This is a genomic window from Pontibacter sp. SGAir0037 (genome assembly GCF_005491705.1).
Lineage (GTDB): Bacteria > Bacteroidota > Bacteroidia > Cytophagales > Hymenobacteraceae > Pontibacter.
Genome location: NZ_CP028092.1, coordinates 57,672 through 115,342, shown reverse-complemented (window position 1 = coordinate 115,342; position 57,671 = coordinate 57,672). Strand labels below are relative to the sequence as shown.

At 42.0% G+C, this 57,671-nt stretch carries 47 protein-coding genes (1 of these 47 only partly in view); 17 read left to right on the top strand and 30 right to left on the bottom strand.

The annotated features are described in order from the left end of the window. On the bottom strand, positions 1-404 hold the beginning of the coding sequence (locus C1N53_RS00500; RefSeq protein ID WP_137757472.1) for a hypothetical protein. The gene continues 1,204 nt to the left of window position 1, outside the view; the window shows 404 of its 1,608 coding nt (coding positions 1-404); its start codon is at positions 402-404; its stop codon lies off the left edge, out of view. 416 nt (positions 405-820) lie between these two features. Here C1N53_RS00500 and C1N53_RS00495 point away from each other — a divergent pair, with 416 nt between their 5' ends. Then, complete coding sequence (locus tag C1N53_RS00495) at positions 821-1,681, top strand: Rpn family recombination-promoting nuclease/putative transposase (protein WP_137757471.1); 861 nt, start codon at positions 821-823, stop codon at positions 1,679-1,681. 272 nt (positions 1,682-1,953) lie between these two features. Here the strand turns inward: C1N53_RS00495 and C1N53_RS00490 are convergent, their stop codons facing one another. Then, positions 1,954-3,348 carry an undecaprenyl-phosphate glucose phosphotransferase gene (locus C1N53_RS00490; protein WP_137757470.1) on the bottom strand — a complete coding sequence of 465 codons (1,395 nt, stop codon included), beginning with the start codon at positions 3,346-3,348 and terminating at the stop codon, positions 1,954-1,956. A gap of 256 nt (positions 3,349-3,604) precedes the next feature. On the opposite strand from C1N53_RS00490, the gene C1N53_RS00485 reads away from it, so the two are divergent. Both C1N53_RS00485 and C1N53_RS00480 read left to right on the top strand, forming a co-directional pair. Then, positions 3,605-5,197, top strand: a complete 1,593-nt coding sequence (locus tag C1N53_RS00485) for a hypothetical protein (RefSeq protein WP_137757469.1) — start codon at positions 3,605-3,607, stop codon at positions 5,195-5,197. 356 nt (positions 5,198-5,553) lie between these two features. Next, entirely contained in the window at positions 5,554-5,967 is a 414-nt protein-coding gene (locus C1N53_RS00480; RefSeq protein ID WP_137757468.1) for a helix-turn-helix domain-containing protein, read from the top strand. Between the two features lie 106 nt (positions 5,968-6,073). Here C1N53_RS00480 and rfbA read toward each other — a convergent pair whose 3' ends face one another. The 14 genes from rfbA to C1N53_RS00410 all read right to left on the bottom strand — a co-directional run bounded on the left by rfbA (position 6,074) and on the right by C1N53_RS00410 (position 23,469). Then, positions 6,074-6,931, bottom strand: a complete 858-nt coding sequence (rfbA, locus tag C1N53_RS00475; protein WP_137757467.1) for a glucose-1-phosphate thymidylyltransferase RfbA — start codon at positions 6,929-6,931, stop codon at positions 6,074-6,076. A gap of 3 nt (positions 6,932-6,934) precedes the next feature. Next, positions 6,935-7,786: a dTDP-4-dehydrorhamnose reductase gene (gene rfbD, locus C1N53_RS00470; RefSeq protein ID WP_137757466.1), complete on the bottom strand. Its 852-nt coding sequence runs from the start codon at positions 7,784-7,786 to the stop codon at positions 6,935-6,937. Further along, positions 7,779-8,336 (bottom strand): dTDP-4-dehydrorhamnose 3,5-epimerase, encoded by a 558-nt coding sequence (rfbC, locus tag C1N53_RS00465; protein ID WP_137757465.1) that lies wholly within the window; start codon positions 8,334-8,336, stop codon positions 7,779-7,781. The genes rfbD and rfbC overlap by 8 nt, the downstream gene beginning before the upstream one ends. Position 8,337: 1 nt before the next feature. Further along, positions 8,338-9,387, bottom strand: coding sequence for a dTDP-glucose 4,6-dehydratase (gene rfbB / locus C1N53_RS00460; RefSeq protein ID WP_137757464.1), 1,050 nt, complete (start codon positions 9,385-9,387; stop codon positions 8,338-8,340). 52 nt (positions 9,388-9,439) lie between these two features. Then, complete coding sequence (locus C1N53_RS00455) at positions 9,440-10,564, bottom strand: DUF1972 domain-containing protein (RefSeq protein ID WP_137757463.1); 1,125 nt, start codon at positions 10,562-10,564, stop codon at positions 9,440-9,442. After that, positions 10,565-12,487: a heparinase II/III family protein gene (locus C1N53_RS00450; protein WP_137757462.1), complete on the bottom strand. Its 1,923-nt coding sequence runs from the start codon at positions 12,485-12,487 to the stop codon at positions 10,565-10,567. A 50-nt stretch (positions 12,488-12,537) separates the two neighbouring features. After that, positions 12,538-13,731, bottom strand: coding sequence for a glycosyltransferase family 1 protein (locus C1N53_RS00445; protein ID WP_137757461.1), 1,194 nt, complete (start codon positions 13,729-13,731; stop codon positions 12,538-12,540). Position 13,732: 1 nt separating this feature from the next. After that, positions 13,733-14,578: a glycosyltransferase gene (locus C1N53_RS00440; RefSeq protein ID WP_137757460.1), complete on the bottom strand. Its 846-nt coding sequence runs from the start codon at positions 14,576-14,578 to the stop codon at positions 13,733-13,735. A gap of 34 nt (positions 14,579-14,612) precedes the next feature. Next, positions 14,613-15,677, bottom strand: a complete 1,065-nt coding sequence (locus C1N53_RS00435; protein WP_137757459.1) for a glycoside hydrolase family 99-like domain-containing protein — start codon at positions 15,675-15,677, stop codon at positions 14,613-14,615. 87 nt (positions 15,678-15,764) lie between these two features. Beyond that, positions 15,765-16,973: a glycosyltransferase family 4 protein gene (locus tag C1N53_RS00430; RefSeq protein ID WP_137757458.1), complete on the bottom strand. Its 1,209-nt coding sequence runs from the start codon at positions 16,971-16,973 to the stop codon at positions 15,765-15,767. Between the two features lie 250 nt (positions 16,974-17,223). Next, complete coding sequence (locus tag C1N53_RS00425; RefSeq protein WP_137757457.1) at positions 17,224-18,438, bottom strand: hypothetical protein; 1,215 nt, start codon at positions 18,436-18,438, stop codon at positions 17,224-17,226. Continuing rightward, positions 18,435-19,901 (bottom strand): lipopolysaccharide biosynthesis protein, encoded by a 1,467-nt coding sequence (locus C1N53_RS00420; protein WP_137757456.1) that lies wholly within the window; start codon positions 19,899-19,901, stop codon positions 18,435-18,437. The genes C1N53_RS00425 and C1N53_RS00420 overlap by 4 nt, the downstream gene beginning before the upstream one ends. Positions 19,902-20,409: 508 nt before the next feature. Next, entirely contained in the window at positions 20,410-22,755 is a 2,346-nt protein-coding gene (locus tag C1N53_RS00415) for a tyrosine-protein kinase family protein (RefSeq protein ID WP_137757455.1), read from the bottom strand. 12 nt (positions 22,756-22,767) lie between these two features. Continuing rightward, entirely contained in the window at positions 22,768-23,469 is a 702-nt protein-coding gene (locus C1N53_RS00410; RefSeq protein WP_371415945.1) for a polysaccharide biosynthesis/export family protein, read from the bottom strand. A 771-nt stretch (positions 23,470-24,240) separates the two neighbouring features. Here C1N53_RS00410 and C1N53_RS00405 point away from each other — a divergent pair. Next, positions 24,241-25,584, top strand: coding sequence for a UDP-glucose/GDP-mannose dehydrogenase family protein (locus tag C1N53_RS00405; RefSeq protein ID WP_137757453.1), 1,344 nt, complete (start codon positions 24,241-24,243; stop codon positions 25,582-25,584). A 56-nt stretch (positions 25,585-25,640) separates the two neighbouring features. Here C1N53_RS00405 and C1N53_RS00400 read toward each other — a convergent pair whose 3' ends face one another. From C1N53_RS00400 to cysQ, 8 genes are all read right to left on the bottom strand, one after another. After that, positions 25,641-26,951 carry a nucleotide sugar dehydrogenase gene (locus C1N53_RS00400; RefSeq protein WP_137757452.1) on the bottom strand — a complete coding sequence of 437 codons (1,311 nt, stop codon included), beginning with the start codon at positions 26,949-26,951 and terminating at the stop codon, positions 25,641-25,643. A gap of 221 nt (positions 26,952-27,172) precedes the next feature. Beyond that, on the bottom strand, positions 27,173-27,547 hold the full coding sequence (locus C1N53_RS00395; RefSeq protein WP_137757451.1) for an endonuclease domain-containing protein: 375 nt from the start codon (positions 27,545-27,547) through the stop codon (positions 27,173-27,175). A gap of 412 nt (positions 27,548-27,959) precedes the next feature. After that, a complete protein-coding gene (gene cysN / locus C1N53_RS00390) occupies positions 27,960-29,207 on the bottom strand; it encodes a sulfate adenylyltransferase subunit CysN (RefSeq protein ID WP_137757450.1) in 1,248 nt (415 codons plus the stop codon). Positions 29,208-29,352: 145 nt separating this feature from the next. Continuing rightward, entirely contained in the window at positions 29,353-29,709 is a 357-nt protein-coding gene (locus C1N53_RS00385; protein ID WP_137757449.1) for an endonuclease domain-containing protein, read from the bottom strand. 205 nt (positions 29,710-29,914) lie between these two features. After that, positions 29,915-30,820, bottom strand: a complete 906-nt coding sequence (gene cysD, locus C1N53_RS00380) for a sulfate adenylyltransferase subunit CysD (RefSeq protein ID WP_137757448.1) — start codon at positions 30,818-30,820, stop codon at positions 29,915-29,917. A gap of 9 nt (positions 30,821-30,829) precedes the next feature. After that, positions 30,830-31,426 (bottom strand): adenylyl-sulfate kinase, encoded by a 597-nt coding sequence (gene cysC / locus C1N53_RS00375; RefSeq protein ID WP_137757447.1) that lies wholly within the window; start codon positions 31,424-31,426, stop codon positions 30,830-30,832. 5 nt (positions 31,427-31,431) lie between these two features. Beyond that, a complete protein-coding gene (locus C1N53_RS00370) occupies positions 31,432-33,207 on the bottom strand; it encodes an SLC13 family permease (RefSeq protein ID WP_137757446.1) in 1,776 nt (591 codons plus the stop codon). A gap of 22 nt (positions 33,208-33,229) precedes the next feature. Next, positions 33,230-34,054, bottom strand: a complete 825-nt coding sequence (gene cysQ / locus C1N53_RS00365; protein ID WP_137757445.1) for a 3'(2'),5'-bisphosphate nucleotidase CysQ — start codon at positions 34,052-34,054, stop codon at positions 33,230-33,232. 337 nt (positions 34,055-34,391) lie between these two features. On the opposite strand from cysQ, the gene C1N53_RS00360 reads away from it, so the two are divergent. Beyond that, positions 34,392-35,297 (top strand): flavin reductase family protein, encoded by a 906-nt coding sequence (locus tag C1N53_RS00360; RefSeq protein ID WP_168193924.1) that lies wholly within the window; start codon positions 34,392-34,394, stop codon positions 35,295-35,297. A gap of 380 nt (positions 35,298-35,677) precedes the next feature. Here C1N53_RS00360 and C1N53_RS00355 read toward each other — a convergent pair whose 3' ends face one another. The 3 genes from C1N53_RS00355 to C1N53_RS00345 are packed head-to-tail and all read right to left on the bottom strand — an operon-like array spanning position 35,678 to position 38,907. Next, positions 35,678-36,904, bottom strand: a complete 1,227-nt coding sequence (locus C1N53_RS00355) for an alanine dehydrogenase (RefSeq protein ID WP_137757444.1) — start codon at positions 36,902-36,904, stop codon at positions 35,678-35,680. A gap of 1 nt (position 36,905) precedes the next feature. Continuing rightward, on the bottom strand, positions 36,906-37,352 hold the full coding sequence (gene tsaE / locus C1N53_RS00350) for a tRNA (adenosine(37)-N6)-threonylcarbamoyltransferase complex ATPase subunit type 1 TsaE (RefSeq protein WP_240773334.1): 447 nt from the start codon (positions 37,350-37,352) through the stop codon (positions 36,906-36,908). Next, positions 37,345-38,907: a bifunctional response regulator/alkaline phosphatase family protein gene (locus C1N53_RS00345; RefSeq protein ID WP_137757443.1), complete on the bottom strand. Its 1,563-nt coding sequence runs from the start codon at positions 38,905-38,907 to the stop codon at positions 37,345-37,347. The genes tsaE and C1N53_RS00345 overlap by 8 nt, the downstream gene beginning before the upstream one ends. A gap of 172 nt (positions 38,908-39,079) precedes the next feature. Between C1N53_RS00345 and C1N53_RS00340 the strand changes: the two genes are divergently transcribed. The 8 genes from C1N53_RS00340 to C1N53_RS00305 all read left to right on the top strand — a co-directional run bounded on the left by C1N53_RS00340 (position 39,080) and on the right by C1N53_RS00305 (position 47,576). After that, positions 39,080-40,312, top strand: coding sequence for an HD domain-containing protein (locus tag C1N53_RS00340; protein ID WP_137757442.1), 1,233 nt, complete (start codon positions 39,080-39,082; stop codon positions 40,310-40,312). A 409-nt stretch (positions 40,313-40,721) separates the two neighbouring features. Continuing rightward, a complete protein-coding gene (locus C1N53_RS00335; RefSeq protein WP_137757441.1) occupies positions 40,722-41,276 on the top strand; it encodes a DUF4468 domain-containing protein in 555 nt (184 codons plus the stop codon). 220 nt (positions 41,277-41,496) lie between these two features. Next, complete coding sequence (gene lpxD, locus C1N53_RS00330) at positions 41,497-42,522, top strand: UDP-3-O-(3-hydroxymyristoyl)glucosamine N-acyltransferase (RefSeq protein WP_137757440.1); 1,026 nt, start codon at positions 41,497-41,499, stop codon at positions 42,520-42,522. A gap of 178 nt (positions 42,523-42,700) precedes the next feature. Next, the gene (locus C1N53_RS00325; RefSeq protein ID WP_137757439.1) at positions 42,701-44,095 is read left to right on the top strand and encodes a bifunctional UDP-3-O-[3-hydroxymyristoyl] N-acetylglucosamine deacetylase/3-hydroxyacyl-ACP dehydratase; all 1,395 of its coding nucleotides are present in this window, start codon (positions 42,701-42,703) and stop codon (positions 44,093-44,095) included. Then, positions 44,092-44,883 (top strand): acyl-ACP--UDP-N-acetylglucosamine O-acyltransferase, encoded by a 792-nt coding sequence (gene lpxA / locus C1N53_RS00320; protein ID WP_137757438.1) that lies wholly within the window; start codon positions 44,092-44,094, stop codon positions 44,881-44,883. Before C1N53_RS00325 ends, lpxA begins: the two co-directional genes overlap by 4 nt. Then, the gene (locus C1N53_RS00315) at positions 44,873-45,505 is read left to right on the top strand and encodes an ABC transporter ATP-binding protein (RefSeq protein WP_137757437.1); all 633 of its coding nucleotides are present in this window, start codon (positions 44,873-44,875) and stop codon (positions 45,503-45,505) included. The genes lpxA and C1N53_RS00315 overlap by 11 nt, the downstream gene beginning before the upstream one ends. Before the next feature lie 286 nt (positions 45,506-45,791). Next, the gene (locus tag C1N53_RS00310; protein ID WP_137757436.1) at positions 45,792-46,499 is read left to right on the top strand and encodes a YebC/PmpR family DNA-binding transcriptional regulator; all 708 of its coding nucleotides are present in this window, start codon (positions 45,792-45,794) and stop codon (positions 46,497-46,499) included. Between the two features lie 111 nt (positions 46,500-46,610). Further along, positions 46,611-47,576: a calcium/sodium antiporter gene (locus C1N53_RS00305; RefSeq protein WP_137757435.1), complete on the top strand. Its 966-nt coding sequence runs from the start codon at positions 46,611-46,613 to the stop codon at positions 47,574-47,576. A gap of 194 nt (positions 47,577-47,770) precedes the next feature. On the opposite strand, the gene C1N53_RS00300 is transcribed toward C1N53_RS00305, so the two are convergent. After that, positions 47,771-49,051 carry an erythromycin esterase family protein gene (locus C1N53_RS00300; RefSeq protein WP_137757434.1) on the bottom strand — a complete coding sequence of 427 codons (1,281 nt, stop codon included), beginning with the start codon at positions 49,049-49,051 and terminating at the stop codon, positions 47,771-47,773. Between the two features lie 143 nt (positions 49,052-49,194). Beyond that, the gene (locus C1N53_RS00295) at positions 49,195-49,923 is read right to left on the bottom strand and encodes a DUF4197 domain-containing protein (protein ID WP_137757433.1); all 729 of its coding nucleotides are present in this window, start codon (positions 49,921-49,923) and stop codon (positions 49,195-49,197) included. A gap of 229 nt (positions 49,924-50,152) precedes the next feature. On the opposite strand from C1N53_RS00295, the gene C1N53_RS00290 reads away from it, so the two are divergent. The 4 genes from C1N53_RS00290 to C1N53_RS00275 all read left to right on the top strand — a co-directional run bounded on the left by C1N53_RS00290 (position 50,153) and on the right by C1N53_RS00275 (position 54,589). Further along, entirely contained in the window at positions 50,153-51,412 is a 1,260-nt protein-coding gene (locus C1N53_RS00290; protein ID WP_137757432.1) for a competence/damage-inducible protein A, read from the top strand. A gap of 160 nt (positions 51,413-51,572) precedes the next feature. Next, positions 51,573-52,952: a dihydrolipoamide acetyltransferase family protein gene (locus C1N53_RS00285; RefSeq protein ID WP_137757431.1), complete on the top strand. Its 1,380-nt coding sequence runs from the start codon at positions 51,573-51,575 to the stop codon at positions 52,950-52,952. A 381-nt stretch (positions 52,953-53,333) separates the two neighbouring features. After that, a complete protein-coding gene (locus C1N53_RS00280; protein ID WP_137757430.1) occupies positions 53,334-53,849 on the top strand; it encodes a hypothetical protein in 516 nt (171 codons plus the stop codon). Between the two features lie 146 nt (positions 53,850-53,995). Continuing rightward, positions 53,996-54,589 carry a hypothetical protein gene (locus tag C1N53_RS00275; RefSeq protein ID WP_137757429.1) on the top strand — a complete coding sequence of 198 codons (594 nt, stop codon included), beginning with the start codon at positions 53,996-53,998 and terminating at the stop codon, positions 54,587-54,589. 356 nt (positions 54,590-54,945) lie between these two features. Here C1N53_RS00275 and C1N53_RS00270 read toward each other — a convergent pair whose 3' ends face one another. After that, a complete protein-coding gene (locus tag C1N53_RS00270; RefSeq protein ID WP_137757428.1) occupies positions 54,946-57,582 on the bottom strand; it encodes a valine--tRNA ligase in 2,637 nt (878 codons plus the stop codon). Positions 57,583-57,671 lie beyond the last annotated feature (89 nt).

The window sequence follows — 57,671 nt, the reverse complement described above, 5'->3', positions numbered from 1 at the left end:
AGGTTCCCCTGTAGTTGTACTCCTCTTGTATTGCTAAAAATAAGTCCTTTTCCTTTTTCATAACCTGGCGCTATATCAAATAAGAGGTCTGCAGAAATATTAATTTTATCGTCTTTGTACTGCAGCAAATGCTCCTGAAAAAGCTTGCGGTAGAGCCAGGAACGGTCTTCCTCCTTTGCATTCGAATACCAGGCATCCATTAAAGAATCAACAGCTACGCCCTGCTCTTCGATATCGCTTTGCAAATAGGGCCGTATAGAGCTGTGCAGGTTCTTATTCCTTTTTATCAACTCTCCCTCTACCACCCTGCTGCTTTCCTGCTGCAGAGGCAGGAACAATTGCTGTGCCTGTACAGAGGCTAGCGTCACGATGGAGAGCGAAAGGTATAAAAAAGTCTTTTTCATATTTGTAGCATATATGTTAAGAAGCCCACTTTAAGGGTAGCAGGGTGCTTCAATAAAAAAGCGGCATTTCCCAAAGTCCCCCTTCGAAGGGGATAGGGGGATGATTTACCGCAGTTGAATAAATTATTAAGTATCCTAAAAGTTAAATAGATAAAGGTTGTATCCGGCCCCTAACCTGTAGCACCTTAACTACCACTTTACCAGCATACAGCGTATCTGCATGGCACTTGGAGTGTGTTGGTTTCTGCTAAAGTGCGGCTCTAAATTAGAAAATTATATTTCAATATACTATCAACAAGCAGCACGAAGCCTTATCCTCTGGTCCTGCTACAATGTCTCCAAAAGGTGTGTAACTTCTTTCTGAATGATATATCCGCCAAATGTGTATCTTTGAATACCATTTAAAGGCAGGAACGATGGCTGAATTTGCAGAACGATATATTAATCCCTTCACCGACTATGGCTTTAAAAAATTGTTCGGCGAAGAACCTAATAAAGATTTACTACTGGACTTTCTCAATGTACTTCTAAAAGAAGAGCAGGGAGAAATCACAGACCTGACCTACCTGAAAAGCGAGCACCTGGGAACAGGCGAACTGGACAGGAAGGCTATTTTCGACCTGTACTGCGAGAATGAAAGAGGCGAAAAATTTATTGTAGAACTACAAAAGACAAAGCAGAACTTCTTCAAGGACAGAACCGTCTACTACTCCACTTTTCCTATTCGCGAGCAGGCTAAAAGGGCCGACTGGAACTATGAGCTGAAAGCTGTTTATACCATCGCCATCCTGGACTTTATATTTGATGAGGACAAGAAAGAACCGGGTAAGTTCCGGTATGATATTAAACTAACGGATACAGAAACAAAGAAAGTGTTCTACGACAAGCTCACCTTCATTTACCTGGAGATGCCTAAATTTAATAAAACAGTGGATGAGTTGGAGAGCAGGTTCGACAAATGGCTTTATGTACTGCGCAACCTTAACAGGCTGGACCGGGTGCCGGAAAAGCTGAGGGAACGCGTGTTTGAGAAGCTTTTTGAGGCAGCAGAGATAGCTCGTTTCACACCTGAACAAATCCGCTCCTACGAAGACAGCTTAAAATATTACCGTGACCTGAAAAACTCATTGGATACAGCCAGGGAAGAGGGGAGAGAAGAGGGAAAGCATCAAAAAGCTATAGAAATAGCAAAGGAGCTACTCCGAAACAGAATAGCCGTAACCATCATATCAAAAACAACCGGGCTACCGATAGAGCAGATAGAAAAGTTGAAGTAGGTGAAACAAAGTCCCCTTTGGGGTAGCAGGGTCCTTCAATAAAAAAGCGGCATTTCCCAAAGTCCCCCTTTGAAGGGGGTAGGGGGATGATTTACCGCAGTTAAATAAATTATTAAGTATCCTAAAAGTTAAGTAGATAAAGGTTGTATCCTGTTCATAACCTGTAGCACCTTAACTACCACTTTACAGGCAAGTCATCCCCCTACCCCCTTCTAAGGGGGACTTATTCGTAGTTCCGGTACTCCAACGCAAGGGGAACTTGTTCATCCCAACTAAAAGGCATTCTCATCGCCTGTAATGGCTTGCCATACCGTCAAGAATATAATTTTGAGATCAAGGAGTAGCGACCAGTTCTCCAGGTACCAGATATCGTATTCCACCCGCTTATCCATACTGTCTGTTTCTTTTGTTTCACCCCTGTAGCCGTTCACCTGCGCCCAGCCTGTGATACCGGGTGTCAGGAAATGCCGAACCATAAAGTTGTCTATCAGCTGCGAGTAGTCCTGTGTGTGCTTCAGCATGTGTGGCCTTGGGCCAACCACTGACATATCCCCCATCAGCACATTAAAAAACTGGGGTAATTCATCTATGCTGGTTTTTCGTATAAAGGCTCCTACTTTCGTTATTCTGGCATCACCTTTACTTGCCTGCTTACTATCAGAATCTTTGTTTACCGTCATGCTTCTAAACTTCAGGCAATGAAAAGGTTTGTTGTCTTTGCCGGAGCGAAGTTGTTTAAAGAAAACAGGTCCTTTGGAATCCAGTTTAATAATAATGGCAATGATCGGAATTAACCAGCTCAGCAGAAAGACGATCACGAAAACAGAGAAAAAGATATCAAAGGCACGTTTGATCACCTGGTTGGCTTTATCCTCCAGCGGTTCATTTCTGGGTGTTAATACCGGCAGGTGCCCGTACATCTCCACCATAAAATTCTTTTTAAAATGATCTCTCACATCGGGTACCAGTCTAAAGCGAATCAGGCTTTTGTCGGCATCTTTCATCAGCTTCCTGATTTTAGCAAGCGCACTGTCTGGTAATGCACAATAGATGGAATCGATGTTATTCGCTTTTGCATAAGCTACACAGTCCTCTACTTTCCCTAAAATAGGTAACCCTTCTTCTTTTAAAGATAAATCATCATCAAAGAAACCTACCACCTCGTAGCCTAATTGGGTATTGTCCTTAACATGATTATAGAGATCTCTTCCTACCGGGCCTGCGCCGGCTATTACTAATTTTTTATATTTGATAAGGGACCTGCGTCTCGGCCTTCTGAAAAGCAGGAATACAATCTTCCAACTTAATACCAATCCCGCAAATAAGGTAATTGCATAGGTGAGAAAGACGGTTGACAAATTGAACTGGGGAAGTACAATCTTTAAAGTAACACTTCCTATGGCAAAAAGCGCCAGCGATACAATGGTTGTTCTGATGGTAGGGATGGAATCACGCTTAAAGATATTCTCATACAGCTTATTGATGCTGGAGAAATAAAACCATATCAGGTTTAAGAGAACAAAATTTAAGGCATATTTTTCATTTACATTCTTCCAAAGCAAATCCGGGTTTTCTATCAGAAAACAGGTATACAGGGATACATTTAAAAGAATGAAATCTATAGCTACATTCACCCACCTAAAGAATGTAGAGTATTTGTATGTCATTTGGCGCGCGTAGTAATGCTAAAGCAAGTTAGCACTAAATTGGAAAATTTCATCGAAATTGCTTATTTATGCCATACTTTCCAAAAGTTCTTAAATTTAAAAGCCTTCAGGGGCTTCAGGGAATCTACCTGTAAGATCACAGCCAAAACAGACGAAGCAGGGCCCTGACGCAGAAGCATACAAGTTGCTTCTATAGAATTTTATAAATTACAGCAATTGTATACTTATTTTCGTAGCAGCCTAGCACTCAGCACACATGCCTAAACCTATTTTACTTTTTCTCTCCTTCTTAGTGGCGGCAGGTACTGCTGCGGCACAGCAGCGAAACCTGCCCCTGCAGCAGGAACATAACCGGGTAGTGGAGGGCGAACTGATGAGGCAAAACAAACCCTTGCACAGTTCCATACGCCCTTTCCTGCAGCAAGAAATAGAAGATGAAGGTGTGGCCGTGGATTCACTCATGGATGCCCGGTATGGTAACACCAACGAGCCGAACCGTTCCTGGCTCTACCGCAAGCTTTTCCAGGAGCACCTGCTCCCCTATCGGCGTGGAAATGCATTTATTACAGCCGATCCTTTACTCGACATAAGACCGGGTTACGCAAGCGGCACCGGCCTGGTATATACTAATACAATTGGCGTGCAGTTGCAGGGCGACCTGACGCCTAAGCTCTCGTTTTATGCAGCCCTGTATGAAAACTGGTCCCGGTTTCCAGGGTACCTGGATGCTTATACTCAAGAGCGGGGTATGGCACCCGGGCAGGGCCGGGCCAGTCGTACCAACGACAGCCGCGACTGGCTGTATACCCTCCCCATGGGCTATATCAGCTACACCCCCAGCGAATATTTTAACATACAGGCAGGCCACGACAAGCTTTTCTTCGGCGATGGCTACCGTTCCCTTTTCCTGTCGGATTATGCCTACAGCTATCCCTTCTTCAAAATAAATACGACCTTCTGGAAGATAAAATATACGAACCTATGGACCCAGTTTGTGGATGCCAGCGATGGTCTGTCAGACAAGCCTTACCCGAAAAAGTACGCTTCCTACCAGTACCTCTCGTTCCTGCCCAGCCCGACATGGAACATCAGCCTGTTTCAGGCAATGCTTTGGTCTTCCCGGCACAGCGGCGTAAAAGGTATTGAGCTGGCTTACCTGAACCCGATCATCTATATGAACTCGGCGAACTTTAATATGGGCTCTCCCGGCAACTCCATGATGGGGCTTAACCTGCGGCATACCTTTCTGAACCGGTACAATGCCTATGGGCAGTTCGTCATAGACGACCTGTTTATCGAGGAGCACCGGGGCCATATTAACCAGAAGTACGCTTTTCAGTTAGGGTTGAAAGGATTTCATGCCTTTGGCGTGCAAAACCTGTACCTGCAGGCAGAATATAACGAGGCCCGGCCTTACATACACGGGCACCGCACCCGTATCTTAAGCAACACCCACTTTAATGAGCCACTGGCACATCCATTCGGCGCTAATTTCAGGGAACTGGTGTTAACGGGCAGCTACAGGTATAAAAGATGGGAAGCCAATGCCCTGTTCAACCGGTCACGCTACGGTACCGACTCCACCGGCGCCAACTTTGGCAAGAACATTTTCCTTTCCGAACCCGAAGGCCCGGAGTGGAGCAGAGACCACCGGACAGGCCAGGGTGTCCGGACAGATTTTATTTACTTCAGACCTACACTCAGCTATTTGCTAAACCCACGTACACACCTGAAGTTGCAGGCTGGCTATACTTTTCGCCGGGAAAGCTCCGCACAAGTAAATAACACGGCACACATCATCTACTTCGGCATCAAAACAGATTTGATTAACCGTTATTATGATTTTTAAGGATTAGATGCCAGGTATTAGGCTTTAGATTATTCATATTTGTCATTGCGAACACTGGGGAGAAATCTGAGATATGCCGCTCATTTGCCTGCAGTCTCAGATCTCTCCTATCATCGAGATGACAAAAGGAAAGTTGGAGTGCCAGGAAAGGGGCATCAGGCTTTTATATATGTAGCGGATGTTATATCTTTAGGGTGATATAATTATATGAGCAATGAAGCTGTATCACTACAACACGAACCTGCGCTATAAAACCTTTATATAAAATGTGGTACATTTGTATAAAACAATTCCGAAGTGGTTTTATACAAGCAATTAGCCTTGCACCTTGATTTCCGAAATTGTAAATTAAGAATATGGAAACGACAACTAGAAACCGGCACATACATGTAGGCGACAACATCCGGCGGATCAGAACAGCTCTGGGAATAAAGCAGGCTACGCTGGCTCAGAACCTAAACTATTCCCAGCAGAACATTTCCCGGATTGAGCAGGAAGAAGAACTGGACGAGCCAACCTTACAGAAAGTAGCGCAGGCACTGGGCGTACCGGCCGATGCCATCCGTAACTTCGATAGCGAAGGCGTCAGCTTTCATATTCAAACGATGAATGATAATGCAGTAGGTCAGTTCACCCAATATAATTTTAATCCAATTGAGAAGATTGTAGAGTTATACGATGCATTACTTCAAAGTGAACGGGAGAAGAACGCGCTTCTAGAGAGGATGTTGAACAACCATAAATCAGGTTCAGGAGAAGAACAGGTTTAAGTGGCGAGATATTTGGCTATTAAGAGTACTGGAGCCTGTGAAAAAGGCTATTATTTAGATATAAAACAAAATAACTACCTTTTTAACAGGCTCTTTGGTATAAATATCAAATTAAAGATAACAAATAGTCTCCATATCCACTTTTCCTTAATGGTTCAGCAACTGCCTTTAGCTGGATCGCATTTATAAACCCCATACGATAAGCTACTTCTTCAATAGCTCCAATCTTAAGTCCTTGTCTTTCTTCAATTACTTGTACAAAGGTAGCTGCCTGCATCAGAGATTGAATAGTACCTGTATCTAACCAAGCTGTACCCCTATCCAATATTCCGACTTTTAGTTTACCACGGCGGAGGTATTCTTTATTAACATCTGTAATCTCATATTCCCCACGCTTGCTAGGCGAAATATTTTTTGCAATTTCTACTACTTCGTTATCATAAAAGTATAAGCCAGGAACAGCATAATGTGACTTTGGTTCCTTTGGTTTTTCCTCAATAGATACTGCCTTAAGTTCATCATCGAATTCAACAACACCATAACGTTCAGGATCCTGCACATGGTAAGCATATACAACCCCTCCATCAGGATCGTTATTTTGCTGTAGTAATTTGCTCATTCCCGAACCATAAAATATATTATCTCCAAGTACTAGTGCAACCTTGTCTTTTCCAATAAACTCTTCCCCTATTACAAATGCCTGTGCCAAGCCATTCGGTTCTTCCTGCACGGCATAGCTAAACTTACACCCAATACTAGTACCATCCCCTAATAACTTTTGAAACTGTGGTGTATCGTGAGGAGTAGAAATGATAAGGATTTCATTGATTCCGGCCAGCATAAGTGTAGATAAGGGGTAATATATCATCGGCTTATCGTACACAGGCATCAACTGTTTACTTACTGCTAAAGTAAGCGGGTGTAATCGGGTTCCGGAGCCACCGGCAAGAACTATTCCTTTCATATTTTATAATCGGTTGATACAGGTTTCTAAACTTTCTCTCCAATGAGGGATCTCAATCTGGAGTGCCCTTTTGATTTTAGATTTGTCCATTACTGAATAAGCAGGACGTTTAGCCTTTGTAACATATTCTGCTGTACGAATAGGCAATACCTTTACAGCTGTATTACTTATTTCAAAAATGGATTGAGCAAAATCGTACCAGGATGTAAGTCCTTCGTTGCTGTAATGGTATATCCCAAATGCTGTACTTCCAGATTCTATTATAGTAAATATACAGCCCGCTAAATCAATTGCGTATGTCGGAGTTCCGACCTGGTCCCAAATAACACTTAACTGCTCACGCTCCTTTCCAAGCCTTAGCATAGTTTTGACAAAATTGTTACCATATTCAGAATACAGCCAACTTGTTCTGAGCACAAAAAATTTATCAGTATAGGTAGGTATAACTTGTTCACCCTCCAGTTTCGTAAGGCCGTATATGCTAATAGGTACGGCCTCATCTGTCTCTGATAAAGGTTGGTAGCTGTTGCCGGAAAAAACAAAGTCTGTGGATACGTGAATTAAAGTAGTATCGTAAACTTCACAGAACCTGCTCAGATTTTCTACACCATCTCGGTTAATTCTTCTGGCAAGTTCGATCTCGTCTTCAGCTTTATCTACAGCCGTATAAGCTGCACAGTTAATGCAATAAGCTGGCTTATATTCTTCAAATATCTTATCCAAAGAATCTATATCCAATATGTTTGCATTTTCTTCCGGAAGGAAGAAAATATGCTGCAGGGCACGTTCCTGAGCAACAGCTTTAAGACAATGGCCTAATTGACCAGAGGCACCGAAAACAATAATGTTAAGCATATAAGGAGTTTTCTAATTCAGAAAAGGATGAATTGATTTTGTCTTTATCAGACACAAGTATATCTGCAAGTGGTAAGTGCCAGTTGATGTTCAAATCTGCATCATTGTAAAGCAAACCGCCTTCTGATGCCTTATTATAATAATTATCACACTTATAAAAGAACTCTGCTACATCACTTAATACCACAAAACCATGTGCAAAACCGCGTGGTATAAAAAGCTGCAATTTGTTTTCTGCACTAAGCACCACAGAAAAGTGTTTCCCAAAAGTAGGCGACCCTTTTCTTATATCAACGGCAACATCCAGTACTTCACCCTGCAGTACACGCACCAGTTTTGCCTGCGCATGCTCCCCCTTCTGAAAATGCAAGCCTCTTAATACCCCATAGCTAGAGAACGACTGATTATCCTGGACAAAATGTATAGCTAAATCTGCTGCTTTGTTAAACCTTTCTTCATTGAAGCTTTCAAAAAAGTATCCTCTTGGATCATCAAACACAGCGGGTTTAATAACAAAGCACCCCTCTAGGTGAGTATGAACTACTTCCATCTTATCTATTATATTGTGTGTTATAGTATGCCTGGTAATCTCTTGAAGTAATGCCTTCAAGCCACTCTTCATTATGTAGGTACCATGTTACAGTTTTCTCCAAGCCCTCTTCAAATTGTAAACTTGGCGACCAACCTAACTCCCGCTGCAATTTGGTTGAGTCGATGGCATACCGCAAATCATGGCCAGCTCTATCGGTTACATAAGTAATAAGTTTGGCAGAGGTTCCAGGTACTCGATCTAACTTTTCATCCATTATCTTGCATAACAGCTGAATTAAATCGATGTTTTTCCACTCGTTATGGCCGCCAATATTATAAGTTGTACCTGGTGCTGCTTTATGAAAAATGACATCAATAGCTCGGGCATGATCTTCTACCCAAAGCCAATCACGAACATTTTCTCCTTTGCCATAAACGGGGATAGGCTTGTTGCTTTTTATATTATTGATTGCAAGCGGAATAAGTTTTTCCGGAAAATGGAAAGAACCGTAGTTGTTCGAACAATTAGATATAACTGTGTTCAAACCGTAGGTTTCATGATAGGCTCTAACAAAATGATCTGAACTTGCTTTTGAAGCTGAATAGGGGCTACGAGGATCATAAGGGGTAGTCTCTGTAAACATACCATCTTCTCCTAATGATCCATATACTTCATCGGTAGATACGTGGTAGAAGCGTTTATTCACAAAGTCATCTTGCCAATGTTTGCGGGCTGCGTTTAATAAATTTACAGTTCCCACTACATTTGTCATAACAAAATCCAGTGGGTTTGTGATAGAACGATCTACATGGCTTTCAGCTGCTAAATGAATAACAGCATCAAATTGTCCTTCTGCAAACAAATTTTCTAAGAAAATAGCATCAACTATATCTCCTTTAATAAACTTGTAATTTGGTAAATGCTCTATGTCTGCCAAATTAGCGAGATTACCAGCATACGTTAGCTTGTCTAAATTAACAATTTCATATTTTGGATAGCTGTTTACAAACCTGCGAACTACATGTGATCCTATAAAACCTGCACCGCCAGTAATTAAAATTTTAGTCATTTCAGGAAAACTCTTAAAATTAAGAAGTATAATAAAAGTATTTTTCTTTAACCTAATTAGCTATTTTCTCAACCTTAGCTGCATCATAAATTTCTCTAAGATGTGCCGCATACTGCTCAATAATAATTTCCCAATCATAAATATCTGATATTTTGCTCCTATTACGTTGAATCATCTGCTGATACTTATCCTCTTGATGCCTAACTTCCTGTAAACACTTTGCTACTTCCTCAGCATTTGTAAAGTACAATGCATCTTCTTCCAAAATGTAACGGTTAAAAGGATTATTGTTCGCACATATCAAACTATTTGAAGCCATCGCTTCAAGTAAAGAAGGATTCGTGCCTCCTACGGTGTGACCATGGAAGTAAATATTTGAGAAATATCTTAAATTGTTGAGCTTTATGATATCATAGATTCCTCCAATAAATTGGATATTTGAATGCTTTGAATATTTGGCTTTTAAATATTCTCCATAGGTTGTGGAATGATTACCTATAACTAAAAAAGGTTTTTCTATATTAGATTTCATAACACCATCTAATATAATCTCTATACTATTTTCAGGCTCTAGCCGAGCAATAAGCATATTATAGGCATAAGGAACTAGATTATATTCCTCTAAAATTGCTTCATCTGCATCATGAAAAAGATGTGCACCATATGGAATAAAAATCGATTTTTTACCATACTTTTCAAACAGATAATCCTGAATACCTATGGAGTCTGAGATAAGGTAATCACTATACTTAACGCCTAGTTTTTCTGCGTAAAGCAAGAATTTTTTGACTTTGCCTGAAAATTTGGTCCGCTTCCATTCTAATCCATCCATATTGGTAGTAACCACAGACCTTTGTCGGGGTAGCAACCACCCCCAAATAGAACTGCTTGTATACCCTAACTGCAGAATAACATCGAAATCTCTATTTCTTAGATCTCTAATACAATTTAAATCATAAATAAATTGACCAGCAGTACCCCACTTATACTCCGGATCATAGCAGTGGATTAATTCAACTCCATTCCAATTACTCTCTTGATAAGGATGATTATGTGAATTATAGACGGAAATATGAAAGCCTCTTTTTATTAGTCCTAAAGCTAAATATTCAGCACATTGTTCAAAGCCACCATAATTATTGGGTATACCTCTAGTTCCAAGTATTGCTATTTTCATCTATCTTTTAGTTGTCGGCCATTTACTTAATGGTAGAGAGAATATCTTACTGTCTCTTCGTGATGACCTTGGCTTTTCTTGCATCTTAATAGGTTTGAAAGTAACAGTAAGGTTTGTAAGTTCTGATTGATTTATAAAAGTTTCAAATCCAATAATGTTAGTACCGGGATTTGGTTCATCAATATCATCTTTAGGTATAGTTGACCAAGTTCTAATATCAGCATGTTTTGGAGAAACTACTGTTACTAACAGCATCTGATTATTTTTTTTTAACCAGACGCTGTTTTTTTTAACTTTTAAAATTTCTGCATCTGTAATAAAACTCCATCTTACGGTTATATCAGTTAAACTTGTTTTTATCTCATCTTTTAAGAGAACGAACTCATTATTTACTATACCTATTCCTCTTTTAGCTATCTCAAATTTAGCATTATAAATTTGTTTAAGATCAATTTGTGCATTTTTAAAGTGCTTGACATCTGAATAATTTATAAATGGAGCAAAGCCTTCGCTATTTTGTAACGTATTATTAACAGATAATGTATTATGGGAAAAATTATTGAACCTAAATACTTTCCATCGTTGAGAGGTAGCATGCATACTCCATAGATCAACTCCTTTAGATTCCAGTGATTCATAATTTTGCATTCCTAGATCCATGGCCCAGCGCTCTCCATTAGCATCTAAAACGAAAGATCCCATATCTAAGTGACCGTGCCCAGCTTTATTACCTCCTCCTTTAATTCCGACAAAAATTGCATTTTTGTCAGACCAGGAACTTCGCATCAATGCCACTGGAGTAGCTCCTGATCCAATCCAAAATTTAGATTTTGGAATAGCTCTTTCGTTGTTATTTAGTCTTTCTCCCCATAAAATAACAAGTGGAAGTAAACGCTCTTTAACTAAAGTATTATCATTGCAATGTGTTAAGAAGTCTAATTCTTGTCTAACCAAACTACCATCTTTCAAGTACTTGGAGAACCAAAGCATAGCTGGCTGTAGGTAAACATTTTGATCAGAATCCCCAAAATTAAAAGGTATACCAGAAGGACCTACCATATGCAACATAAAGTAAGCTGTATTCAGAAATCCAGGAATTGTTAAGAGTTTGAAATCATTATTAAAGTTTTGTAGCAATACATCAATTAACATAACGTTAAACGTTGTTCCGTATCCCCAATAGTTATACCCTTCAGGATAACCTCCATCTGGCCCATAAGCATCCATAGGTAACTTAATTGAAGAGATTGCTTGATTTATTACATGATTAGCTATTCCTGGATAAGTTTCGTAAACAGACAGTGCCCCAATAACGATTCCTGCATTACAAACCTGATTCCAATTACTAGTCATTCTCAACCAGCTATTATAACGATTATCAAGCGAAGGCTTAAGCCCTTTTTCATAAATTGCTTTTTCAATCAGCTTTTTAGATTTAAAAGATAATTCATCATAGAGCCAGTCATAACCGATTGCGACGGCAAGGGTCATCTCTGATACATCAAGAAAATGATGCGGATTCCAGTCATCAAACTCACTAATACTTAATAATTCTGTCTCTGCTCTCTTTAAAAATCTTTTATCTTTTGTTAGCCTCCACGCATAAGAAAGATAGAAAATGCGCCTTAAACCTTCCCTTGATTTATCTAATAATCGTTTACCGATCAAGTTTCGTTCAATTGGCTTCTGAAGTATAATTTGCTCACAATCAGCTATAATTAAGCTGCTAATCCTTTTTAATACTGCCTCATCTTCTTTGAACTTATCAATTGATAATGCATCACCAGTAAGAAATAACCTTGGGTGGGCTGGCAGTATCCTTTTATCTATTAAATGGGGCACTTGCCCGTTAGAAATCAGACAAGAAAAAGAAAAAAATAATATTAGTAAGCTTCTCTTAACCTGAACATGGTTGAAGTCCATATAAATATATTCAGCTCACGCAAATTAAAATAGCTTGAGCTATATCAGTTTTAGTTTTTTACACTTACCCTATCCATAGCTACTTGTTTAAGTAACTTTACTATTGTTTGAGACTTATATTTCCACGTGTAAAACTCTGGCAAAATTATTGTGTTTTTATCTGATATTGCGCGATTTATTATTGCTGAAAACTCTTCTTTTGTCTTTCCAATATAGATGTACTCCTGCATATCGCTCATTCCTGCGCCTGCAGTTCCTACAACCTTTAGTCCAGAAGCAATATATTCATAAACTTTAATACTATCTGCGCCATGCTCTAGACTATTTGTAACATAAGGAATAATACCAATATCAAAATTAGTAACGTAAGAAGGATACTGTTTATAATGCTTATCACCAAGATAATAAACATTTTTTGCTTTAATAATCTTTGAAAAAACGTTAGAATCCAATATTTGACCTACAATTACGAAGCTTTTATCAGAATTATCCTTTACTATATAATTAAATAGTTCATAATCAAATAAATGAGTGATTTTACCTCCAAAACCCACTATTGGTCGAGAAATATTTTTCAAATCTGTAGGCAACTTATAACTTTTGGAAAAGGTTTCAACATCTACTCCGTTTTTAACAAGATGGCATGACTTTGGATTATAATGTTTGTTATAAAATTCAATATTTTTTGAAGCGTTGGTCACCCAAGCTTCACATGTTTTTGCTAAACTAGTATAGGCCGATATAAAATTGGCTTGCAATTTAGAATTCTCAGGAAATAGCAGGAAATTATCCCAACCATCAAAAACTGCTGGTGTTTTAACTTTACTACAGAACTTTGCTGAAAAAACATTTTGAGTCAATATTATATTGATATTTATTTTTAGATAATCAACACATTTCTCATATCCAGAAATGAATTCATCATCGCCATAACTGTCAAAAAACCATTTTTTCCCATCCCGAATTGGCCCTAAGAAAGAATTTGAGATATAATCAATTACGTAAAATTTTGGAGCTAATTCGTATAGTGAACATTGTTTATATCTAAATAAAAGCTTACCAGAAATTTTTCTCATTTTTTTCTTAACCATTAATTCCAAATAGGAAATTGGTCTATTTAATATAATGAGATTTTCGATATCCTTATTGGCCGCTAAATGACTAATTATATGAGAGTCTCTTGTCCTGGCTCCCTCCATTTCTATTTTTCGCCAATCATGATATGGTACTACTACTATATTCATATTAAACGGATTTAAATCTTAAAAAACGCATGTCTCTATATTTGACTGCATATTTGAATGATAAATAAATTGTATGCGCTTTAGTTAACATTGAAAAAAAAGGGTGGTTTGACAGCATAATGGCATATGCGCTTCTCATGTTTTTAAAGCGCGGCAATAATTCGTCAGCAGAGGGATTAGACCACAAAGCCGAATCATGCGAAAAGGTTTGTTCCGTCACAAACACATGTTCTTCATTACATGCATAATCAAGCATGAATTTTGTGTCTATTGCATACAGATTTAGACGCTCATCAAATTTATACAAATATTTTATGAAGTATTTTTTTGCTATCAGCATACCACTTGTAATAGCTACAATGTTTTTTACCGGCATTTTCCCTCTTCGTTCTTTTTTCCAATGTTTACCTTTAAATCCATAAAATGAGCCTGGGCTCACAATTGTAAATCCATTCTTAACAAGTGGCAGAAATAGCATTACTTCAGGAACTTGAACTGCTGAATGGACTGTGTTTGATAAATAGTTTGCAGGAATAATACTATCTTGATCAAGCAGAAAAATATAATCAAAGTCAAAGTCCTGTATTACTTTGTTGTAAATTTGTGACAGAGGTTTATTTTCAGGAGTTGATATATATTTAAACTCTCCGAATATTTTTTTTGCTCTATCAATTAAGGCTTGTGTGACAGGCAGTGGACTATTATCCCATAGTACAAGCTCAACATCTATATTATTACCATAACTATTCAATAGAGTCTTCAAACTCTTAGAATCAAAAATATTAGTTTTATAAAGTACAATTAATGCTACTATTTTGATTGTACTACCCTCCTCCAAATTTTTCATGTAAATTCTATAAAATATAGACTTTAACTAATTATTAGCTCTTGCTAATTGATTTAATTTGTTCTAAGTAAGAAAATCCATGCTTTAGATCTGGCTCCAAATAAGTACCTTCAGCCCACTCATTCCATGCATTTAAAAAAATATAGTCATTATCATATTTTACTGCATTTTCAAACTGAAGCTTTAAGTATTTGCCAAACTTTTCAGGAGACGAGCCTGTAACAATTAGTGCTCTTTTGCCCTTTCGAGGTGAATTATCCCAACCCATAAATGCTCCTAGATACCTTTTATGATTAGTTGCAATTTGGCGTCTGTTTACAATACATTTGTATATGCTATCGTAGCTCTTTAAGGCAAGCTTATAAATTTTTCTATTAAATAATCCCCGTAACCTATATTTGAAACTATACTTATGGTGTAAGGTATAGGTCGGTTCAAATTCAAATGCTGCGGCAGAGTTTTTGGCAAATGGCTCTTTTTCTCTGCTATTTAATGTTTCAACAATGTGAATTCCAACAAACCCATTTTCAATGGCAAGTGTATTCCAGTAATCAATCATATCATTCACATTTGGTATATTTGAGACACGATAAATAACCATCATGGGCTTACCATCAACCTTAATATATCTATCATCTTTAAAGAAATTTAGCAAATAACTGAAATGCTCTAACCACTCTTTCCTTCCTCCATAAACTTGAGGCATCAACACATCAGTATCTCTTCCATCCCAAGTACGCGCCCAAGGTTCATTGGCCCATGAAAAACAAAATGGAATATCAACTAATTTATCAGCTAACATATTTTCAAGGGGTATATGTAGTAATTTTTTACCATTAAACCAGTAATGATAATAACAAAACCCATAGATACCATGTTGTTTAGCCAAATCTGCCTGCCATCGCATTACAGTAACATCTGATAAATCATAATAGTTATCATTAAGAGGAACTCGAGGTTGGTTATGCCCAGAAAATAATGGCACTGCTTTTTTTACATTAGTCCACTCAGTGAAGCCCTCTCCCCACCATTTATCGTTTTCAGGAATTACATGGAACTGTGGTAGGTACAAAGCAATTATCTTAGGGTCGGTATTCATAATGTGATTTAGATCTAAATTCCCTAACTATTGAATTAGTGTATTAATAATTTGTTTTTATTAATATAATTAACAGCAGCAGTTTTTTTATAATTTATTGGCTGGTACAAAAATTTTATCTTGGCTATTTTCAATCAATTCTTGATACTTTTTCTTCAGAAAATGAGAGCTATAATATTCGTAAACTTGTTCTACATTCGTTTCAACTGAAAATACATTAGCGGCATTATTCACAGCTAATTGTAAGTTGTCATAATAACTCTGAATGCCACGGCTTATAACACTTTCCATTGTCTCAAGAAGGTTGCTGTCAGACTTGTACAATACTCCAACACCAATTTTTTCAATAATTTCCTTTGTACCCCCTGCATCCTTGCCAATGACTAAGCACCCATTAAACATTGCTTCAGCAGTAATCCTCCCAAAAGCTTCATTAAAAGATGGTACTATAAGTGCTGTAGCTTTCGACATTAGTGTTGAAATATCATCTCGAGGCCCTAAAAACTTAACGTTATTTTTTATACCATAGGAATCTACTAACTCGTTTAACTGTTTAAAATATTTTAAATCTGGTGCACTTCCTGCCACTAATAGCTTATAGTTTGGGTATTTCTGTGCAAATTTACCGAAAGTATCTATTAAAACTTTAATACCTTTGTTTTCAATTAAATAGCCAACAAAAAGAAAATAATTCTCCTTTTCATGGTTAAATTGCTTTTGGGAAGCATTCATTATTCCATTATAAATCACACATGCCGGAGGCTTAAGTTTAAAGTGCTTATAAACACTGTCACTTATCGCAATTATAAAGTTATTAGGTGATGAAAGTTTAGATATAAATTTTTCTTTATTGAACCATGTATTTAAATTAAAATCAAGATCTTGAAATTCGCGAAGGTGCCAAACATGAGGTATATTTAATTTATTAGCAGCTTCATAGCCTAACAGCATAGGCCCTATATTTGTATGAATTAGATCAATCTTAAAATTTTTAATGAGCTGGTAAATCTTTTGCTTTGCATAGAAATTACACCATTTTGATCGTAACAGTTTAGGGATATATAATAACTTATCTCTTAAAGATTTCTTTTTAGGATAAATAGGCATAAAGTACTGCAGAACACGAGTTTCAATACCTGATTTAGCAAGTTCATCTCTTAACGTCATATCATCCCTTTGTGGCAACACTACAAGAGGAAAAATACCTCTATCTTTTAGCCCTACAACCATGTTTAAAAGTGATTGATTTGAACCAGTATATTTTGAAGAAAGATGTACTATATATAAAATTCTCATAATAAAGATTAACAAATAAATGCATAGATAGATGATTGCTAACTGCTGAAACCTATAGTAAAATTAACTTAAGCCGTTAGTTGTATTGATTCTTGAACATTATGATTTAACTCACTAAAATATAGTATTAGCTAGAATATAATAATTAAGATATATAAGCTTTATTTATATAATTATTATTTTTGAATTTATTCATATTTACAAGAAAATGAACAATTTTTATATTATCATATTGTAGCGTTCATATTCTTTATCTGAAGTTCTCTGGTCTATTTATTATTAATCTAACTTGACCATTATATTTATTTTTAAGCTTGCCTTGATTTTTTAATAACTTAAGATAACAATAGTTAATTCCACAGAAAAATGGAATAATCCAACTCTCCCACCATGGATAAGATCTTTGAAGGAATGCTGCAAATAGTAATACTAAAAACAGCATATTATATTTTTTATCAATCGAATTCTTTCGTGCAGCTATGAAATAAAATGAGATAAAAATAATCATAGAAAATGCTCCATATCGTATTAAAAATACTTTCCAACCTGCTCCTAAATTATCATCTTTGTAATAGTATTCAGGTAATCCCCACCAAATTTTTCCATTTGAGAGCATGCTATTGACATAATCATCTGCGTCGGAAGTGAATCTATTATTACCAGCCAGGCCTTTCTCCTCATCGAACTCTAACCTAGAAATAATATATTGATTCAATAGGTTATCACCACCATTGTAGGAAATTGCACATATATATATAGATCCAAAGAATAAAAGGACTGAAAAGACGAATTTAAAAAATGATTTGTTTTGTGATACAAGAGCAAGAGTATATCCTATTGCTACTAATACATATCCAGCTAATGAAAATGTAAAAAATTCAATAACAAGCATACCCCAAACTTCCCATCTAGAAAAATCAAATCTATATGCATATAGAAAAAAAGATAATACCATGCCTAAGTGACCCGGTTCTAAAAATATAGAATTAAATCTTATATCGTAAAACTGACCTTTAATGAAAAAAATGTAGTTAGTATAGTTGTATACATCCCAATTAGGGTGTTCTATTTGTCCTAGATTAGGTAATTGCATTAAAAAAGAACAAAGAAATAGTAGTAGCGATGGAATTAGAATATATAACCACCCTCTAGTAATAAATTTTAGAGTATCTACTTTGAATTTTCTACTAGTAGCTATAAAAATAACTATTGGCACTAAGCCTAGTATTTTAGAAATATTTGATCCATATCCTAAAGATATGATTGAAAAGACATACATAAGTATTACTAAAGCATTTTTTTTAAAATATAATTCTTCCTTAAATGCTAATACATAAATAAGAGTAACAAATATGTATAATATAGATATCAAGCTGTTTGCTTCCCATGTAAACCATGCACTTAACGATTTCAAAAACATGAAAAAAAGGATCAACTGATATGCATAACGAATATTATTCTTCATTTAAACTGTTGTTTCAGGAAAATTGTAATATAATTATGTATGCTTTTTCTCTCATTAGATGCTAACATCAAAAAATAAAACACGAATAAAACTGATATAAATGAAGAAATAGAAACAACTATGAATGCAGAAAAATTATTTACACCTAAAAATGAACTTACACTAAATGGAATGACACTAACAATTAGGCTAACAATTAAAAGCTTAAAAAAAACATTAATTAAATAATATTTAATTGGAAAGACTACTAATGAATTCAGTATTTGTAATCTTATAAACATTGCAATCGTATAAACTATGATCATAACATAAAAAGGCACTTCTGGCAACGACCATAACTTTAACAATATATAAGATATTGGGAGAATAGATAAGGTTAACATACCAACATACAATTGATATTTTTTTATTTTACCAGTTGACCTTACAGCTTGACTAATAGGGCTTTCAAAAACATTTACTAGAGAAAATAATAGTACGAGCCGCGTAAATAAAATCATATGCGGGTCAACCTCATTACCTAACCATAGTTTAAGTATATATTCTGTTTTTATGATAATTGGCAGAGATAGAATAAAAAGCAAAGTATATGCTATTTTAGTAGAGTTAATTACTAGCTGTGTCTGCCTCTTAATATCATTTTCCGCATATGACTTTATAATTTGAGGATTTACGGCACTGTATAGATTGTTGACAAACGAAGTAATCGCTGCATTAACTTGATAAGCTATTCCTCTAGCTGTATTTATGATTGGTCCAAAGAAAATATTTAAAATTAAGTTTAAACCTTGATTATTTAAAACAGATGTAGTTGCTCCAAATAGACTCCACCCGGAGTATCTAGCGATTTCTTGAAATAATTTAAAATCCCATTGTATAGAAAATTTAGACTCTTTAAACTTCTTAGTGCTGTACGCTATATAAACTGCCGTAATTACTATGGTTACTAAAAAAGTTAAAACTGCATATAATTTTAGTTTATCGTAGGGAATTACACTTAGTACGAAGACTATTATCAATTTTAAAAATGCCTCAATTATACTTACATAAGCATAAAATTTCATCTTCTCATGAGCCATAATCAAAGCATTATATGGTATGGTTATCATTGTTAGTATGAAAGACAATATTGCAAAATGATAAACCCAGTTCGCAGCCTCTACACGATCTACAGGTATATTAATGTAATTATTAAGTAACCATATACCAATAGTTTCAGCTAATATAAAAGCAACTAAAGCCAGTAATATATAGATAGAAAAGGAAATATTAAATATTTTGTTTAATCTTCTATAATTTGCTTGTCCTATTTCGAAAGCAAAAAAACGTTGTGAAGCTGAAGCCATAGTATTCCCTAGAAAAGCTAACATTGTTACAACACTACCTACAACATTGTTGATACCGTAATCAACTGAACCTAATGCGGACAATACAACTCTTACCGTGTATAAAGAAACTACCATAGTTAATAGCATTCTAAAATAAAGTAATAGCGTGTTCTTAGCTATTCTTCCATTATTACTTCCCAAAGTCTTTTTTTATAAATAGTATTAAATAAATTTGAAAAATATTAAGTTAAGCAACTACAAAACATTGGTAGCTGAAGTTTCAAATGGTATCTTCTTAAACTAAGTTCAACTTCATCTAAGAAGAGAATTTCTATAATTTTCAGAACAAAAGCATTTATCACATAGCTCTAGTAGATTATATTAATTCTATTTTTGAATTATTCAAATAAAAATCTTACACTCGGGTCATATTAATAAACTATTCTTTAAACATTTATAAATTAAATTATATATAATTTAATCACACTATATTCCTGTATTCATATAAATACTATTTAATTCAACATATAATAATAATGCTAAAGGTGATGAAAAGTTATTCTCAATTATTAAAATATTAATCTGATCGAACTAACTTTTCATTACCTTTAGCTTCTGTTACTAAACTTTCAAATAATAAAATTTAATTTTTAATCATTTTATTTTCTAAATCAGAACCATAACCATAACCATAACCATAACCATAACCATAACCATACCCATAACTATTTTCCTTTTTAGCATCATTTAGCACAACCATAGGATGTTTTAACTTTTTATTTTTATAAACATCTTCTACTATGCCGAGCTGAGCTTTATAGGTATACCCGTACCGTAATACATAAATAGATGAATCTGTAAATGGAGCTAGTGTAAAGGCATCGGCTACTTGTCCAATTGGGGCAGTATCAATTATGATATAATCAAAACTTGCTCTGAGATTATTAATTAATTGGCTTACCTTATCACTCATCATCAATTCGGCAGGGTTAGGCGGAATAGGACCAGAACCAATAACATATAAGCCAGGTACAGTTTCTGATTGTTGTACAACATCATTGAGAGTTACATTATCAGAGATTAAATAATTTGTTATTCCTAAACCTTCCGGCATACCTAAGTCCTGCAAGAGTCTGGGTTTACGTAAGTCAAACCCTAAAATAACAGCCCTTTTTCCAGTAAGAATTAAACTAGCAGCCAAATTTATACTAAAAAAGGTCTTTCCTTCCCCACTCATGCTGGAAGTAACTAAAATAACTTTATTTTCTTTACCTACTGTAGAAAATTGTAAGTTAGTCCTTATCAACCTGAACATCTCAGCTATAGGGCTTCTGCTCTCACGTAACACCACAAGGGTCTCATTAGAGGTATTATGTGAAAGCTCTCCTAATATTGGAATTGATGTTACTCCTTCTATATCACTAATTTCCTGTATTTTATCATTTAGTAATTCTTTTATATAGATAAAGGCAAAAGGAATTCCTAATCCCATAACAAAAGCAACTAGATAGACGACAATTTTCTTAGGGCTAACAGGTTTATCACCAACCATGGCTGGGTCTATTACCCTTGAGTTAGAAACTGTTGCAGCAAGAGACAAGGCAGATTCTTCTCGCTTCTGCAACAAGTATAAATACAAAGCTTGCTTAATGCTCTGCTGTCTGTTTATTTCAAGAAGTTCACGTTCAATCAGAGGTACTTGTCTAGCTCGATTTTCGAAGCGAGCAGTACTTGCCCTTAAATTATCGCGTGTAATAACCAAGCCATTTTTAATATTCTTTAAATTTTCACGAATATTCAACCTAAGATTCTCTAACTGTTCATTTATGTTCTGAACCAAAGGATTATCCTGTTGTGTAGTACGCAACATTCTGTTACGCTCCAGCTGCAATTGGTTGAAATTTGAAATAAGGCCTAATAAGGTAGGATCAGTAATACTTAGCGTACTTGGGACCAATTCATAACGATTATCGTTATTATTTAAATATTTTTCTATGGATTCTAATACATCAATCTGTATAGCCCATTCTGAAAGCTTCTGGCTATATTCGCTTGCTTGTTCTAAATAAAGACGTGTTTGGGAGCTAACATCTGTTATTTCATTCTGGCGTTTGTAGTCCTCCACATCTTTTTCAACTACTGATAGTTCTGCAGTTAAAATCTTTAGTCTATCATCAATAAATTGGACTGTATTATCCGCCACTAAATTTTTATCTTCAATGGCTTCATTATTATAAAATTCAATTAACCTGTTTAAGATATCTTTTCCCTTCTCTTGCACAGGATCAACTACGCTTAATGTAATTACACTGGCAGTCTTACTAACGGGTTCAACAACTAATTCTTCATTATAAGCATTAGCTAACTTACGTATATCATTAAAGTGAACAATTATGTCTTTATGTTCTTCAGGTATTTCTTTTAAAGCGATTACTGTAAATATTCCATAGTCCTTTCTAATCTCTTGCCCAAACCTATGAGTAGTAGTATGATCTATTCTTTCTAATTCAAAAGTGTTATTATCTTTTACATGAATAAAAATTGGCTCTTCATAAGCTACTGAATCGAGTTTATTAATTATTACTTTTATAGGCAGTTTACTACCATATAATTCTACATCTCTTATCCTTCCCTCTTTATAGTAAGTTGTCTGAAGCCCAATATCTGACAAAACTCTTTGCATCAAACCCTTAGACTTAAGCACCTCTACCTCATTATCAACGTTTTTTGTTGAATTAAATAGGTCCAAATCGCTTAATAAAGGGTTACTTAACAAGTCTCCCCCCTTTTTATCATCCTTAATTAAGATAGTGCTGGTTATTTTATATTTAGGAGTTGAATATCTTAAATAAATGAAAGCTCCGGCTATACAAACAACAACCCCTATTACGAATAGGTACCATACTCTTAAATACTTTAGCAAGATCTTCTTAAAATCAATTTGCTCTGACTCTTCAGATTGAAACTGAAAAACATCTCTTTCGTTCATTCCCACTTTAAATTAAAATAACCTTGTTGCAACTACTATCAATACAGAAGCTAACGATCCTATGATAGCATAAAAGCGTGTATCCGTGCTTGCCTGTATTTCCTTCTTTTTATCAGGCTCTACATATATCACATCGTTCTGCTGTAGATAAAAGTATGGCGAATTTAATACCTCTTTATTATTCAAATTTAACCTTGCCATCGTTCTTGCTCCTTCTTCTTCCCTTATAATCAACACATTTTCTCTCTTTCCAAAAGGGGTCATATCGCCTGCCATACCCAGGGCTTCTAAAATATTTATCTTTTCGGTTGGAATTGTAAAAGTAGAAGGCCGCAACACTTCCCCAACTACAGTTACTCTAAAGTTCATATGGCGTATGTTTATGATAGGGTCCTTCACATGCTTACTGATCTCTGCAACTAATTTAGCCCTAGCCTGCTCTTTTGTTAAGCCACCAAGTTTTATACTACCTAATACTGGAAAACTTATATTTCCCTCTCTATCTACTAAATAGCCCTCCTGATTCTGCATATTATTCTGATTCAGGTTCAGGTTAGTAGCTGCTGCACCTGTTGGCAATAACACTCCTCGGTTAAAAAGCGCATTTGATTCAGCATTTAAACTGGTAACCGTAATACTAAGCAGATCATCCGGCTGAATTTTAGACTCAGATCTATTGTTGATGGCTTCTTTGTATTCTGCCTGTTCCTGCAAGTCGCTGAAGTATGCCAGATTTCGGGGAGTACATGAAACCGCTAAAAAGAGTAGACTTAGCAGTTGAAGTAGTTTCACTTTCATTCTCAGTAAGTAGTGTATTAGCTGCGGGGTATATAAAAAAATTAAATTATAACCTGTTGCTATTTTTTATCGTAGCAAATTTTCTCAAATGTAATTAATAATTTCTCTACTTCCTTCTTTCGGAGCTAAAAATTACATCAGGCAGTATTAATTATATTTAATACACTATGTAAATTGTTATACACTTTTAATCATTTTACCATTTAAGACGTATAAATTAGCTAAAGGAAAACAGAAGAAAATATAACTTAATTAATATCTATTTGAGTTATATTTTCTTCTGTTTTCCTACAACCTCCTATCCACCAGATCCCCATTTGAACAAGCTCTTAAACTATATACATTTTGTCCTTGTATTTTTAAATCCAAGTTCGAACATTTATTAAGAGCAACAACCACTACATTACAATCATACAGAATAGTTCATTGAAAGCTTTAGAGGTATATTAAAAGAAGAACTTTTTAATATGTGTGTTGGTATCTCAAACGTTAATAAAAGCATACATTCAAACACAAAATTGGTCGACGTTTTAACCTCACAAATTTAAATGCTTAACTAAGTAGACCATTCTAAAAGGAGCTTTATAATTTATCAAACTCTGTAGAAAACACCTTGAACTATAATAAAAGAATTTAGCTTTGTGTATAAATTCTTTTATTATAGTTCAAATAACAACCAGTCATTTTATGAAAATAGCTGTAGTAGGCACCGGATATGTAGGCTTGGTAACAGGCACCTGTTTTGCCGAGGTGGGTATAGATGTAACCTGCATCGACATTGATAAGCGCAAGATCGAGAATTTAAAGCAAGGCATCCTTCCGATCTACGAGCCGGGCCTGGAAGAGATGGTACTGCGCAACACGCAGAAAGAGCGCCTCTCTTTCTCCACCGACATAGCCACGAGCGTGCAGGGCTGCGATGTGGCCTTTATCGCTGTGGGCACCCCTCCCGGCGAAGACGGCAGCGCCGACCTGAAGTACGTTCTGGCCGTTGCCCGCAGCATCGGCCAGAACATCAACGACTACACGGTGGTGGTGACCAAGAGCACCGTGCCCGTGGGCACGGCCAGGAAGGTGCAGCAGGCGATCGAAGAGGAGCTGGAGCTGCGCGGGGTGAGCATCCCCTTCGACGTGGCCTCCAACCCGGAGTTCCTCAAAGAGGGGGCAGCCATCGACGACTTCCTCAAGCCTGACCGCATCGTGGTGGGGGTATCCTCCGAGCGGGCCGAAGAGGTGATGACCAAGCTCTACAAGCCCTTCCTGATGAACGGCCACCCGCTCATTTTCATGGACGTGCCTTCGGCTGAGATGACCAAGTACGCGGCCAACGCCATGCTGGCCACCAAGATCAGCTTCATGAACGACATCGCCAACCTCTGCGAGGTGATGGGCGCCGACGTGAACATGGTGCGCAAGGGCATCGGCTCCGACGCCCGCATCGGCAACAAGTTCATCTACCCGGGCATCGGCTACGGCGGCTCGTGCTTTCCCAAAGACGTGAAGGCGCTCATCAGGACGGCCTCCGAGAACGGCTACGAGATGCAGGTGCTCAAGGCGGTGGAGAGCGTGAACGAGAACCAGAAGTCGGTGCTCTACAACAAGATATACAAGCACTTCGACGGCGAACTGGCCGGCAAAACCTTCGCCGTGTGGGGGCTTTCGTTCAAACCCAAGACGGACGACATGCGGGAGGCTCCTTCGCTGGTGATCATTCAGAAGCTGCTGGAGCAGGGAGCCAAGGTGCGAGCCTACGACCCGGTGGCCATGAAGGAGGCAGAGCACACCCTGAAAGACAGCATCTACTACGGCAAGGACGAGTATGAGGCGCTCATAGACGCCGACGCCCTGCTGCTGGTGACCGAGTGGCCGGAGTTCCGGTCTCCCAACTTCAACGTGGTGGGCAAACTGATGAAGGGCCAGGTGATCTTCGACGGCCGCAACATCTACGACGCAGCAGAGCTACGCGAGAAGGGCTTTAGCTACTATGGCATAGGCATTAAGCAAGGTGTACAACAAGAAACAATTAAGTAGGAAAGTAAAAGAAAGTCTGCTGCTATCTTCAGAGCAGCAGGCTTTCTTTTACTTTCCTACAACCTCCCATCCACCAGATCCCGGTTCAGGAAGGCTTTAGTGTCATATATAACAGTATTTCTGCTCTTGTAGCGCTTAAAGTCGAAATGCAGGAATTCGTTATGCGACACAGCTACTACAATGGCATCGTAGAGAATAGTTTCATCTACTTCTTTTAAAATCTCCAACCCATAGGTGCTCCTCACTTCTTCCGGATCGGCCCAGGGGTCGTAAATATCGGCACTCATTCCAAACTGTGTCAACTCTTTATAGATCTCTACCACGCGGGTATTGCGTACATCGGGGCAGTTTTCTTTAAAGGTAATACCCATGATCAAGGCCCGGGAATCTTTTATCTTGTGGTCTTTTTCAATCATCAGTTTCACCACCTTATTCGCCACAAACTGCGCCATAAAGTCGTTTACCCTTCGCCCCGATAAAATAACCTGCGGATGGTAGCCCAGTGCTTCGGCCTTATGCGCCAGGTAGTAGGGGTCTACTCCAATGCAATGCCCTCCTACCAGGCCTGGCTTATACTTCAGGAAATTCCACTTGGTGCTGGCTGCCTCCAGTACATCATTGGTATCGATGCCTACCCGATCAAAGATCAGCGACAACTCATTCATGAAAGAAATATTGATGTCGCGCTGGGCATTCTCGATGGCTTTGGCCGCTTCGGCTACTTTTATGCTAGGGGCTTTGTGCGTACCGGCCACAATAATAGAGCGGTACAGGTCGTCGATTCTGGAAGCAATGGCAGGCGTAGAACCGCTGGTTACTTTCTTAATGGTGGTCAGCTTATTTATTTTATCACCCGGATTGATGCGTTCAGGGGAGTAGCCTACAAAGAAGTCGCGGTTGTACACCAGGCCGGATACTTTTTCCAATACAGGCACACAGTCTTCCTCCGTACAGCCAGGGTATACCGTCGATTCATACACCACAATATCGCCTGCCTTTAGTACAGCACCTAACATTTCGGAAGCCCGCAGGAGAGGCCTGAGGTCCGGTGCTTTAAACTGATCTATGGGAGTAGGTACGGTTACGATATAGGTATTGTACTGCCGCAGGTCCTCTACTTCGTATGATAGCTGTAAACCTATAGTGCCTTTTTGCTTTAGTGCCACCACCTCTGCCAGCGCCGACAGGTTTGCTTCCAGGGTTCTGTCTTTGATCTCGCGCAGGTCTTCTACCCGTTGCTGGTTGATATCAAAGCCCAGCACATCATATTTCTTTCCAAACTCAATGGCAAGCGGCAGCCCAACATATCCCAGGCCTATTACAGCAATTTTCGCATTCTCAATTACCAGATTATTTTCGTCGAGCATGTGGAAAGTGGTTTAAGGAATTAGTGCAAAAGATGAGGAAAGATACATGATTTATCTTAAAAGTAGCTTCTGAAGTCTCTCCTCTAGGGGTAGGGGCACTCGAAAAAGAAGGGGTCAGTTCCAGAAGCCCCCCTTTGAAGGGGGTAGGGGGATGATTTCAGGAACAGATCAACCATCATAAGCCCTTTCTAAAAGAGTTTTGCTTGAGTTGCCCTTGGGGGCTAGGGAATGATTTGCTTCTGATTATGCGCTATCCATTCTTCCATAACACGCTGTACATTTGCTAAATCCTTCATTACCTCTTCATCGGCAAACCGTAAAGTTGTAAACCCTAACTCTGCCAGCTCTTTGTCCCTTATCTTATCCTCTTCTGTTTTGAACTTATGGGTATATCCATCTACCTCTATAATCAGCTTCAATTCTTTACACAGAAAGTCAGCGATGTAATGGTGTACTGGCCGTTGCCGCAGAAAAGGGTATCCCAATTTACTTTTGCTTAACAGTTCACACCACAGCCTCACTTCTGCCTTTGTGGATGCAGTGCGCATAGCTCTGGCAAAGGGCTTTAGGCTTTTATTGTACTGGTTGTTTTGCATTAAAGCTGCATGTTATTTTCTCTGCTACTGTAAATCATCCTCCTACCTTGCATAGAGGAAAACAAATTACTCTGCTACTGTAAATCATCCCCCTACCCCCTTCAAAGGGGGACTTGTGATAATAGCCTCCTTCTTTTTCGAGGGCCTCTACCCCTAAGGGGACTTCTGGTTACTCCTTTAAAGAGACTTTGGAAATTTTATTCTGCTACTGTAATCATCCCCCTACCCCCTTCAAAGGGGAACTTTTAGAAATACCCTCTTCTTCTTCGAGGGCCCTTACCCCCAAGGGGGACTTTGAGAAATGCCCTCTTCAAAGGGGGACTTTTAAAGTTACTCCTTCAAAAAATAGACATTTTGGTTAGCGGAAAATAATAAACCCGGCAGGTTATAAAAACCTGCCGGGTTTAAGCTATTACACGATCATGCCTGCAGCTACCGTTTCGTTTGTCGATTCGTCTACTAAGATTAAAGAACCAGTTGTTCTGTTTTTCCTGTAGGCATCGAACATGAGCGGCTGCGTGGTGCGCAGTTTTACCCGGGCGATATCATTCATTTTAATGTCTTTCTCTTCTTCCAGGCGTTGCAGCGTGTTGATGTCCATTTTATAGATAACATCCTTGATAACTGCTCTTACCTCTTTTGACGTATGCCGCAGGTAATATTTTGCGCCCGGGCGCGGAGCCTGTCCGCTTAGCCAGCAGAGCATTACATCCAGGTCCTGGCTCATCTCAGACTGGTTGTTCTCTTTTACCAGCATATCGCCGCGGCTAATGTCGATGTCATCTTCTAACGTAATAGAAACCGACATAGGCGCAAAAGCTTCCGGCACGGGTCCGTTAAACGTATCGATGGACTTGATTTTAGATGATAAACCGGAAGGCAGTGCCAGTACTTTATCGCCTGGCCTGAAAATACCGCCTGCTACTCTGCCGGCATATCCCCTATAGTCGTGGTACTCCGAAGAGTGCGGACGTATGATTGTCTGCACCGGGAACCTGGCATCGAGGTGGTTGTAATCGCTGCCAATGTGAATTGTCTCCAGCGTATGCAGCAGGGTAGCTCCTTTGTACCAGGGCATATTATCCAGGTGATTTACCACATTATCGCCGTTCAGGGCACTGATCGGGATAAAGCGGATATCGTTTACATTCAGCTTGCTGGCAAACTCGGTATACTCTTCCAGGATCTTCAGGAAAACCTCTTCTGAATAATCAACCAAATCCATTTTATTGATACACACGATCAGGTGAGGTATCTGCAGCAGGGAAGCGATATAGGAATGTCGGCAGGTTTGTTCTACAATGCCTTTGCGCGCATCCACTAGAATCAGGGCCAGGTTGGCGGTAGAAGCACCGGTTACCATGTTGCGGGTATACTGAATATGCCCGGGCGTATCTGCAATAATGAATTTACGCTTAGGCGTAGCAAAATACCTGTAGGCTACATCAATGGTAATTCCCTGCTCTCTTTCGGCACGCAAGCCGTCCGTTAGCAATGAAAGATCTATATGTTGCAGCCCCTTACGCTCACTAGACTGCTTTACGGCGGCAATCTGATCCTCAAAAATAGATTTTGAATCGTATAACAAACGGCCAATCAAGGTGCTTTTCCCGTCATCAACGCTACCAGCAGTAGTAAAGCGTAACAAATCCGATTTCATAATATATAATTTATTTCTTAAACCTGATATGTATCACGACACAAGTACCACGATACAAGACTTTTATTTTTAATATTTACTATACCCTGCCTCCACTGAAGACAGCAAAGTTCCCCTTTGAAGGGGGTAGGGGGATGATTTTCTGTTAATGGCTTGCTATCCAGCCTTCAATAACACGCTGTACATTTGCTATATCCTTCATTACCTCTTCATCAGTAAATCGTAAAGTAGTAAATCCTACAGCTGCCAGCTCTTTATCCCTTAGCTTATCTTCTTCGGCTTTAAATTTATGTGTATAACCATCTACTTCAATAATTAAATTCAATTCTTTACACATAAAGTCGGCGATATAGTTGTGTACTGACCGTTGCCGTAAGAATGAATAACCTAGTTTACTTTTACTTAATAGTTCGCACCACAACCTCACTTCTGCCTTGGTAGATGCCGAGCGAAGGGTCCTGGCAAGTGGCTTCAGTTTTTTGTTGTATTGGTTGTTGTGCATGTTATTTTTCTGTTACTGTAAATCATCCCCCTACCCCCTTCGAAGGGGGACAATTAAAGTTAGCCACCTTCTCTATCGAGGGTCCTCCAAGAGTACCTTTGGACCTGCTTTTGTAAAACCGGCCTTCAGCAATTTTTTCTGCCGCTGTAAATCATCCCCCTACCCCCTTCAAAGGGGGACCTCCAAAATACCCCCTTAGGGGGATTTAAAAATATCCCTGGCGTTTTCGGTCTTCCATAGAGGTTTCGGAGCGTTTGTCGTCGCTGCGATTGCCCCGCTCGGTACTGCGTGATGCCGCCACTTCTGCTACAATCTTCTCCAGGGTATCGGCCTCAGACTCTATACCACCTGTAATAGTGATATCGCCCAACGTTCTGAAACGCATCAGCTTTTTCTCTACTTTCTCCCCTTCGCGCAGCACCAGATGCTCCGATACCGGCAACCAGGTATTGTCGCGGTAAACAGCTTCGCGTTCGTGTGCAAAGTATAACGACGGTATCGCAATGTTTTCCTGCAGGATATAATTCCAGACGTCCATTTCAGTCCAGTTACTGATCGGGAAAACACGGAAGTGCTCGCCCATATTTTTGCGACCGTTAAAGATATTCCACAGCTCCGGGCGCTGGTTTTTAGGGTCCCACTGGCCAAAATCATCCCGGTGCGAGAAGAAACGCTCTTTTGCACGCGCTTTCTCTTCGTCTCTTCGGGCACCGCCAATGGCGGCATCTATTTTCTGGGTTTCGATCAGGTCGAGCAAGGTTACTATTTGCAGCGCATTCCGACTTGCATTTATACCTGTTTCTTCTTTCGCCCTGCCCTGGTCGATAGATTCCTGTACTGAGCCCACCAGCAGCTGCACTCCCAGCTCTTCTACCAGCTTGTCCCGAAAGGCCATCGTTTCGGGGAAGTTATGCCCTGTGTCGATGTGGATCAGCGGAAGCGGAATTCTGGCAGGCCAGAACGCTTTTCTTGCCAGGTGCGTTACCACAATAGAGTCTTTTCCGCCTGAAAAGAGAATCGCCGGTTTATCAAACTGGGCAACAACCTCTCTGATCACATAAATGGCTTCGGCTTCGAGTTCCTGAAGATGGTCTAAATAGTACTTATGCATAAATCCTGCTTATAATTTTAATTTCGGTAAAATTTGATCAACAATCATTTTCACAGATTCCTCTATGCTGTGCTGATCTGTTCTAATATGCACATCCGGAAATTCGGGTGCTTCAAAGGGCGAAGATATACCTGTAAAGTTACTTATCTCGCCTTTTCTTGCTTTTTGATAAAGCCCCTTTACATCGCGTTGCTCACACACATGCAAGGGTGCATCAACATAAATTTCTAAAAAATTCTCGCCTATCAGTTCACGCAGCATCTGCCGGTCTTTGCGAAATGGCGAAATAAAGGCTGCCAGCACCACCAGGCCTGCATCGCACATCAGGCCAACCACTTCGCTTATTCTCCTGATATTTTCAGCCCTGTCTCTTTCTACAAAGGTAAGATCTTTGTTCAGGCCCTGCCGCACATTATCGCCATCCAGCACATAGGTAAGAATACCCAGCCTGAACAGTTCCTGCTCTACCAGGTTGGCCAATGTGCTTTTGCCGGAGCCGGAAAGCCCTGTAAACCACAAACAGGCCGCTTTGTGCCCGTTCCTGGCTTCTCGGCCACAGCGGTCTATCTTGTAGCACTGCTTTACAACATGCATTTCCTCTCCCATAGCTGTTATAGGTTGTAATACCATACTATAAATATGATACAAATCACACTATAAATTATGGTAATTGGTAGCCCTACCTTTATAAAATCTTTAAACTTATAGCCACCGGGCCCATAAACCATTAAATTCGTCTGGTACCCGAACGGCGACAAAAACGAAGCCGATGCTGCAAAGGCAATAGCTACGTAAAAAGGTGTAGTGGGCAGGTTAGCACCGTGGCACAGGGCATACACCACCGGAAACACAATAGATATGGCCGCTACATTGGTTACAAAGGTAGTTAACAGCACGGTTATCAGGAACATCCCCAGTAAAAGCCCGCGGTCGCCCCACTGATCGAACACCGGGATAAAAGAATCGGCCACCAGTTTGGCTGTGCCGCTTTCTATCAGTGCTTTGCTAAAGGTTAAAGAGCAGACCAGGATCAGCAGTAACTCAAAATCGAGGTTTTTCTGCAGATCGGACAGCGTTAGTAATTCCAGCCACAGCAAAACCGACACAATGACAAGCAGCCCCAGAAACAGCGAAATAAAGCCTGAAGCAATAGCCAGCACCGTTAAAGCCATGCTGGAAATGAACACATTCTTTTTCCAGGCAGGCTGGTCTTCGGTTTTAGCCAGCACCGAAACCAGGTACAGGTTGTTGTTTTCCTGCACTATCCGCTCAAAGTTCTCTCCGGCTGAGATCAACAGCATGTCCCCTGCCTTGATCACAATCTCTCCTATCTTGCCTCTTAGCTTTTCACCATTGCGGTGTATGGCTACTGCGGCGGCATCGTAACTTTCCCTGAAGCCAACACCTTTCAGGGTATGGCCAATTAAAGTGGAGTTGGCAGGCACCACCGTTTCGAGCAGGTTGACACTGCCGTTGCTTCCATGGTTGGCATGCAACTCCAGCCCGTTACCGGCCTTCACCAATTCAACTATATTCTCGGTATCGCCCGCAAAAAAGAGTTTGTCTTCTACGCACAGGGTTTCACGTGGCGAAACAGGGCTGATAATACTGCCGTTCCGAACAATCTCGAACAGGTAAAGCCCTTTCAGGTTGCGCAGGTTAGCCTCTGCGACCGTTTTCCCTGCAAATTTAGACGACGGACGCACTTTTGTTTCCACCAGGTACTCCCTCGCCTGCAAAGCAAACTCTTCGATGGCATCGGTGCGGGAAGGCAAGAGCCTATACCCGACAAAGTACAGGAAAAGCAAGCCTGCCGCCGTTACCAGCAGCCCCAGGTACAGGAAATCGGTATACGCCAGGGCCTGATCATTTTTTGAGAGAATAAAGCCGTTCAGCACCAGGTTGGTAGAAGTACCTATTACCGTGATCATGCCCCCGACAATGGCTGCAAACGACAAAGGTATCAGCAACTTGGAGGGAGCGATTTCGTGCTTTTTGGCCCACTGGTAAACATAGGGGATCATCAGCGCCACAATGGGAGTGTTGTTCATGACAGATGATACTGTTGCCACGGCTGTTGTCATCTTAAACATAAATGTTCTCCCGTTAGTTGTTTTACCAAAGATTTTATCCAGCCAGCCCACCAGGTTAAAGTTTTCCTTGATGCCCGTGGTAATAAAAATCAGCAGAAAGATGGTGATGATCGATTCGTTTGCCACGCTTGCCAGAAAATCGTTTGTATGGATGATGCCGCTCAGCAAAAGCACCAGTATAGCCCCACCGAACACAAATGACGGCCTGTACTTATCGACAAGCAGCAGCGCGACTACCAGGAACGTAACAAGTAATACCACCCACTGCTGGATTCCGGGACTTAGAGCTAGCATATTCTCTTAAAAGCAGGTATTTCTAAACAGTTACAAATTTGGGCAGCTCCTGCTCTACCACGAACCATGGGTTTAGGAGGTTTTCCTTGTTATAAACCAGCTCCTGCTTTGTTTCAAAATCATATACCATGCAGCCTGCATATTTGGCTACAGCATGCCCGGCAGCCGTATCCCACTCCATTGTCGGGCCCAAACGCGGGTATACCTGCGCTTTGCCCTCTGCTACCAGGCAAAGTTTTAAAGAGCTTCCGGCACTCTCAATCTTCACTTCTCCGTAGGTGTTTTTTCTTTCCTCTACAAAGGCCTGCGTTTCGGGGCAGGAGTGCGTGAGGCTTAGCAGAATGGTATAGATATCGTATTCTTTTGCCAGCGGCAGTTGTGTGGCATGCAGCAGGTATTCCTCCAGCCTCTCCGGGTGAAAAGCGGCATCCACGTTAAAAACGAAACTGCCTTCTCCTTCGGCCCCATAGTATAAAGTACCCGCCACCGGCACATAAACGACCCCCAGCACTGGTTTCCCATCACGCACCAGGGCAATGTTTACTGTAAACTCATCATTCTTCTTGATAAATTCTTTTGTACCGTCCAAGGGATCTATTAGCCAGAAGGCATTCCAGCTTTTCCTTTCTTCATAGGCCAGGTGCGTTCCTTCTTCGCTCAGGATCGGGAAGCTTGTATCGGCCAGGTAACTTTCGATCACCTGGTTTGCCTTGTAGTCGGCAATGGTAACGGGCGAGTTATCTGATTTGAAAGAAATGTCGGCACTAAAATCACCTGCATATACTTCTAAAATTTTCTTTCCTGCCTCAATGGCAGCCAGAATTGATTTATGTACGAACGCTTGCAATGGTCTTTTCTTTTTTGTTACGCCAGAACTTCCGATCCTAGATCGTTACTTGAATCTTTTAAAGTCCTTAAAATCCATTTTCCCTATTTATTTAATAGGAATTTATATGATAAAAATGAAGCTCAGAACTGCTGTTTATCTTATCAAGCAAATGATCTGCTGGTTCAGATACAGCAACAGGTATAAACCTCATAATCTTTTTAATAGCGCGAAGTTAAGTAAAAACACACAGACCTGCTACCATAAAATGAAAGAGTGTTGTGTTGGCGGCTTCTCTCCTGCACAAAATCACTCCAAATTTTGCGTACATTTATCCTGTCCGCCCCATTTTTCAGCTATGGCAATAAAAACGATAAACCCGAAAGAAGTAAAAACAGCAGTGTTTCACAGCATACTTTTAGGAAGTGTAGCACCCCGCCCGATTGCCTTTGCCAGTACCACAGACCGGGAAGGCAATGTAAATTTGAGTCCGTTCAGCTTCTTTAATGTTTTTAGTGCTCATCCTCCTGTGCTTGTGTTTTCTCCGGCCAGGCGTGTGCGCGACAATACCTCTAAACACACGCTGGACAATATACTGGCCACAAAGGAAGTGGTGATTAATATTGCTGATTACAGCCTGGCAGAGCAGATGTCATTGGCAAGCACGGAGTATGAGCAAGGCGTAAACGAATTTGTAAAAGCCGGCTTAACAGCAGAAGCCTCTACACTGGTAAAACCACCGCGTGTACAGGAAGCCCCGGTTGCCTTTGAGTGCCAAGTGAACGACATCATTTCTCTGGGAGAAACAGGCGGAGCGGGCAACCTGGTGGTATGCGAGGTACTACTGGCACATGTAAACGAACACATCCTGGATGCCAGCGGCAAAATAGATCCTTACAAGTTGGATGCTGTAGCCCGCATGGGTGGTGATTATTACATCCGGGCCAGTGGCGAGGCCATTTTTGAACTCGAAAAGCCTGTTAAAAACAAAGGGATAGGCATAGACGCACTTCCTGCTTTTATCAGAAACTGTGATTTATTGTCTGGCAATGAGCTGGCCAGGCTAGGAAATTCGGAAACGATACCCACTCCTGAAGAGGTAGAGGCTTTTAAACAGGAGCCCCTGGTAGCCTATACGCTAAACAAGTATAAACACGACGCTGCACATCTAAGGCAGGAACTAAAGTGGTTGGGGAAAAAACTATTGGCAGACAAACAGGTGCAGGCAGCCTGGAAGGTTTTATTATTGAGTGATATTATATAAGTCTCCGTTCCTCTTTCAATTGCATCCGGATATGGAGTACGATATAAAGGCTTCTAGCGGCTTGTCGTGTTTTCCATTATAGTTGGAAGCTGTTCCCCTTTGAAGGGGGTGGGATGAAAAGGCAGTTGCTAAAAGTAATGGCCTCTCCTCTATACCTAAGCCTCTCCTACGGGTCTTAATCTGTAGCAGTTGGCACTAGTGCTTAAAACTAAATCATCCCCCTACCCCCAAGGGGGACTTTTAGAACTACCCCCTCTTTACCGAGAGTGCCTACCTTGAAGATGAGTTTTACTATAGGTGCATCTTCCTTCCGAATGCGCCGGATATGAAAAGAATAGAATAGGCAAGTCATCATTTATAACGGCTTACCTAATCAACTTTTAATTTCTCACAGCAATCATCAGCCCCAGCTCTTTATAGCGCATACCAAACTTTTTGGCTATGCTGGAGTTGGTCAGGCTGCCTCTGTAGATATACACGCCGCTGCGGTAATGCTCGTGCATAAACAAGGCCTCGTTGATGCCTCCGAATTTAGATATCTCTGTGAAAATAGGTGTAAAAATATTGCTGAGGGCAGTGGTTGCCGTGCGTGGTACACGGGATGGAATGTTCGGCACACAGTAATGTATAATATCGTACCGGCGGTAGATCGGGCGGCTATGAGATGTTATTTCCGAGGTTTCGAAACAGCCTCCCTGGTCTATGCAAACATCAATAATAACAGAACCAGGACTCATCTGGGCGACGACTCCCTCCTCTATCATACAGGCCACTTGTCCTTCTTCCGAAATAAGGGCCCCGATAACCACATCCGCCTGCTTTATTTCATTATACAGCACCGCTTTATCCAGCGTAGAGGTAAACAGCTGCGCACCAATATTATGCTTAAGGCGGCGCAGCTTGTAAATGTGGTTGTCAAAAACTTTTACTTCGGCACCCAGTCCCAAAGCAGCTCTGGCAGCATACTCGGCTACGGTTCCGGCACCCAGAATAACTACTTTTGAAGGCTGTACGCCTGTAATACCACCCAGGATAACACCTTTGCCTTCGTTGCTGATACTTAAATACTCTGCGGCAATCAGCATGACCGTGCTACCTGCGATTTCGCTCATCGCCCGCACAATAGGCTTGGCCTCCGACTTATCGCGGAGCAACTCAAACGACATTGCCGTAATCTTCTTACGAAGCAGGGCATTGATATAATCAGCCGTTAAGTTACCGAACTGCAGGGCCGAGATCAGCGTTTGCCCCGGTCGCAGGTACTCTATTTCATCGTACGTGGGAGGAGCAATTTTAAGAATGATTTCAGCCTCATACACCTCGTTTGTAGAATACACGATTTTTGCCCCTGCTTCCGAAAACTCGTTATCAGAATATTTAGATGGGCTACCCGCTCCCGCCTCTACCCAGACACGGTGTCCCTGGTCCGACAACTGCTTCACAGCATCCGGTGTTAGTCCGATCCTGTTCTCCTGAAAAGACGATTCTTTTGGAATACCAATAAATAGGCTCCTGCGGCGCTCTTCTACAGCCAGCATCGATTCTTTTGGGTAAAGGGCTGGATTGGAAGCCAGTTTTCCAAGCTCTACGGCGAATCTCTCCGTCATTCTATACTCTGTTTATAGTCATTGTTCGCACTTCTCCCTCGTCGGATGGCTGCAGTTTTACAAGCAGGTAATGCTCCGGCAACAGGTTCGGGATCATAGAGGGCCACTCGATCAGGCACATGCTGCCAGACGCAAGGTACTCCAGTATCCCGATTTCCAGCGCCTCCCGCTCCTCATTTATCCTATAAAAATCAAAATGATAAATTAGTTTCCCTTCCGATGTTTCATATTCGTTCACAAGCGCAAAGGTAGGGCTGCTTACGTTTTCCTTCACCCCTAACTGATGGCAGAACTCTTTTATAAAAGTTGTTTTTCCTGCCCCCATAGGTCCTTCAAACAAAATAACGGGCTCCTGTTCAGCTTCCTTTATAAGCACAGAAGCCGCCGCAGGCAAATCAGCCAACGACGACATCTCGATACGTATTCTTTCTTCTACTCTGTTATGCATTCTTAGGGCTAAGCACTACAAATGGTATGATCACTTCCTCTAAAGAGATACCTCCATGCTGGAAGGTATCTTTGTAGTAGTTTACATAATAATTGTAGTTATTAGGGTACGCAAAAAAGTAATCTTCAATTGCGAATACAAACGTAGTAGAAACATTGGCCTTTGGCAAGAAAAATCGCTCCGGCTTTTTCACGGTGAAAACATCTTTATCGGTGTAGCCCAGGTTTTTACCATGCTTATACCGCAGGTTTGTATTCGTATTTCTGTCTCCGATTATCTTAAAAGGTCTTTTTACACGAATAGTTCCATGGTCTGTTGTAATTATCAGGCGGCCTTTCTTCTCAGAAATCATTCGTAAGGTCTCGAACAAAGGCGAATGCAGGAACCACGATTTGGTAATAGAACGGTAAGCCGATTCATCCGGTGCCAGTTCGCGCACCATGTTACTATCGGTACGGGCATGCGAGAGCATGTCTACGAAATTGTAGACAATTACATTCAGCTTATTATTATCGAGGTTGTTGAACTTGGCCAGCAGATCTTTGCCTGCTGCAGGGTTGGTTATTTTGTGGTAGCTATATTTTTCGTTTATCCTGTTCTGCTGCATCTGTATATCCAGGAACTCCGGCTCATGCAGGTTTTTGCCTTCCTCTTCATCATCGCCCACCCACAGGTTCGGGTAACGTTTGGCTATATCTGTCGGTAGCATTCCCGAAAAAATGGCGTTGCGGGCATAGGCCGTAGTGGTAGGTAGGATAGAGTAATACATCTCTTCCTGGTCTACTGTAAAGTAGTCTGAGATCAGGGGCTCCAGCACCTTCCACTGATCGTACCGCAGGTTATCGATCAACAGGAAATATACAGGCCTGTCAGACTCCTTCATCATCGGGAACACGCGCTCTTTAAAGATCTGGTGCGACATCAGCGGCATTTCGTCCGAGTCTTTGTTTATCCAGTCTTCGTAGTTATCCATGATAAACTTGGCAAAATTAGAGTTAGCCTCATCTTTCTGCATGTTTATCACATCAGCCATACTCCTGTTCTCTGTCTCGTCTATCTCCAGCTCCCAGAATACCAGCTTTTTGTAGATATCGGCCCATTCCATCGGACTTAACCGTTCCCCGAAAGCCATACCCAGTGTGCGGAAGTCGCGCTGGTAGCTCATGTTGGTGCGCTCTGATACCAGGCGCTTGTTGTCCAGCACCTTTTTAACGGAAAGCAGGATCTGGTTGGGGTTCAGGGGCTTGATCAGGTAATCGGTTATTTTGGCACCGATGGCCTCCTCCATAATATGCTCTTCCTCACTCTTCGTGATCATGATTACGGGAACGGTCGGCCGTATGCCTTTTATTTCGTTAAGCGTCTCGAGGCCGCTTATACCGGGCATGTTCTCATCTAGAAAAACAATATCGAACAGCTGTTCCTGCACCTTTTCTATGGCATCGGCTCCACTGTTTACAGGAGTTATATCGTAACCACGGTCTTCCAGGAAAAGTATATGGGGCTTCAGCAGATCAATTTCATCATCCGCCCATAAAATATTATATCTTTGCATAGTTTATATTTCGTTGTTTAAAGCTTGGTTAGTTGGACTACTGTGTCAGGTCCTGGTTTCTATTTCATAATTTCTAACTGATGTTACAAAAAAATATTTTATCCTCCTTTAAAGGAGAACCTTACCTGCTTAAGTAAATTTCTACGTAACATCTATTCTAGTTCTCTTCTGCGTGAATAAGAAAAAAATCTTCAACGACCCTGTTTACGGTTTTATCACCGTTCCGTCTGATTTAATCTTCGACATCATCGATCACCCTTACTTCCAGCGCCTGCGCCGCATCAAGCAGCTGGGACTCACAGAGATGGTGTACCCGGGAGCATTGCATACACGCTTCCACCACGCTTTGGGAGCTATGCACCTGATGGACACGGCCCTCAACAGTTTAAAAAGTAAAAATAACGAAATTTCTGATACCGAATTCGAAGCCTCTCTTATTGCCATCTTACTGCACGACATAGGCCATGGCCCCTTTTCGCATGCCCTGGAAACTGCTATCTTTAAAGAAGTGCACCACGAGCACCTCTCCCTGCACATTATGCAGATGCTTAACGAGCATTTTAACGGAAAATTAGATCTGGCTATACAGATTTTTAATGGCACCTACGAACGGAATTTCTTTCACCAGCTGGTATCCAGCCAGTTAGATGTAGACCGTTTAGACTACCTGAACAGAGATAGCTTTTACACAGGCGTTTATGAAGGCAAGATAGGGGCAGACCGGATTCTGAAGATGCTGGATGTGGTAGACGACAAACTGGTAGTGGAAGAGAAAGCCATTTATAGTATCGAAAACTTTCTGGTAAGCCGGCGCCTGATGTACTGGCAGGTTTACCTGCACAAAACCGTGATCAGCGCCGAAAACATGGTGTTGCGCACGGTGCAGCGTGCACGCGAGCTTATGCAGGCAGGGGTACACCTGCCTGCGAGCGACTGCCTGCGCTTTTTCCTGGCATCCAATCTTACTTTACAGAACTTCGAAACCGATCACAGTATTCTGGAGCGATTTGTCTCGCTCGACGATCACGACATCTGGAGTGGCATCAAGCAATGGGCTTCTCACTCCGATCCGATCCTGGCCTTTTTATCAACCAGCATTCTGAACCGAAAACTCTTTAAAGTGATTATCTCCAACAAACCGGTTCATGAGGAGATGCTGCTGGGCATAAGCGAGCTGGTGCAGGAACAGTTTATGATTGGCCCTGAAGAAGTAAAATACCTGATGATTGCCGGAAAAATCAGTAACAACGCCTACCAGTCTGAGGGGCAATCGATAGATGTTTTAACCAAGTCGGGCTATGTTGTTGATGTAGCGAATGCTTCGGACTTACCTAATATTCAGGCTTTAAGCAATAAGGTTGAAAAATATTATGTCTGTTACCCCAAAGAGGTAGCAACCTGGTAACCAGGTTTTCGCTGCTTATACTTATTCTATACTTCACGTAAAGCATGAGCAGCTCTATTTTGCCTGCTGAGGCATCATGCATTGCCTTACTTCAGCATCAGCCATCCGATGGCTCCGCCAGTTTACAATTCAGGTGGCAGAGGCGCAAATAAACGCCTTTACGAGGCAACAGCCCCCTACCTTCATCTATATATATAACTATTCCAATTATTAAATAATCCTTTTTCCTATATTGAAACTTATTTTCCCAAAACAGGAAAGAGATTCATATTTCAAGCCTGAAAAATAGTCAATTTTTATAAGTTAAAGTTATCAAATTGTTTTGGCACCACTCTTGCTAAACGGCCTATATAACTTAAACAGAATATAATAATACTATAATAATTTTACCTTTTACTGCCCAGCCACTATGAAAAGATTCATACTAATAGCATTCGTTGCCCTGACAGGCTTATCAGCAACAGCACAGAAAGCTGATAAATGCCCCGATTGCAGCACCATGCCTGTGTTAAGCTATGACACAAACGCTAAAATTACTTACAAGCGAGAAATAAAATCTCCGGGTATGTCTTCTGAGCAACTTTATGATATTGCCCGCACTTGGTACGCTATTAACCTGCAAGCTGAATCTAAAGGCTTATCATACGCTGAGGATGTAAACAAAACAAAGTTTGTATCGAAAGGCACCACAGACATAGATGTATGTAAGCTCGACTTTACCATGAGCTTCGCCTTTGAAGAGGGCAAAATGCTGGTTGAAGTTACAGGCATTAAACTGTACGACCAGGACGCAGAAGTAAACCTGGAGTATTTTGTAAACTACATTAATAACAAGCCTAAAAAGCGCTCTTTAAACGACAGGTGCAAACTGGTGAATAAAACCGACGAAACCATCTCCCAGCTATTTACCAGCTTAGAAAGCGAGATGGTACACAGCATCGCCATAGGCAGTATCAAAAAATAAAAAGACATTAGCAGATTTCTGTTCGTATTCTTTCAGCTAAGTATGTAAATAGCCTGATGATGTTTCTAAAACAATTCAGGCTATTTTTTATTTTTATCCCCTCCCCCGGGCTATCATCTGCCGGCTCAAATTTCTATTTAATAGCAGCTAAAAGAAGTTTTTAGTAAGTTTGCCCTCCCAAAGTAGTAGCAGATTTGATTTTTGGCTCTAATTTTACATTATGGAATTTACTGTTCAACAGATTGCTGACTTGTTGCAAGGAAAAATAGAGGGAGACAACGCAGTAAAAGTAAGCACTTTAGCAAAGATTGAAGAAGCACAGGCCGGCGCACTGGCCTTTCTGTCAAATGCTAAGTATGAGCCATACCTTTATAGCACTGGTGCAAGCGCAGTTATTGTATCAGAAACATTAGAGCTAAAAAAGCCTGTTACCGCCACTCTTATCAGGGTTCAGGATCCTTATTCCAGTTTTTCAACGTTGCTGTCTTACTACCAAAGCGCTCTTCTGGCGTCTAAAACCGGCACCGAAGAACCTTGCTTTATAGGCAGCAACAGCTCAATAGGCGAAAACCACTACCGTGGCGCTTTCTCTTATATCGGCAACAACTGTAAAATAGGCGATAATGTACGCATTTTCCCACAGGTATACATTGGCGATAACGTTCAGATTGGCGACAATTCTACTATCCTGGCCGGAGCCAAACTGTATGCCGGCACAGTGGTAGGTCGCAACTGTACCATCCATGCCGGCGCAGTTATCGGCAGCGATGGCTTCGGCTTTGCCCCACAGCCCGACGGCAGCTATAAAACAATACCCCAGATCGGCAATGTAGTGCTGGAAGACGATGTTTCTGTAGGCGCCAATACAACGATTGACTGCGCCACCATGGGCGCTACCATCATCCGCCAGGGCACCAAAATTGATAACCTGGTGCAGATTGCCCATAACGTAGAAGTAGGGAAGCATACGGTTATAGCCGCTCAGACCGGAGTTTCAGGCTCTACTAAAATCGGCAACTACTGTGTGCTGGCAGGCCAGGTGGGTGTTGTAGGCCATATCTCTATCGCCGATAAAACAACCATAGGTGCGCAATCGGGTGTATCCAAATCAGTTAAAGAAACGGGTACCATTATCCAGGGTTCACCGGCATTCGACTATAAGCAAAACCTGAGGGCTTTAACCGTATTTAGAAAACTTCCTGAGCTTCAGCGAGAAATAGAAGAACTTAAAGAAGGAAAAAAATAACAGTAATTCTTTCTGCGTCACGCATTTCTTTTAAAATAAAATGGCAAGCCCAAAGATTATATTTAAGTTTGCATTCCTAAGCATGAGGAAGCAAAAATCATAACATAGAGTGAAGCATGAGCACCCACCCTATGCTTGCCTTCAAAACCAAGAACTTAACATTACTACTGATACATTAATGAACCAAAAGCAACATACCATAAAGGCTCCGGTTACGGTTTCGGGCATCGGTCTACATACAGGCGTTGTATCGAACATGACCTTTAAACCTGCTCCTGCTAATCACTGGTATAAGTTTCAGCGTATCGACTTACCAGGTCAGCCTATTGTAAATGTCGATGTAGATAATGTGGTAGATCTATCGCGAGGCACTTCTATTGAACAGAACGGCGCCCGTGTAAACACAGTAGAGCACACCTTAGCTGCACTGGTAGGTTTACAGATAGATAACGTGCTGATTGAATTAGACGGCCCGGAACCTCCGATTATGGATGGCTCGGCTATCGAATTTGTGAAAGCGCTTTTAGAAGTTGGCATACAGGAACAGAACGCACTGCGCAACTATTTCGAAATACCGAGAGGTGTTTCCTACAAAGATGAAAAAAGAGAGGTAGAGATCGTTGGCCTTCCTTTAGACGACTATCGCCTGACAGTGATGGTGGATTACAATTCTCCGACATTAGGCAGCCAGCATGCTTCTATTACCCAGTTCAACCAGTTTGAAGAAGAAATAGCTCCCTGCCGTACCTTCTGCTTTCTGCACGAACTGGAAGCACTTTTCAAGCAAAACCTTATAAAAGGCGGCGACCTGGACAATGCCATCGTAATTGTAGACCGCATTGTGCAGGAGGATGAGCTTTCGTACCTCTCGGAACTGCTAAACAAACCAAAGGTAGAAGTTAAAGAAGAAGGCATTCTGAACAATACAGAACTTCGCTTCAAAAACGAGCCTGCCCGCCACAAGTTGCTGGACCTGCTAGGCGACCTGGCCCTGATCGGGCGCCCTATCAAAGGCCAGATACTGGCCGCCCGCCCGGGACATGCCGCCAATATCGGCTTTGCAAAAAGAGTTAAAAAGCTTATACAGGAAGCAAGCATAAAGGCTGTACCAACATACGACCCCAAAAAGCCTCCTGTTATGGATATCAACCAGATAGCTGCTACTTTACCGCACCGCTATCCATTCCTGCTGATCGATAAAATCATTCATTTAGACGAAACAACGGTTACAGGCGTTAAGAACGTAACCATGAATGAACCGTTCTTCCAGGGGCACTTTCCTGGCAACCCTGTGCTGCCAGGGGTGATCCAGATAGAAGCCATGGCGCAGACAGGTGGTATTCTGGTGTTAAATACTGTAGAAAACCCTGAAGATTACTGGACTTATTTTCTGGGAATAGACAAGTGTCGCTTTAAGCGTAAGGTTCTTCCCGGCGACACTATAATTTTTAAATGTGAATTGCTGGCTCCCATTAAACGTGGTATAGCTAAAATGTCTGGTCAGGCCTTTGTAGGAGGCCAACTGGTAATGGAAGCAGAAATGTCGGCAAGTATAGTAAAAAAAGACGCATGAACCAGCCATTAGCTTACATCCACCCGGAGGCAAAAATTGCCCAGAATGTTGTAGTTGAACCATTTGTTACCATTCATAAAAATGTAGAGATCGGAGAAGGTACCTGGATCGGTTCCAATGCCGTGATTATGGAAGGTGCCCGGATCGGCAAGAACTGCAAGATTTTCCCGGGTGCTGTAGTTTCATCTGTACCACAAGATCTTAAGTTTGCCGGAGAGGTTACCACCACTCATATCGGCGATAATACTGTTATCAGGGAGTTTGTTACCGTTAGCCGTGGTACAATCGATAAAATGAAAACAGTGATAGGCAGCAACTGCCTGATTATGGCTTATGCACACGTAGCGCACGATTGTATTGTAGGCGATTATTGCATTATTGGCAACGCGGTACAAATGGCCGGCCACGTAGAGGTAGGCGACCATGCCATTATCAGCGCGACCAGTGCGGTACACCAGTTTGTAAAAGTAGGTACGCACGCCTTTATCTCCGGAGGTTCTAAAGTTTTAAAAGATGTGCCTCCTTATGTAAAAGCGGCACGGGAGCCTCTTTCGTATGCAGGCATTAATTCTGTTGGCCTACGCCGCAGAGGCTTTATCAGTGAGCAGATTAATGAGATACAACAGCTGTATCGTATTCTGTTTATGAGCGGCCTGAACAATACGCAGGCATTAGATAAAATCGACATCGAACTTACACCGAGCAAAGAACGCGATGAAGTAACCAACTTCCTGCGCAACTCTGGCCGCGGCATTATCAAGAGCTATTTTTCCAAAGATGCGGATTAACCTATCCAATTTAGGTAAACGCTATAACTACGAGTGGATTTTCCGAAACCTGACCTATACCTTTGAGTCAGGCACTTCTTATGCTGTACTAGGCCATAACGGTTCCGGAAAATCTACTTTACTTACCATTATTGCCGGCTATAATTTACATAGCGAGGGGCAAATCCACTATACGTTAGCTGATACAGCTATAGCCCCGGAAAAGGCATATCAGCACCTGTCGCTTACGGCACCCTACCTGGAACTGGTGGAGGAACTATCGTTGCAGGAAATGATCGGCTTCCACACCCGCTTTAAGCCGCTGCGCAAGAACCTGTCAACCCAGAACCTGATCGAAAGGCTGGGATTGCAGAAGTCAAAGCACAAGTTTGTGAAAGATTTTTCTTCCGGCATGAAGCAACGCCTGAAGTTAGGCCTCGCTATTTATTCCGATACCCCATTACTCCTGCTCGACGAGCCTACCACAAACCTGGATCAGGAAGGCATTGCCTGGTACCAGGAGCATATCTTTCTAAACAGGGAAAACAGGCTTATCGTAGTTGGCTCCAACATTGAGCACGAGTATGGTTTCTGCGACCAGCAACTACACATCACCGACTTTCACCCGTTAGCCAGGCGCTAGATTTTAGACCTATTTGGCGTAAGCATCCGCTTGTGTCCCTGCTACGCCCTTATATGGCGCAAGCGTCCGCTTGTGTCCCTGCTACGCACTGGTCCGGCGCCCCTGCTACTAAAGCACTAGTCCGGCACAATGCTGTTGCTGTCTGTCTAAGCACAAGCGGACGCTTGCGCCAGTTTCTTTATTCGAAAAATCTTAGCTGGTATTGGAAGCTTTTGTGATCTAATTCAAAATAAACTACCATATTTCGCACAAGCTGCCTAAATTTGTAATACAAAACTAAGACACCATGGGACGAGCATTTGAATTTAGAAAAGCCCGTAAATTTAAGCGTTGGGATAAAATGTCGAAAGCTTTTACGCGCTTGGGCAAAGAGATTGCGATAGCGGTTAAAGAAGGCGGACCTAATCCTGAATCGAACGCCCGCTTACGTACGGCGATCCAGAACGCCAAAGGCGTAAACATGCCGAAAGATAAAGTGGAATCAGCTATTAAACGAGCCTCCTCTAAAGAAGAAAAAGACTACGAAGAGATCGTGTACGAAGGATACGGCCCTTATGGCATAGCTATCCTGGTAGAAACGGCAACAGATAATATTAACCGTACTGTAGCCAACATGCGTGTCTATTTTTCGCGTGGAGGCGGTGCTCTTGGAAAAACAGGTTCTCTGGATTTCCTTTTTACCCGTAAAGGCATTTTTAAAATTGCTCCGGAAGGCACCGATATCGAAGAACTGGAACTGGAGCTGATCGATTTCGGAGCTGAAGATATTTACGAACACGAAGGAGAGATTATCATTGAGACCGCCTTTACTGATTTTGGTACGATGCAGAAGGCGCTGGAGGAAAAAGGCCTGAATGTGATCAGTGCCGAACTGCAGCGAATCCCGAATACCCGCACAGAACTGACGGATGAACAGGCAGAGGAGATTGAAAACCTGATTGAACGGTTCGAAGAAGACGACGACGTTCAGGCGGTGTACCACAATATGCAGTAACCTGCTGTGAGATAAAGATAAAGGCTGCCCCAAGCTACCAAGCTGCAGGCAGCCTTTATTATTCTGGCTTCACCAGGTTGTATTATCCATCTCAATATTATCCCCTATCTCATGCTAACCTACATTCTCTTAATTGCAGGATTTATTCTTCTGATCAAAGGTGCTGATATTCTCGTAGCAGGAGCTTCCTCCATTGCCAAGAGGTATAATATCTCGGATATGGTAGTTGGTCTTACGATCGTATCTTTTGGCACTTCCCTGCCTGAACTGATCATCAACATCATGTCCAGCTTGCAGGGGCAGTCAGAGTTAGCAATAGGTAACGTGTTTGGGAGTAATGTAGCTAACCTGCTTCTCATTATCGGGTTTACAGCCATTCTGGCACCAATTCCAATCAAAAGAAACACTGTTATAACCGAAATTCCTTTTTCCCTGATTGCAACGCTACTGGTTGGCTTTTTAGCGAACGTCGTCATCTTAGGAAATGAAACCCAGTTATACATCAGCCGGTTAGACGGCTTTATCCTGCTGTTTTTCTTTATTATGTTTATGGCCTACATCTATAATGTGGCTAAAACAAACAACGATCCGGCTCACGAAGAAGATGAAAAACCCGCTATTATGCCGCTTCCAAAGTCCGTGTTATACCTGGCGGCAGGTGGAGCCGGTTTGTTTCTGGGTGGCCAATGGGTAGTAGACAGTGCCGTGGAAATTGCTCAGTCTTATGGTTTAAGCGAGTCTTTTATTGGCTTAACGGTTGTAGCCATTGGCACATCGTTGCCCGAGCTGGTCACCTCGGCTATGGCCGCTCTTCGCAAGAACACCGATATAGCGGTAGGTAATGTAATTGGTTCCAACATATTTAACCTGCTCTGGATTCTGGGCTTAAGTGCCACCATACATCCCCTTCCTTTCAATGTGGTAAGTAACTCCGATATCATTATGATGATCGTAGCCAGTACGCTTCTCATTATTGTACTTCCCATCGGAAAAAGAAACACCATCGATCGCTGGAATGGCATACTCTTTATGCTGATCTACATCGGCTACATTGTTTTCCTGATACAACGAGGTTAGGGAGGAAATGTGGAGATGTGGAAATGTGCTAATTTTTTAATGTGCTAATGTGCTACAATCTGCTGCTGACTGAGAAAACAGATTAAGTCTCTTAATAAAATTTTCCGGATGAAGCAGCAAGGCAGATTTGTCTGTACTGCTACTTCATTAAATCTTCAAATCTCCAAATTCCCACATTCCCTAATCTTCAAATTCTAATAATTCCACGGGTATAACTCCGGTTCTCTGCTGCCTCTGTTGGTGAAGTGCAGAGGGTGTACAGCTTCTGTATCCTCGAAGTAGATAAAGGCGTCGTAACGCTCCGGTATAATGGTAGGCACATAGTTGCCGTAAGCTTCCAATTTAGGATCGTAGACTACGCCTATAGCTCTATGGCCGATTCTTTTTTGCAGCTCCGCCACTTCAGCCAGGTCTTTTGAGAAGATAATCTTATCGTCGGTGCTGATCTCATGCAACAGTGCCTCCCAGCTACCTTCTCTGGCAGGCGGCACTTCCATTTTCTGCATAGGCGCCCCCCATGATTTGCCTGCAATCACTGTTCCCTGGTAGGTGCCAAAGCCAATCAGCTTCACCTGCTCATGGCCGTACTTCTCCCGGGCCAGCTGCCCGATATTATACATGCCATCATCTGCCATGTCAGTTGCGCGGGCATCGCCAATGTGGGTATTGTGTTCCCAAACGATAATCTTTGAGTCAGGCCCGTGTAGCTCCAGGAGGCGATCCAGCGTCTCCATCATATGCGCATCCCGCACATTCCAGGAACCGACTCCTCCTTTCATCATGGCACGGTAATACTTTTCGGCATTTGCGGCTACGAGGGCATTCTGTTTGGTATTAAAATCATGTTCGGCATCGCTGGAAAAGGCAGGTTGCTTCTGGATACGCTGCAACATCTCCATTACTTCTTTCTCGCAATCGGTAGGCACAAAAGCCGTGGCCTGCGCATAATACTGAGGGTCACGGTTAAAAGGCTCAAAACAGTTAATCGCATTCCGGGCAGCCTCTGCCGCATTGCCATCCCGCTGCTCCAGAAACCGCACAATCTGATCCAGCGACTCCCATAAACTATACACATCCAGCCCGTAGAAGCCGGCCTTCTCGGCTCCGTTTTTCAGGTGATTATAATCCCGAAGCCATTCTACCAAAGCAGCTACTTCCCAGTTCGCCCACATCCAGGTAGGCCAGCGCCTGTACACCTGCAGTACATCGGCAATTTTACTACCGGAGTTCTGATACCCTTTTATAAACCTGTTCACGCTATAGCACTCGGGCCAATCGCCTTCCACAGCTATACAACAAAAGCCCTTATCCTGTATAAGCCGCTTCGAGATAGCTGTACGCCAGGTATAATATTCAGAAGTTCCGTGTGAGGCTTCTCCTAACATGACAATACGCGCATCCCCTATTTCTTCTACTAAAATATCCAGGTCCTGCTCTTTGGTCAGGGTATGGTATCTGAAAGGTTTATTTTTCATAGTTCTGGTATTGAGTGCCAGGCATTTGGTTTTAAAAATTTGCTGTATTGTACTTTTATTGAGTGCTTTATGTTCCACAAAAAAGAACGCCCGCTTTACTTTATGGTAAAGCGGGCGTTCTGGTAAGTGAATGTATGTAACTACTAGGACTGATTTTCTTTAGTGAACACTCTGCGGAGCAACTCAGTGGTTCGGGCAATAGGATTTTCACGAATGTTGGCCTCCTCCTGGGCCACTAACTGAAACAAACCATCCATTGCTTTCTGGGTAGCATAATCGTCCAGGTCCGGGTTTACCTTTTGCACCAGCGGAATCTTGTTGTACTGGTTTACAATATCAGCATAGTACCGGGTAGCGTTCGTCTTCTCCAGCGATTTTACCACTATCGGATTAAACGTGTTATACAGTTGCTCCGAAGTAGTCCGCTTCAGGTATTGCGTAGCCGCATCTTTATCGCCTTTCAGAATTCCCCAGGCATCTTGTATGGTCATTTGCTTGATGGCGCTAACAAAGATAGGCACAGCGCTTTTGGCTGCATCTTCAGCTCCCCTGTTCAGGGTAAGGATAAACCGGTCCACTTCGTTTCCCAGGCCCACCTGCCTTAACGTATTTTCCACACGCTTCACATCCTCCGGAAAAGGAATCCTGATTAACGGGTTTTTATAATATCCATCTGTTTGTGAAGCCTGGTCGGCTCCTTTCTTAATGCCCACCTCCAAAGCCTGCCGTAAACCAGAGGCCACCTCTTCGCGGGTTACAGCACCGCCGGTGCCTGCTAAAACACCATCAACCGTTCGCTGCACATCGGCTACAGTACAGGCAGAAGCACCCAGTGCAAGGGCCACAAGAGAAGTATAAACCAGTTTTTTCATATTCTTCAGAACAGTTTTTATTTGAAACAGTTATATAATTTCGAATCGCGTAGCACAACTAACGTATCACGAGCAATAAAGTAAGAAACCTTTACCTATTACGGCGTCTTTGCAATTATATCATGCAAAAATACGCCAACACATCTGCCATATCTTTATTTTTAGTCGTGAAACTTGTGTCATGCTACTTGTCTCGCGAAAGCTTAAACATAAATCAGACCAAAAACATATGGAAGCGGTAAACGCAGAAATTATCACCATAGGCGATGAAATTCTTTATGGCCAGATTGTAGATACTAATTCGGCCTGGATGGGCACAGAGCTCACCAAAGTTGGCATCCGGGTAAAACAGATAACTTCTATCTCCGACAGTGCTTTGGCCATAACCACTGCCCTGGATGATGCCCGGAAAAGAGCAGATGTGATTCTGATAACCGGTGGCTTAGGCCCTACCAAAGATGATCTCACCAAGAATGTGCTTACCGCATACTTTAGAACAGAACTACAGCTAGACCAGCAATCGCTCGACGATGTGACAGCCATTTTCAGCAGGCGCAGTATAGCAGTTAGCGAACTGAACCGCCAACAGGCTTTTTTACCTGCTGCCTGCACACCTGTACGCAATGTGTTGGGTACTGCCCCGGGCATGTGGTTTGAGGAAGATGGGAAGATATTTGTATCGATGCCAGGAGTGCCTTTCGAGATGCAGCGTATGATGACAGATACGGTACTGCCCAAGCTGAAGGTATACTTTAAAACACCTGAGATTATCCATAAAGTGGTACAAACCATTGCCATTCCGGAATCTACACTGGCAGAACGCCTGGAGGCCTGGGAAGTGAGCCTGCCGCCACACATTAAACTGGCTTACCTCCCGCACCTGAACGGGGTTAGATTAAGGCTGACAGGCCAGGGCACAGATGCCAACATACTGAACGAGGAACTGGAGCAGCAGGTAACAGCATTAGTCAAACTTATTCCTGATAATATATTTGCCTTTGGAGAAATTAAGCTGGAAGAAGCGATCGGACTGCTGCTAAAAGAAAAGCAGCTAACCATTGCCACTGCCGAAAGCTGCACCGGAGGACTGCTGGCCCATAAATTTACCAGCGTGCCCGGCAGTTCTGCTTACTTTACAGGAAGTGTTGTGGCCTATCATAATGATGTTAAAGTGCAGGAGCTGCACGTAAAGCCCGAAACGTTACAACTGCATGGCGCTGTAAGTGAAGAAACAGTAAAGCAGATGGCAGAAAATGTGCGCCTCAAGTTTAAAACTGATATTGGTGTAGCTACAAGTGGCATTGCCGGCCCTGATGGCGGAACGCCGGAAAAACCTGTTGGCACCATCTGGATTGCTTATGCCGATAAAGACAAAACCATTGCCAGACTCCTAAACTACAACAAGAACAGGTTGCTCAATATAGAGTATACAGCCCTGGCAGTGCTTAACCTCATCAGGCAAAGTTTGGCTCCAACCGTTGAGGAATAGGCTAAATTCTTTAACTTTGTCCTAAAATTAGACATAAGTATCAAGACACAAGACTTCAGATCTTCTTCAGCAGACTGAAATTATTCATATTCTTGCTTTGATATTTTTATCTTGTGTCTTGTGTCTAAGATCTAACGTCTTTAAAAAAGAATAACTATATATGGCGCTTGTAGAAATGGTTATGCCCAAAATGGGCGAGAGTATCATGGAAGGTACGATTCTGAAATGGCTCAAACAAGTGGGTGACACCATTGAGCAGGACGAGTCGGTGCTGGAGGTAGCTACAGATAAAGTGGACACGGAAGTACCCGCTATTGAAGGTGGTGTACTAAAAGAAGTACTGGTAAAAGAAGGCGATGTTGTAGCGGTAGGCGCACCTATAGCCATCATCAGCACCGATGGGGAAGCTACGGGGGAAAGCCCGTCTGAAAAGCCTGCAGCTGAAGCCGCTGCTCCGCAAGTACAGGAAACAGCCGGTGCACAACCAGAAGCTGCTTCTGCTCCTGAAACTACTTCTGCTACAGCTACAGCAGCCAAATTAGATAAACCCGCAGCAGGGCGTTTCTATTCTCCGCTTGTGTTAAACATTGCCCGCGAAGAAGGCATTCCGATGCAGGAACTGGAGTATGTACCTGGTACTGGCAACGAAGGACGTGTTTCTAAAAAAGATATCCTGGCTTATGTAGAGAGCCGTAAAACTGCTCCACAACAGGCTGCACCTCAGGCTCAGCCTGCCACAGCAACGCAGGTACAGGCTGCCCCACAAGCACCGGCAGTTCAGGCATCGGTGGCGGCTGCACCTGCCGCCAAACCGGCAAGTTCCTACAGCGGGAACGCCGAGATTATCGAGATGGACCGCATGCGTAAGATGATTGCCGACCGTATGGTGGAAAGTAAGCGGATTTCGCCACACGTGACGTCTTTTGTGGAGGCCGATGTAACTAGCCTGGTGAACTGGAGAAACAAGCACAAAGATGCCTACAAGAAGCGCGAAGGCGAGAGCCTTACCTTTACACCGCTTTTCATTGATGCAATTGCCAAAGCCATCAAAGATTTCCCGATGATTAACGTGTCGGTAGACGGCAGCAACATTATCCGCCACAAAGACATTAACATTGGTATGGCCGTAGCGTTGCCAAGCGGCAACCTGATCGTGCCCAACATTAAAAATGCGGACCAATTGAACCTGAACGGGCTGGCTAAAAAGGTAAATGATCTGGCCAATCGTGCCCGCCAGAATAAACTTACCCCCGACGACCTTTCCGGCGGCACTTATACCGTGTCTAATGTCGGCTCTTTCGGCAACGTAATGGGGACACCAATTATCATGCAACCACAGGTAGCCATTATGGCAGTAGGGGCTATTAAAAAGAAACCGGCTGTTATCGAAACTCCGGAGGGTGATCTGATCGGCATCCGTCACTTCATGTTCCTGTCGCACTCCTACGACCACCGTGTAGTAGATGGTTCTTTAGGTGGTATGTTTGTGCGCAGAGTAGCTGATTACCTGGAAAATTTTGACCCGAACACAGCAATTTAAGGCTTTGCCAAATTAAAAGTCAGGAATGATGTTAAAGGGATTGACCTGTCATTGTACGACAGCTTTCTTATAAGTCAGACGTTCATCTCTATATTATTTCACAGGCCCATTTCATATGAATGAAATGGGCCTGTTTCTTTTCGGGTCAGGTAATGTAGCGGTGTTATTCAAGCAGTAACTGTACAACAGGAATAGCTCCTCGACAGCATCTGCTCACAAAGCAAAATCTTTGTAAACCTATTGCTCCGGTAACCACATCGTTCCAGTATAAAGACGCTATAGGTTAGAAATAAAATTTACATCCTGCTCCTAAACCATTAGCAGATTAACCTTGCATCTGTTATCATTGCTTTGCGTTTAGAGCATTAAAAAAACAACACTATGAGAAATATATTACCCTGGATACTTGCCGGTCTTTTCCTTTTCCTGGCATTTTACTTCTACTGGCAAAAAAACGAGGCTGAAGGTCGTTTGGCTATTGCCGATGAGAAATTAATTGAAACAGATCAGAATCTTCAGGAGCAACAGCAAGAGGCAGATTCTTTAGAAAACATGATGCTACCAGCCGATACAATGGAAATGGTACCTCCCGGCGGTGTAAACTTCGTCGACCAGATAGGGGCGCTTAGCGAAAGCGACATCCGCAGGCTGCAGGGCAGAGGACTGCGCAACCCAGAAACCGACCTGATGAACGACCTGAACCGCAAGCAGAGCCAGTTGATTCCGGCAGAGGGTAGCGTGGGTGGCACCATGGTGATCCGCGACAGCCGCATCCTGAACGACCGCTATGCCCTCGCCTACTACGAAGACGGCCACAACGGAGGTTATATGGTGCTGCGTTACGACGTAAACAATGGAAACATTAACTGGCGTGTGCTGGATAACTCCAGATTATAGCTTTTAGCACAGAATTTGAGTATAAGGTTCTAGTACACTGTCAAATTAGGAATGATAGGAAACGACGCTGCACAAAGTCAATGTTCATTCATAAAAATTAAAAAACTAAGCTGACTATGTCCTAAAGAAAGTAATTCGTTTAAACTATGCTATTATTACGCCTTATACTCCCTTTCCTGCTGTCGTTGTTCTTACTCCGGGCAGATAGTACCTTTACCTTGCTGGAAGACATTGCGAAAGACCAGCAGCTGTTAACGAATGATTTTGTTTATGTAGACGATAACACCTCTATCAATTCCACTGTAGCGTCTGTTTTAGAAGATTTGCAGTTGTTCCAGGTGGCAGGTAGCATCGGTGTAGAAGGAGCCAAACATACCAGCAATACCCAGGGGAATCATACCATTCATAAATGGGCATTTCCCGAAGGCGACATAAAAGCCATCTATCAGATAGAAAGCCAGGTGGCGCTGGACACGGTGGTAACGCAGCAGTATTTAGACGGAAAAGCACCCAAACAGCAGCGCATCATGAACAACTTCAGGTTCAGAGCCTATGCCGTGGCTACTTCCTCTGCTCCTCTTAAAATGTATTACCTCACCGAAGAAGAGCAGGGGCTGCTGGCTTATAGAATAGATCAAAAAGAAGTAAACATCGGCTACAGCAAAAAGAAAAACGGCCTTACAGACCTGTTACCTGTTTATACAGCGCAGGTAGAGCGCTTGCTGGGAAGTATGCAGTAATATAATTGCGTAGTGCCTAGCACGACTTTTTACAACTTGAGAATTTGGAGATGTGGGAATGAGGAAATTTGGAGATTTGAGAATTTGAAGATTTGAAAATTTGAAAATGTCTTTATCTCCTTATGCCGCAAGATTGCATCTTGTGGCTTTAATTGAGGCAAGTTTTCAATTTCCGTATCAAATAAGCCATTCCTGCAAGTTAAAAATTTGAAGCATAGCGGTGAATTAAAAATACTTAATCATTGTATCCCAACAAAAAGCGACTGCCCGATTTTACAGGCAGTCGCTTTTTGTTTACAAAATCAAGAGATCTTCAAATCTCCAAATTCTCAAATCTCCAAATCTCCTCACATCTCCTACAGTGATGCCAGGCTCTGCTCAATAGCATGAATCTTTGCCTCAGCATCGGCTTGCTTTTTACGCTCATTGGCGATGACCGCCTCAGGGGCACCGCTTACAAAGCGTTCGTTGCTCAGCTTTTTCTGCACGGATGTTAGGAAGCCCCTGGTATACTCCAGTTCCTTCTGCAAACGCTCACGTTCGGCTGCTACGTCTATGTTTCCTTCCATCGGAATAAAGAACTCGTCGCCTGCCTCTACAAAGCTGATGGTCCCTTCTAAGCTTTCCTGTACCAGGCTTACCTCCTCAATGTTAGCCAGCTTGCGGATCACAGGCAGGAACTGCTCATAATCGGCTCCACTCATCACTTTAATAGAAAGATGCAGTGCTTTGTTATTCGGGATATTTTTGGAGTTACGAATATTACGGATAGCACCTACGATATTCAGCACACTCTCCATTTTTCCAATAATAGCCTTATCGAACTTGTCTTTCTTAGGCCATGCCGATACAATCAGGAATTCCTTGTCCTTGCGCTCTTTCAGCTCGTGCCAGATTTCTTCTGTCAGGAATGGCATGAAAGGATGCAATACCTTCAGCACGTTCTCCAGGAAGCCAACCGTCGCATCTATCGTTTGCTTGTCGATAGGCTGCTGGTAAGCAGGCTTAATCATCTCCAGGTAATTAGAGCAGAAATCGTCCCACACCAGTTTATAAGCCGTAAGCAAGGCATCCGAAATACGGAATTTGCTGAAATGATCTTCAATCTGAATAAACGCCTCCTGGAAACGAGATTCGAACCACCGGATAGCTGTTTCATTCCGATGCGGCAGGCTCTCCTCTACTTCCCAGCCTTTTATCAGGCGGAACGCGTTCCAGATCTTATTACTGAAGTTACGCCCCTGCTCAATCAGCTTCTCATCAAAGAAGAGGTCGTTACCAGCCTGCGAACTGAATAGCATACCTGTACGCACACCATCCGCACCGTATTGGTCGATCAGGTCAAGCGGATCCGGTGAGTTACCCAGCGACTTAGACATTTTACGGCCCTGCGCATCGCGCACGATACCCGTCAGGTATACATTGCGGAAAGGCGGCTCCTTACGGAACTCATAGCCTGCCATAATCATACGTGCCACCCAGAAGAACAGGATCTCAGGTGCCGTTACCAGATCGTTTGTCGGATAATAATAAAGTATATCCTTGTTGTCAGGATCTTTAAAACCATCGAAAACAGAGATTGGCCACAGCCACGAAGAGAACCAGGTATCCAGCACGTCCTCATCCTGGCGCAGGTCATCTAACTGCAGCTGCCCATTGCCACTTTCCTTACGGGCAAGTTCCAGTGCTTCTTCTTTGGTTGTAGCTACTACAAAAGTACCGTCGGGCAGGTAATAGGCAGGTATCTGCTGCCCCCACCACAGCTGGCGCGAAATACACCAGTCGCGGATGTTATCCATCCAGGCACGGTACATGTTCTTGAACTTGGGTGGATGCAGCTTTATCTGGTCTTCCATCACAGATTCCAGGGCTGGCTTGGCCATGGCATCCATCTTGCACCACCACTGCATCGACAGGCGCGGTTCTATCACAGCCCCTGTACGCTCCGATGTCTGCAGTACGCTCTGGTACTCTTCTATTTTCACCAGTAAACCGGCTTCTTGCAGGTCTTTTACAATATTACGGCGTGCCGCAAAGCGATCCTGCCCCACATACAGCTGTGCCCGCTCATTCAGCGTTCCATCATCGTTCAGGATATCAATAATCTGCAGCTTATGCTTTTGGCCCAGTTCATAGTCGTTGAGGTCGTGTGCAGGTGTTACTTTAAGAGCACCAGTGCCAAAATCAATGGCTACATACTCATCCAGGATAACTGGAATTTCTTTGCCCAGCAATGGAATACGCACACTCTTGCCATGCAAATGGGTATAGCGCTCATCATTCGGGTTTACTGCCACGGCCACGTCGGCCATAATGGTTTCGGGGCGGGAAGTAGCTACGGTAATATAGGCAGGCTCCGCCGAAGCCTCTTCCTGTACCACCTCGTACGGCAGGTGATACATTTTCGCCATGGTATCTTTCGGAATTACCTCTTCATCTGAAAGAGCCGTTTTTCCTTGTGGGTCCCAGTTTACCATGCGCACGCCCCGGTAGATCTGGCCTTTGCGGTACAGGTCCACAAACACTTCGGTTACAGCAGCCGAAAGATCATCTTCCATGGTAAAACGAGTGCGGTCCCAGTCGCAGGAAGCACCCAGCTTTTTCAGCTGTTCCAGGATAATGCCGCCATACTTTTCTTTCCATTCCCAGGCGTAGGTCATAAACTCTTCGCGGGTCAGGTCTTTTTTCTCGATGCCCCGCTCTTTCAACATCGCCACCACCTTTGCCTCTGTGGCAATAGAAGCATGGTCGGTGCCCGGTACCCAGCAAGCTTCTTTGCCCTGCATTCTTGCCCTGCGAATAAGCACATCCTGAATCGTGTTGTTCAGCATGTGGCCCATGTGCAGCACGCCTGTTACGTTTGGCGGCGGAATGACAATGGTATAAGGCTCTTTTTTCGGGTTAGGCTTAGAACGGAAGAAGCCGCGCTGCATCCAGCTTTCGTACCACTTCTTCTCTACTTCTTTAGGGTTATATTTTGTTGAAATCGACATCGTTTACTTATAATATGATTTCCTGTTTCTACGGAAAGGGCAAAATTAGAGAATTTTCCTGATACTAATTATCTGAATCAGGATTTACC

Bases quoted from the DNA above. Each gene is read 5' to 3' on its own strand.
- C1N53_RS00405 (WP_137757453.1), top strand. From the start codon at position 24,241: ATGAAAATAGCTGTAGTAGGCACCGGATATGTAGGCTTGGTAACAGGC.
- C1N53_RS00490 (WP_137757470.1), bottom strand. From the start codon at position 3,348: ATGACATACAAATACTCTACATTCTTTAGGTGGGTGAATGTAGCTATA.
- C1N53_RS00325 (WP_137757439.1), top strand. From the start codon at position 42,701: ATGAACCAAAAGCAACATACCATAAAGGCTCCGGTTACGGTTTCGGGC.
- C1N53_RS00295 (WP_137757433.1), bottom strand. From the start codon at position 49,923: ATGAAAAAACTGGTTTATACTTCTCTTGTGGCCCTTGCACTGGGTGCT.
- cysD (WP_137757448.1), bottom strand. From the start codon at position 30,820: ATGCATAAGTACTATTTAGACCATCTTCAGGAACTCGAAGCCGAAGCC.
- C1N53_RS00425 (WP_137757457.1), bottom strand. From the start codon at position 18,438: ATGAAGAATAATATTCGTTATGCATATCAGTTGATCCTTTTTTTCATG.
- C1N53_RS00270 (WP_137757428.1), bottom strand. From the start codon at position 57,582: ATGTCGATTTCAACAAAATATAACCCTAAAGAAGTAGAGAAGAAGTGG.
- rfbA (WP_137757467.1), bottom strand. From the start codon at position 6,931: ATGAAAGGAATAGTTCTTGCCGGTGGCTCCGGAACCCGATTACACCCG.
- C1N53_RS00370 (WP_137757446.1), bottom strand. From the start codon at position 33,207: ATGCTAGCTCTAAGTCCCGGAATCCAGCAGTGGGTGGTATTACTTGTT.
- lpxA (WP_137757438.1), top strand. From the start codon at position 44,092: ATGAACCAGCCATTAGCTTACATCCACCCGGAGGCAAAAATTGCCCAG.
- C1N53_RS00285 (WP_137757431.1), top strand. From the start codon at position 51,573: ATGGCGCTTGTAGAAATGGTTATGCCCAAAATGGGCGAGAGTATCATG.
- C1N53_RS00455 (WP_137757463.1), bottom strand. From the start codon at position 10,564: ATGAAAATAGCAATACTTGGAACTAGAGGTATACCCAATAATTATGGT.
- tsaE (WP_240773334.1), bottom strand. From the start codon at position 37,352: ATGCATAACAGAGTAGAAGAAAGAATACGTATCGAGATGTCGTCGTTG.
- C1N53_RS00385 (WP_137757449.1), bottom strand. From the start codon at position 29,709: ATGCACAACAACCAATACAACAAAAAACTGAAGCCACTTGCCAGGACC.
- C1N53_RS00275 (WP_137757429.1), top strand. From the start codon at position 53,996: ATGCTATTATTACGCCTTATACTCCCTTTCCTGCTGTCGTTGTTCTTA.
- C1N53_RS00440 (WP_137757460.1), bottom strand. From the start codon at position 14,578: ATGAAAAATTTGGAGGAGGGTAGTACAATCAAAATAGTAGCATTAATT.
- C1N53_RS00305 (WP_137757435.1), top strand. From the start codon at position 46,611: ATGCTAACCTACATTCTCTTAATTGCAGGATTTATTCTTCTGATCAAA.
- C1N53_RS00480 (WP_137757468.1), top strand. From the start codon at position 5,554: ATGGAAACGACAACTAGAAACCGGCACATACATGTAGGCGACAACATC.
- lpxD (WP_137757440.1), top strand. From the start codon at position 41,497: ATGGAATTTACTGTTCAACAGATTGCTGACTTGTTGCAAGGAAAAATA.
- C1N53_RS00355 (WP_137757444.1), bottom strand. From the start codon at position 36,904: ATGACGGAGAGATTCGCCGTAGAGCTTGGAAAACTGGCTTCCAATCCA.
- C1N53_RS00445 (WP_137757461.1), bottom strand. From the start codon at position 13,731: ATGAATATAGTAGTAGTACCATATCATGATTGGCGAAAAATAGAAATG.
- C1N53_RS00420 (WP_137757456.1), bottom strand. From the start codon at position 19,901: ATGGTAGTTTCTTTATACACGGTAAGAGTTGTATTGTCCGCATTAGGT.
- C1N53_RS00310 (WP_137757436.1), top strand. From the start codon at position 45,792: ATGGGACGAGCATTTGAATTTAGAAAAGCCCGTAAATTTAAGCGTTGG.
- C1N53_RS00300 (WP_137757434.1), bottom strand. From the start codon at position 49,051: ATGAAAAATAAACCTTTCAGATACCATACCCTGACCAAAGAGCAGGAC.
- C1N53_RS00345 (WP_137757443.1), bottom strand. From the start codon at position 38,907: ATGCAAAGATATAATATTTTATGGGCGGATGATGAAATTGATCTGCTG.
- C1N53_RS00430 (WP_137757458.1), bottom strand. From the start codon at position 16,973: ATGAGAATTTTATATATAGTACATCTTTCTTCAAAATATACTGGTTCA.
- rfbB (WP_137757464.1), bottom strand. From the start codon at position 9,387: ATGACTAAAATTTTAATTACTGGCGGTGCAGGTTTTATAGGATCACAT.
- C1N53_RS00485 (WP_137757469.1), top strand. From the start codon at position 3,605: ATGCCTAAACCTATTTTACTTTTTCTCTCCTTCTTAGTGGCGGCAGGT.
- C1N53_RS00335 (WP_137757441.1), top strand. From the start codon at position 40,722: ATGAAAAGATTCATACTAATAGCATTCGTTGCCCTGACAGGCTTATCA.
- cysC (WP_137757447.1), bottom strand. From the start codon at position 31,426: ATGGGAGAGGAAATGCATGTTGTAAAGCAGTGCTACAAGATAGACCGC.
- C1N53_RS00395 (WP_137757451.1), bottom strand. From the start codon at position 27,547: ATGCAAAACAACCAGTACAATAAAAGCCTAAAGCCCTTTGCCAGAGCT.
- C1N53_RS00495 (WP_137757471.1), top strand. From the start codon at position 821: ATGGCTGAATTTGCAGAACGATATATTAATCCCTTCACCGACTATGGC.
- C1N53_RS00290 (WP_137757432.1), top strand. From the start codon at position 50,153: ATGGAAGCGGTAAACGCAGAAATTATCACCATAGGCGATGAAATTCTT.
- rfbD (WP_137757466.1), bottom strand. From the start codon at position 7,786: ATGCTTAACATTATTGTTTTCGGTGCCTCTGGTCAATTAGGCCATTGT.
- cysN (WP_137757450.1), bottom strand. From the start codon at position 29,207: ATGAAATCGGATTTGTTACGCTTTACTACTGCTGGTAGCGTTGATGAC.
- C1N53_RS00415 (WP_137757455.1), bottom strand. From the start codon at position 22,755: ATGAACGAAAGAGATGTTTTTCAGTTTCAATCTGAAGAGTCAGAGCAA.
- C1N53_RS00360 (WP_168193924.1), top strand. From the start codon at position 34,392: ATGGCAATAAAAACGATAAACCCGAAAGAAGTAAAAACAGCAGTGTTT.
- C1N53_RS00280 (WP_137757430.1), top strand. From the start codon at position 53,334: ATGAGAAATATATTACCCTGGATACTTGCCGGTCTTTTCCTTTTCCTG.
- C1N53_RS00400 (WP_137757452.1), bottom strand. From the start codon at position 26,951: ATGCTCGACGAAAATAATCTGGTAATTGAGAATGCGAAAATTGCTGTA.
- C1N53_RS00435 (WP_137757459.1), bottom strand. From the start codon at position 15,677: ATGAATACCGACCCTAAGATAATTGCTTTGTACCTACCACAGTTCCAT.
- C1N53_RS00450 (WP_137757462.1), bottom strand. From the start codon at position 12,487: ATGGACTTCAACCATGTTCAGGTTAAGAGAAGCTTACTAATATTATTT.
- C1N53_RS00315 (WP_137757437.1), top strand. From the start codon at position 44,873: ATGCGGATTAACCTATCCAATTTAGGTAAACGCTATAACTACGAGTGG.
- rfbC (WP_137757465.1), bottom strand. From the start codon at position 8,336: ATGGAAGTAGTTCATACTCACCTAGAGGGGTGCTTTGTTATTAAACCC.